The organism is Mycobacterium sp. 141, assembly GCF_000382405.1.
In the GTDB taxonomy this organism is placed as follows: domain Bacteria; phylum Actinomycetota; class Actinomycetes; order Mycobacteriales; family Mycobacteriaceae; genus Mycobacterium.
The window spans coordinates 230,686-287,838 of sequence record NZ_KB908256.1; the positions used below are offsets into that span (position 1 = coordinate 230,686).

Annotated in this window: 53 protein-coding genes, 1 other RNA gene and 1 pseudogene (2 of these 55 cut by a window edge); 27 read left to right on the forward strand and 28 right to left on the reverse strand. The window is 66.7% G+C overall.

Annotation, left to right across the window (positions count from 1 at the left end):
* Positions 1–690 carry the 3' portion of a cobalamin biosynthesis protein gene (locus H276_RS22525; protein WP_019969987.1) on the forward strand. Its footprint begins 342 nt before the window's first position, so 690 of the gene's 1,032 nt are visible here — the last part of the coding sequence; its start codon lies off the left edge, out of view; the stop codon is at positions 688–690.
* Here H276_RS22525 and H276_RS0103850 read toward each other — a convergent pair.
* From H276_RS0103850 to H276_RS0103860, 3 genes are read right to left on the reverse strand one after another with little or no spacing between them, the layout of a single operon-like run.
* Positions 590–1,408: an SURF1 family protein gene (locus H276_RS0103850; RefSeq protein WP_019969988.1), complete on the reverse strand. Its 819-nt coding sequence runs from the start codon at positions 1,406–1,408 to the stop codon at positions 590–592. The two genes, H276_RS22525 and H276_RS0103850, sit on opposite strands and share 101 nt — an antisense overlap.
* Positions 1,408–1,938, reverse strand: a complete 531-nt coding sequence (locus tag H276_RS0103855; protein WP_019969989.1) for a low molecular weight protein-tyrosine-phosphatase — start codon at positions 1,936–1,938, stop codon at positions 1,408–1,410. The genes H276_RS0103850 and H276_RS0103855 overlap by 1 nt, the downstream gene beginning before the upstream one ends.
* On the reverse strand, positions 1,931–2,563 hold the full coding sequence (locus tag H276_RS0103860; RefSeq protein WP_019969990.1) for an HAD-IA family hydrolase: 633 nt from the start codon (positions 2,561–2,563) through the stop codon (positions 1,931–1,933). The genes H276_RS0103855 and H276_RS0103860 overlap by 8 nt, the downstream gene beginning before the upstream one ends.
* A 101-nt stretch (positions 2,564–2,664) precedes the next feature.
* On the opposite strand from H276_RS0103860, the gene cobC reads away from it, so the two are divergent.
* From cobC to H276_RS0103890, 6 genes are all read left to right on the forward strand, one after another.
* On the forward strand, positions 2,665–3,687 hold the full coding sequence (cobC, locus tag H276_RS0103865; protein WP_019969991.1) for an Rv2231c family pyridoxal phosphate-dependent protein CobC: 1,023 nt from the start codon (positions 2,665–2,667) through the stop codon (positions 3,685–3,687).
* Complete coding sequence (locus H276_RS0103870; protein ID WP_019969992.1) at positions 3,684–4,823, forward strand: Nif3-like dinuclear metal center hexameric protein; 1,140 nt, start codon at positions 3,684–3,686, stop codon at positions 4,821–4,823. Before cobC ends, H276_RS0103870 begins: the two co-directional genes overlap by 4 nt.
* Positions 4,824–4,835: 12 nt before the next feature.
* Entirely contained in the window at positions 4,836–5,564 is a 729-nt protein-coding gene (locus tag H276_RS0103875) for a zinc ribbon domain-containing protein (RefSeq protein WP_019969993.1), read from the forward strand.
* Positions 5,561–6,658, forward strand: a complete 1,098-nt coding sequence (locus tag H276_RS0103880) for a bifunctional RNase H/acid phosphatase (RefSeq protein WP_019969994.1) — start codon at positions 5,561–5,563, stop codon at positions 6,656–6,658. The genes H276_RS0103875 and H276_RS0103880 overlap by 4 nt, the downstream gene beginning before the upstream one ends.
* A gap of 180 nt (positions 6,659–6,838) precedes the next feature.
* Positions 6,839–7,231 (forward strand): hypothetical protein, encoded by a 393-nt coding sequence (locus H276_RS0103885; protein ID WP_155942941.1) that lies wholly within the window; start codon positions 6,839–6,841, stop codon positions 7,229–7,231.
* Positions 7,232–7,393: 162 nt separating this feature from the next.
* The gene (locus H276_RS0103890; protein ID WP_081625399.1) at positions 7,394–7,765 is read left to right on the forward strand and encodes an LppP/LprE family lipoprotein; all 372 of its coding nucleotides are present in this window, start codon (positions 7,394–7,396) and stop codon (positions 7,763–7,765) included.
* 42 nt (positions 7,766–7,807) lie between these two features.
* Here the strand turns inward: H276_RS0103890 and H276_RS22530 are convergent, their stop codons facing one another.
* Positions 7,808–8,776 (reverse strand): glycosyltransferase family 2 protein, encoded by a 969-nt coding sequence (locus H276_RS22530; RefSeq protein WP_196807830.1) that lies wholly within the window; start codon positions 8,774–8,776, stop codon positions 7,808–7,810.
* A gap of 516 nt (positions 8,777–9,292) precedes the next feature.
* Positions 9,293–9,871, reverse strand: a complete 579-nt coding sequence (locus H276_RS0103900; RefSeq protein WP_019969998.1) for a helix-turn-helix domain-containing protein — start codon at positions 9,869–9,871, stop codon at positions 9,293–9,295.
* 46 nt (positions 9,872–9,917) lie between these two features.
* Here H276_RS0103900 and H276_RS0103905 point away from each other — a divergent pair, with 46 nt between their 5' ends.
* The 4 genes from H276_RS0103905 to rnpB all read left to right on the forward strand — a co-directional run bounded on the left by H276_RS0103905 (position 9,918) and on the right by rnpB (position 13,302).
* The gene (locus tag H276_RS0103905) at positions 9,918–10,871 is read left to right on the forward strand and encodes an NAD(P)/FAD-dependent oxidoreductase (protein ID WP_019969999.1); all 954 of its coding nucleotides are present in this window, start codon (positions 9,918–9,920) and stop codon (positions 10,869–10,871) included.
* Positions 10,858–11,484 (forward strand): bifunctional 2-polyprenyl-6-hydroxyphenol methylase/3-demethylubiquinol 3-O-methyltransferase UbiG, encoded by a 627-nt coding sequence (locus tag H276_RS0103910; protein ID WP_019970000.1) that lies wholly within the window; start codon positions 10,858–10,860, stop codon positions 11,482–11,484. Before H276_RS0103905 ends, H276_RS0103910 begins: the two co-directional genes overlap by 14 nt.
* A 35-nt stretch (positions 11,485–11,519) precedes the next feature.
* Complete coding sequence (locus tag H276_RS0103915) at positions 11,520–12,809, forward strand: DUF222 domain-containing protein (protein ID WP_019970001.1); 1,290 nt, start codon at positions 11,520–11,522, stop codon at positions 12,807–12,809.
* 108 nt (positions 12,810–12,917) lie between these two features.
* Positions 12,918–13,302: RNase P RNA component class A (gene rnpB / locus H276_RS23580), an RNA gene on the forward strand.
* Between the two features lie 4 nt (positions 13,303–13,306).
* On the opposite strand, the gene H276_RS0103920 is transcribed toward rnpB, so the two are convergent.
* Both H276_RS0103920 and panB read right to left on the reverse strand, forming a co-directional pair.
* Positions 13,307–14,791, reverse strand: a complete 1,485-nt coding sequence (locus H276_RS0103920) for a CYTH and CHAD domain-containing protein (protein ID WP_026356561.1) — start codon at positions 14,789–14,791, stop codon at positions 13,307–13,309.
* Positions 14,792–14,853: 62 nt separating this feature from the next.
* Positions 14,854–15,723: a 3-methyl-2-oxobutanoate hydroxymethyltransferase gene (panB, locus tag H276_RS0103925; protein WP_026356562.1), complete on the reverse strand. Its 870-nt coding sequence runs from the start codon at positions 15,721–15,723 to the stop codon at positions 14,854–14,856.
* 260 nt (positions 15,724–15,983) lie between these two features.
* On the opposite strand from panB, the gene H276_RS0103930 reads away from it, so the two are divergent.
* The gene (locus H276_RS0103930) at positions 15,984–17,498 is read left to right on the forward strand and encodes an alpha/beta hydrolase (RefSeq protein ID WP_019970004.1); all 1,515 of its coding nucleotides are present in this window, start codon (positions 15,984–15,986) and stop codon (positions 17,496–17,498) included.
* 86 nt (positions 17,499–17,584) lie between these two features.
* On the forward strand, positions 17,585–19,102 hold the full coding sequence (locus H276_RS0103935; RefSeq protein WP_019970005.1) for an alpha/beta hydrolase: 1,518 nt from the start codon (positions 17,585–17,587) through the stop codon (positions 19,100–19,102).
* Between the two features lie 19 nt (positions 19,103–19,121).
* Here H276_RS0103935 and H276_RS0103940 read toward each other — a convergent pair whose 3' ends face one another.
* A complete protein-coding gene (locus H276_RS0103940; protein WP_019970006.1) occupies positions 19,122–20,297 on the reverse strand; it encodes a hypothetical protein in 1,176 nt (391 codons plus the stop codon).
* Positions 20,298–20,380: 83 nt separating this feature from the next.
* On the opposite strand from H276_RS0103940, the gene H276_RS0103945 reads away from it, so the two are divergent.
* Both H276_RS0103945 and H276_RS0103950 read left to right on the forward strand, forming a co-directional pair.
* Entirely contained in the window at positions 20,381–21,721 is a 1,341-nt protein-coding gene (locus tag H276_RS0103945; protein ID WP_019970007.1) for a glutamine synthetase family protein, read from the forward strand.
* A gap of 67 nt (positions 21,722–21,788) precedes the next feature.
* Positions 21,789–24,725 (forward strand): bifunctional [glutamine synthetase] adenylyltransferase/[glutamine synthetase]-adenylyl-L-tyrosine phosphorylase, encoded by a 2,937-nt coding sequence (locus tag H276_RS0103950; RefSeq protein WP_231376603.1) that lies wholly within the window; start codon positions 21,789–21,791, stop codon positions 24,723–24,725.
* A 15-nt stretch (positions 24,726–24,740) separates the two neighbouring features.
* Here H276_RS0103950 and H276_RS0103955 read toward each other — a convergent pair whose 3' ends face one another.
* The 3 genes from H276_RS0103955 to glnA all read right to left on the reverse strand — a co-directional run bounded on the left by H276_RS0103955 (position 24,741) and on the right by glnA (position 27,164).
* On the reverse strand, positions 24,741–25,172 hold the full coding sequence (locus H276_RS0103955) for a DoxX family protein (protein WP_019970009.1): 432 nt from the start codon (positions 25,170–25,172) through the stop codon (positions 24,741–24,743).
* 32 nt (positions 25,173–25,204) lie between these two features.
* Positions 25,205–25,636: a D-aminoacyl-tRNA deacylase gene (dtd, locus tag H276_RS0103960; protein WP_019970010.1), complete on the reverse strand. Its 432-nt coding sequence runs from the start codon at positions 25,634–25,636 to the stop codon at positions 25,205–25,207.
* A gap of 91 nt (positions 25,637–25,727) precedes the next feature.
* Positions 25,728–27,164 (reverse strand): type I glutamate--ammonia ligase, encoded by a 1,437-nt coding sequence (gene glnA, locus H276_RS0103965; RefSeq protein ID WP_019970011.1) that lies wholly within the window; start codon positions 27,162–27,164, stop codon positions 25,728–25,730.
* A 145-nt stretch (positions 27,165–27,309) separates the two neighbouring features.
* Here glnA and H276_RS0103970 point away from each other — a divergent pair, with 145 nt between their 5' ends.
* On the forward strand, positions 27,310–27,798 hold the full coding sequence (locus tag H276_RS0103970; protein ID WP_026356564.1) for an RDD family protein: 489 nt from the start codon (positions 27,310–27,312) through the stop codon (positions 27,796–27,798).
* Between the two features lie 2 nt (positions 27,799–27,800).
* Here the strand turns inward: H276_RS0103970 and H276_RS0103975 are convergent, their stop codons facing one another.
* Genes H276_RS0103975 through sucB form a run of 5 tightly spaced genes read right to left on the reverse strand, consistent with a single transcriptional unit; the run spans position 27,801 to position 32,928 of the window.
* On the reverse strand, positions 27,801–28,553 hold the full coding sequence (locus H276_RS0103975) for a DUF4191 domain-containing protein (RefSeq protein ID WP_019970013.1): 753 nt from the start codon (positions 28,551–28,553) through the stop codon (positions 27,801–27,803).
* A 4-nt stretch (positions 28,554–28,557) separates the two neighbouring features.
* A complete protein-coding gene (gene lipA, locus H276_RS0103980; RefSeq protein ID WP_019970014.1) occupies positions 28,558–29,502 on the reverse strand; it encodes a lipoyl synthase in 945 nt (314 codons plus the stop codon).
* A 4-nt stretch (positions 29,503–29,506) separates the two neighbouring features.
* Entirely contained in the window at positions 29,507–30,193 is a 687-nt protein-coding gene (gene lipB, locus H276_RS0103985; RefSeq protein WP_026356565.1) for a lipoyl(octanoyl) transferase LipB, read from the reverse strand.
* Between the two features lie 23 nt (positions 30,194–30,216).
* On the reverse strand, positions 30,217–31,137 hold the full coding sequence (locus H276_RS0103990; RefSeq protein ID WP_019970016.1) for a TIGR01777 family oxidoreductase: 921 nt from the start codon (positions 31,135–31,137) through the stop codon (positions 30,217–30,219).
* 6 nt (positions 31,138–31,143) lie between these two features.
* Positions 31,144–32,928, reverse strand: coding sequence for a 2-oxoglutarate dehydrogenase, E2 component, dihydrolipoamide succinyltransferase (gene sucB, locus H276_RS0103995; protein ID WP_019970017.1), 1,785 nt, complete (start codon positions 32,926–32,928; stop codon positions 31,144–31,146).
* Positions 32,929–33,235: 307 nt separating this feature from the next.
* Between sucB and H276_RS0104000 the strand changes: the two genes are divergently transcribed.
* Positions 33,236–34,759, forward strand: coding sequence for an SDR family oxidoreductase (locus tag H276_RS0104000; protein WP_019970018.1), 1,524 nt, complete (start codon positions 33,236–33,238; stop codon positions 34,757–34,759).
* Here H276_RS0104000 and H276_RS0104005 read toward each other — a convergent pair.
* A complete protein-coding gene (locus H276_RS0104005) occupies positions 34,756–36,297 on the reverse strand; it encodes a leucyl aminopeptidase (protein ID WP_026356566.1) in 1,542 nt (513 codons plus the stop codon). The genes H276_RS0104000 and H276_RS0104005 overlap by 4 nt on opposite strands.
* Positions 36,298–36,347: 50 nt before the next feature.
* Between H276_RS0104005 and gcvT the strand changes: the two genes are divergently transcribed.
* A complete protein-coding gene (gene gcvT / locus H276_RS0104010; RefSeq protein ID WP_019970020.1) occupies positions 36,348–37,487 on the forward strand; it encodes a glycine cleavage system aminomethyltransferase GcvT in 1,140 nt (379 codons plus the stop codon).
* Positions 37,488–37,509: 22 nt separating this feature from the next.
* Positions 37,510–38,616 carry a branched-chain amino acid aminotransferase gene (locus tag H276_RS0104015; protein ID WP_019970021.1) on the forward strand — a complete coding sequence of 369 codons (1,107 nt, stop codon included), beginning with the start codon at positions 37,510–37,512 and terminating at the stop codon, positions 38,614–38,616.
* Here H276_RS0104015 and H276_RS0104020 read toward each other — a convergent pair.
* From H276_RS0104020 to H276_RS0104035, 4 genes are read right to left on the reverse strand one after another with little or no spacing between them, the layout of a single operon-like run.
* A complete protein-coding gene (locus tag H276_RS0104020) occupies positions 38,613–39,335 on the reverse strand; it encodes an adenosylcobinamide-GDP ribazoletransferase (RefSeq protein WP_019970022.1) in 723 nt (240 codons plus the stop codon). The genes H276_RS0104015 and H276_RS0104020 overlap by 4 nt on opposite strands.
* A gap of 5 nt (positions 39,336–39,340) precedes the next feature.
* On the reverse strand, positions 39,341–40,375 hold the full coding sequence (cobT, locus tag H276_RS0104025) for a nicotinate-nucleotide--dimethylbenzimidazole phosphoribosyltransferase (protein WP_155942953.1): 1,035 nt from the start codon (positions 40,373–40,375) through the stop codon (positions 39,341–39,343).
* Between the two features lie 14 nt (positions 40,376–40,389).
* Positions 40,390–40,929 carry a bifunctional adenosylcobinamide kinase/adenosylcobinamide-phosphate guanylyltransferase gene (locus tag H276_RS0104030; RefSeq protein ID WP_026356567.1) on the reverse strand — a complete coding sequence of 180 codons (540 nt, stop codon included), beginning with the start codon at positions 40,927–40,929 and terminating at the stop codon, positions 40,390–40,392.
* Positions 40,930–40,954: 25 nt separating this feature from the next.
* Positions 40,955–41,638 carry a DUF3043 domain-containing protein gene (locus tag H276_RS0104035; protein ID WP_019970025.1) on the reverse strand — a complete coding sequence of 228 codons (684 nt, stop codon included), beginning with the start codon at positions 41,636–41,638 and terminating at the stop codon, positions 40,955–40,957.
* A 141-nt stretch (positions 41,639–41,779) separates the two neighbouring features.
* Here H276_RS0104035 and H276_RS0104040 point away from each other — a divergent pair, with 141 nt between their 5' ends.
* Positions 41,780–42,136: an iron-sulfur cluster assembly accessory protein gene (locus tag H276_RS0104040; protein ID WP_019970026.1), complete on the forward strand. Its 357-nt coding sequence runs from the start codon at positions 41,780–41,782 to the stop codon at positions 42,134–42,136.
* Positions 42,137–42,170: 34 nt separating this feature from the next.
* Here H276_RS0104040 and H276_RS0104045 read toward each other — a convergent pair whose 3' ends face one another.
* On the reverse strand, positions 42,171–42,782 hold the full coding sequence (locus H276_RS0104045; protein WP_019970027.1) for a hypothetical protein: 612 nt from the start codon (positions 42,780–42,782) through the stop codon (positions 42,171–42,173).
* Between the two features lie 172 nt (positions 42,783–42,954).
* On the opposite strand from H276_RS0104045, the gene H276_RS0104050 reads away from it, so the two are divergent.
* Positions 42,955–43,932: a carbohydrate kinase family protein gene (locus H276_RS0104050; RefSeq protein ID WP_019970028.1), complete on the forward strand. Its 978-nt coding sequence runs from the start codon at positions 42,955–42,957 to the stop codon at positions 43,930–43,932.
* Positions 43,933–43,938: 6 nt separating this feature from the next.
* Here H276_RS0104050 and asnB read toward each other — a convergent pair whose 3' ends face one another.
* Positions 43,939–45,927, reverse strand: coding sequence for an asparagine synthase (glutamine-hydrolyzing) (gene asnB, locus H276_RS0104055; protein ID WP_019970029.1), 1,989 nt, complete (start codon positions 45,925–45,927; stop codon positions 43,939–43,941).
* A gap of 183 nt (positions 45,928–46,110) precedes the next feature.
* Here asnB and H276_RS0104060 point away from each other — a divergent pair, with 183 nt between their 5' ends.
* From H276_RS0104060 to H276_RS0104075, 4 genes are all read left to right on the forward strand, one after another.
* Positions 46,111–47,136 (forward strand): cytochrome c oxidase subunit II, encoded by a 1,026-nt coding sequence (locus tag H276_RS0104060; protein ID WP_026356568.1) that lies wholly within the window; start codon positions 46,111–46,113, stop codon positions 47,134–47,136.
* Positions 47,137–47,147: 11 nt separating this feature from the next.
* Positions 47,148–47,567, forward strand: a complete 420-nt coding sequence (locus H276_RS0104065; RefSeq protein WP_019970031.1) for a cytochrome c oxidase subunit 4 — start codon at positions 47,148–47,150, stop codon at positions 47,565–47,567.
* A 180-nt stretch (positions 47,568–47,747) separates the two neighbouring features.
* Positions 47,748–48,644 carry an MmpS family transport accessory protein gene (locus tag H276_RS0104070; RefSeq protein WP_019970032.1) on the forward strand — a complete coding sequence of 299 codons (897 nt, stop codon included), beginning with the start codon at positions 47,748–47,750 and terminating at the stop codon, positions 48,642–48,644.
* Positions 48,644–49,246: a DUF2561 family protein gene (locus H276_RS0104075; protein WP_019970033.1), complete on the forward strand. Its 603-nt coding sequence runs from the start codon at positions 48,644–48,646 to the stop codon at positions 49,244–49,246. Before H276_RS0104070 ends, H276_RS0104075 begins: the two co-directional genes overlap by 1 nt.
* Positions 49,247–49,539: 293 nt before the next feature.
* Here the strand turns inward: H276_RS0104075 and H276_RS0104080 are convergent, their stop codons facing one another.
* Genes H276_RS0104080 through H276_RS0104095 form a run of 4 tightly spaced genes read right to left on the reverse strand, consistent with a single transcriptional unit; the run spans position 49,540 to position 53,824 of the window.
* Entirely contained in the window at positions 49,540–51,180 is a 1,641-nt protein-coding gene (locus tag H276_RS0104080; protein ID WP_019970034.1) for a cytochrome bc complex cytochrome b subunit, read from the reverse strand.
* Positions 51,177–52,346, reverse strand: a complete 1,170-nt coding sequence (locus tag H276_RS0104085; protein WP_019970035.1) for a ubiquinol-cytochrome c reductase iron-sulfur subunit — start codon at positions 52,344–52,346, stop codon at positions 51,177–51,179. Before H276_RS0104085 ends, H276_RS0104080 begins: the two co-directional genes overlap by 4 nt.
* Positions 52,343–53,164, reverse strand: coding sequence for a c-type cytochrome (locus tag H276_RS0104090; RefSeq protein WP_196807839.1), 822 nt, complete (start codon positions 53,162–53,164; stop codon positions 52,343–52,345). The genes H276_RS0104085 and H276_RS0104090 overlap by 4 nt, the downstream gene beginning before the upstream one ends.
* Positions 53,165–53,212: 48 nt before the next feature.
* Complete coding sequence (locus tag H276_RS0104095) at positions 53,213–53,824, reverse strand: heme-copper oxidase subunit III (protein ID WP_081618176.1); 612 nt, start codon at positions 53,822–53,824, stop codon at positions 53,213–53,215.
* A gap of 133 nt (positions 53,825–53,957) precedes the next feature.
* On the opposite strand from H276_RS0104095, the gene trpD reads away from it, so the two are divergent.
* A complete protein-coding gene (trpD, locus tag H276_RS23845) occupies positions 53,958–55,052 on the forward strand; it encodes an anthranilate phosphoribosyltransferase (protein WP_231376595.1) in 1,095 nt (364 codons plus the stop codon).
* On the opposite strand, the pseudogene H276_RS0104110 reads toward trpD, so the two are convergent.
* Positions 54,990–56,906 (reverse strand): annotated as a pseudogene (locus H276_RS0104110) (DEDD exonuclease domain-containing protein); the annotation flags it as partial. The gene trpD and the pseudogene H276_RS0104110 overlap by 63 nt on opposite strands.
* A gap of 203 nt (positions 56,907–57,109) precedes the next feature.
* Here H276_RS0104110 and H276_RS0104115 point away from each other — a divergent pair.
* On the forward strand, positions 57,110–57,153 hold the 5' portion of the coding sequence (locus H276_RS0104115) for a hypothetical protein (RefSeq protein WP_019970041.1). 199 nt of this gene lie beyond the right edge of the window; only the first 44 of its 243 coding nucleotides appear in the window; its start codon is at positions 57,110–57,112; its stop codon lies beyond the right edge, outside the window.

A 57,153-nucleotide genomic window follows, 5' to 3' on the forward strand; every position in this document is an offset into this window, starting at 1 on the left:
GAACTGCTGCCGTCGTTATGTGGGCGCGACCCGGCGGCACTGGACGCGTCGGGCATCGCTCGCGCGACCGTGGAATCGCTCGCGGAGAACACTTCCGACGCGCAGGTGGCGCCGTTGCTGTGGGCCGCCGTGGGCGGGGTGCCCGCCGTGTTGGTGTACCGCGGCGCCAATACGCTCGACGCTATGATCGGACACCGGTCCCCGCGCTACGAACGGTTCGGTTGGGCCGCAGCACGATTCGACGATCTGCTCAATTACCTTCCGGCCCGGGTGACGGGGATTCTGGCCGCGTTGTGCGCGCCCGTGGTGGGCGGGTCTCCGGTAGCTGCGCTGCGTGCATGGCGCAACGACGCCGCGCGTCATCCCAGCCCGAACGCCGGGGTGGCGGAGGCCTCGTTCGCGGGGGCGCTGGGGGTGCGCCTGGGTGGTCCGACGCAGTACGCCCACCGGTTGGAGATCCGGCCCACGCTGGGTGACGGGCGGATTCCCGAGGTCGCCGATCTGGACCGGGCGGTGCGGCTCTCGCGCGCCGTCCAAGCTGCTTCCGCGTTGGTCGCAGTGGTGGTGGCGATTGCGCGATCGAAGGCGCTCAGCGCCGCTTGCCGTACCGGTCGGCGAGCTTCTCCTCGGTGGTCAGGGGAGTCTCAGGGGTCGGCGGGCGCGAGGCGCGTTCGGCGCGCCGCTGCTTGATTTCGGCAAATATGAAGTAGCCCAAGCCGATCGGGGCGACGATGCCGAACGCGATCCACTGGATGCCGTACGACAGGAACGGCCCGGCGTCGAGGTGGGGCAGCGGAATAACGCCGAGGCCGCCGGGCTGGTCCTCGACCAGTTGCAGATATGAGCCGGCCAGTGGCACGCCGGTGACGGCGGCGACCTGTGAAGTGCTGATCGAATAGACCTGCTCGGCGCCATCGGCACGGAATGGCTCCTTGCCGCTGATCACCGGTTCAGAGTCCCGCAGCCGGGCGGTGATGGTCACCGGGTTGCGGGGTGCATCCGGGATCGGTGGCACCGAGGTGCCCTGCTGAGGACGGACATAGCCGCGGTCGACGAGTACGGTGGGCCCGCCGTCGACGGCGAACGGCGTCAGCACCTCGTAAGCGGGATCCCCGTCGACGACCCGCAGCCGGGCCAGGACCTGTGCCTCGGGCAGATAGTGGCCGGTGGCGGTGACCCGCTTCCACTGCGCGTCGGGGGCGCTCGAATCCTGTTGCGGCAGAATGCCTGTCACCGGTACCGGATCGGCTTTCAGAGAGGCCGAGATCTGGTTGTTCTCCCGCGAGGTTCTGGTGTTCTTGCCCAGCTGCCACGGCGCCAGCACGGTGAAGCACAGGTAGGCGAACGCCATCACCACGACGAACAGCGCCAGCCACTGCGGCCGGAGCAGGAACCCCAGTCTTCGCATCAGCGTGGGCTTTCCCGCTCGGCCAGAGTGGCGTCGACCCAGTCGTGCAGGCCGGGCAGCGCTGCCTCGATCACGGCCAGGACATCCTCGAAGTCGGCCTGGCTGCCGTAGTAGGGGTCATCGACATCCGGGGTGCGGGTTGCCGAGCGCGGATCGAACGACCGCAGCATTCGCAACCGGCCGCCGTCGACCCCCAGCTCCGTCAGGATCCGGGCGTGGTCGCGGCCCAAGGCGATCACCAGGTCGGCACCCAGGTGGTCGGCGTCGACCTGCGCGGCACGGTGGTCGCTCGGGTATCCGTGGTCCCGTAGCACCAGGCAGGCGCGGCGGTCGGCGCCGTCGCCCACATGCCAGCCGCCGGTGCCGCCGCTGGTCACCCGGACCCGGTCGGCCAGGCCGCGTTGGCCGATCTGGTGGGCGAACATCTTCTCGGCCATCGGCGACCGGCAGATGTTGCCCGTGCACACGAACGTGACATGCAGGACGTGCTGATCCCCGGGTCGCTGCGCTCCTGCCCGCCGCTCAGACACCGAGCACCTCGCGCAGCGCCTCGATGGTCTCGACATGGGCGTGCGCGGCCAGCGCGGCGGGGCCGGCGAAGTCGTCGCGCCCGTAACCCCACGCGACCACCACGGTGTCGATGCCGTGTTCAGCCGCGCCTTCGACATCGTGAACGCGGTCGCCGACCATGAGCACGCGCTGCGGCAGCGGCTGCAATTGAGCCAGCGCGTGGGCCACCACGTCGGCCTTCGCAGCGCGGGTGCCGTCCGGGCTGGCCCCGGCGATCACCTCGAAGTACCCGTCGAGACCGAAGTGCTCGAGGATCTGCCGCGCGGTCGGCTCGGCCTTCGAGGTGGCCACCGCCAGCCGGATCCCGGCTTTCTGCAGATCGACGAGCAGCGGCTCGATACCGTCGAACAGCCGGTTCATAGCCCAGCCGCGGCTCGTGTAGTCGGCGCGGTAGGCGGCGATCGCGGCGTCGGCATCGTCACCCAGACCCATTCCGCCCAGCGTGTAATGCATGGGCGCGCCGACGACGAGGCTGGCGAGGTCACCCTCGGGGACGGGAGCGCCGATCTGGGCCAGCGCGTGGCGGAAGCTGGACACGACTCCGTCGGCAGAATCGGTCAGGGTGCCGTCGAGGTCGAACAGCACCAGCTGGGGGCGCGTAGCGGCCGACGTGTTAGTTGCAGGACCAGTCACACACCCATTCTCCCCGATGCCCGAGACAGTGGCCCGACCACTACTGTCGTGCTGTGGCAAGTCCAACCCGCGCGGCCGCTCGCTACCACGGTGACCAGGCCGCCTTGCCCGGGCAGCTGGACTTCGCGGTCAACGTGCGTGCCGGGGCGCCACCGGACTGGCTGACCGCGCGGTTGGCGGCCCGGCTGGCTGATCTGGGCTGCTATCCCAGCGTGGCCGACGAACGGCGCGCGGTGTCCGCGGTCGCGGCCCGGCACGGCCGTCGTGAATCCGACGTTGCGCTGCTCGCAGGCGGTGCTGAGGGCATTGCGCTGCTGGCGGAGCTGCGGCCGCGGCTGGCCGCCCTGGTCGCGCCGTCGTTCACCGAACCGGAGGCCGTCCTGACCGCCGCCGGGGTGCCTGTTCACCACGTGGTGCTGTCGGCACCGTTCACGTTGGATGGCGCCGTCGTTCCGGACGAGGCCGACCTCGTGGTGGTGGGCAACCCGACCAATCCGACCGGGGTGTTGCACTCCCGTGAGGACATCCTCGCGCTGCGGCGGCCCGGGCGCCTGGTGGTGGTCGATGAGGCGTTCGCCGATGCCGTCCCCGGCGAGCCGGAGTCGCTGGCCGGCGACGCGCTGCCCGACGTGCTGGTGCTGCGGAGCCTGACCAAGACGTGGGCGCTCGCCGGACTTCGGGTCGGGTACGCACTCGGCGCGCCCGGGGTGCTGGCCCGCCTCACCGCCCGGCGTGCCCACTGGCCGCTGGGCACCCTGCAACTGGAGGCGATCGCTGCGACCAGCGCACCGGCGGCGATCGCCGAAGCCGAAGCGGGAGCCCGCAAGCTGGCTGCGTTGCGCACCGAGATGACCGCCGCGCTGCGTGCCCTGGGCCTCGACGTGGTCGCCGGGGCGGCCCCGTTCGTGCTCTTCGCCGTGCCGGATGCGGAGCTGATGCGAAAGCATCTGGAAAGCAAAGGTATTGCCGTGCGGCGCTGCGATACGTTCGTTGGCCTACCGGGTCACTACCTGCGGGCTGCGGTTCGGGCGGAGTGGCCGGTATTGGTGGACGCGGTGACGGAGGTGTTGAGATGAGCACGCGGTTGCCCGGCGTCAGACTGGCTGATGTCATCACGGTGCTGGACGCCGCGTATCCACCGGGGTTGGCGCAGGACTGGGATTCCGTTGGCTTGGTGTGCGGTGACCCCGACGAGACAGTCGAATCGGTGACCATCGCGGTCGACGCCACGGCCGCCGTTGTGTCTGAGGTGCCTGAGCGTGGCCTGCTGCTGGCCCACCATCCACTGCTGCTGCGTGGGGTGGACACGGTCGCCGCAAACACCGCCAAAGGTGCGCTGCTGCACCACCTGATCCGTACCGGCCGCGCCTTGTTCACCGCGCACACCAACGCCGATTCGGCCTCACCCGGGGTGTCCGACGCGCTGGCCGAAGCGCTCGGGCTGCGGGTGGAAGGCGTACTTGAACCTGTGGCGGCCGGCCCGAACCTGGACAAGTGGGTCGTGTTCGTCCCGGCATCTGACGCCGCTGCGGTGCGTGCAGCGCTGTTCACCGCGGGCGCTGGGCGTATCGGTGACTATTCGCAGTGCAGCTGGAGTGTTGCCGGGACCGGACAATTCCTGCCACACGACGGCGCTGATCCGGCGATCGGTCAGGTCGGAACCGTCGAGCAGGTCGTCGAAGACCGGGTCGAGGTGATCGCGCCGTCACGGCTACGGGCCGGCATCCTGGCCGCAATGCGCGCTGCACACCCGTACGAGGAACCCGCCTTCGACATCATTGCGCTGGCACCCGTTCCGAGTGATGTCGGGCTGGGTCGGATTGGCACACTGCCGAACCCGGAGTCGTTGTCGGCGTTCGTATCCCGGGTGCATGCGGCCCTGCCCGCAACCTCGTGGGGCGTGCGGGCGTCAGGCGATTCGGCGGTCATGGTGTCGCGGGTCGCGGTCTGTGGGGGAGCGGGGGATTCCCTGCTCGGTGTGGTCGACGCGGCGGGGGTCCAGGCCTATGTCACCGCAGACCTGCGCCATCACCCCGCCGATGAGCACCGCAGGGCCTCAGAGGTGGCCCTGGTCGATGTCGCACACTGGGCCAGCGAGTTTCCGTGGTGCTCCCAGGCGGCAGAGGTGCTGCGGGGGCACTTCGGTGATGCGCTGCCGGTGCGGGTCTGCAGTGTGCGTACCGATCCGTGGAATATCGAGAGTCGAGCGTAGGGAGTCAAGAACATGAAAGCTGCAGTATCCCAACAGCGTTCGCTTCTGGAGCTGACCGAGGTGGATGCCGAGCTGGGTCGCATCGCCCATCGCGCCAAGAATCTGGCCGAGCAGAACCGGCTCCAAGAGGCGCAGGCCGAGCACAGTGCTGCCAATGACCGGCTGGCCGCACTGGGGATTGCGCTGGAGGATCTGGGCACCCAGGTGGCCAAGTTCGAAACCGAGATCGACTCGGTACGTCAGCGCGAAGACCGCGACCGTGCGCTGCTCGACAGTGGAGCGGTTGCGGCCAAGCAGGTCACCGAGGTTCAGCACGAGTTGGAGACCTTGCAGCGCCGGCAGACCAGCCTGGAGGATTCCCTGCTGGAAATCATGGAGCGCCGCGAAGAGTTGCTCTCCCAGCAGTCCGATCAGCTGGCCCGGATCGACGAACTGCAGATCAAGCTGTCCGAGGCCCAAAATACGCGCGACGGCGTCATGGTGGAACTCGATCAGACGCGCGAGGTGTGTCAGGCCCGGCGGGCGGCGCTGGTGGAGGTGATCGACGCCGAACTCGTCGGGCTCTATGAGCGACAGCGGGCCGGTGGTGGTGCCGGCGCCGGGGCGCTGCAGGGCCGAAGGTGTGGGGCGTGCCGAATCGAGATCGACCGAGGCGAGATCGCCCGTATCACTGCGGCAGCCGATGACGATGTGCTGCGCTGCCCCGAGTGTGGCGCGATCCTGTTGCGGGTCAAACCGTGAAAGTCTTTGTGGAGGCCGACGGGGGAGCGCGGGGCAATCCCGGGCCGGCCGGCTACGGGGCGGTGGTGTTCACCGCCGATCATGCCTCGATACTGGCCGAGCGCAACGAGTTCATCGGCGTTGCCACCAACAATGTCGCGGAGTACCGCGGTCTGATCGCGGGCCTGGAGGCCGCCGCTGCCGCAGGGGCCGACGAGGTCGCAGTGTCCATGGACTCCAAGCTGGTGGTCGAGCAGATGTCGGGCCGCTGGCGTGTCAAACATCCGGATCTGGCTGTGCTGCAACGGGAAGCAGCAGCGCTGGCGGCGCATTTCGACCAGGTGAGTTACACCTGGATTCCGCGGGCGAGTAACGCTTACGCCGACCGGCTGGCGAACGAGGCGATGGATGCCGGTACCGGGAGGCCGACTGCCGCCGAGAAGCCCGTTGCGGCAGGGGGATCCGCGGACAAGCCCGCCCCTCCGGGTTGGACCGGCGCCACAGGAGCGCCGACGCGGCTGCTGTTGCTGCGGCACGGAGAGACCGGATTGTCCGTCGGGCGGCGGTATTCCGGACGGGGTAACCCGGCACTGACCGAGCTCGGTCACCGCCAGGCCGACGCGGCGGCCCGCTACCTCGGTTCGCAGGGCGGGATTTCCGCAGTAGTGACCTCGCCGCTGCAACGGGCCTACGACACCGCTGCGACCACCGCCAAGGCGCTCGGCCTCGACGTCACCGTCGACGACGATCTCATCGAGACCGATTTCGGCGCCTGGGAGGGACTGACGTTCGCCGAAGCGGCGCAACGAGACCCGGAAATACACCGGCGGTGGCTGCGTGACACCAGCGTGGAGCCGCCCGGTGGGGAGAGTTTTGACGCGGTCGCCGACCGGGTGCGTCGGGCACGCGATCGGATCATCGCCGAGCATGGCGCGACCACGGTGTTGGTGGTGTCGCATGTGACACCGATCAAGACCGTGCTGCGGCTCGCGCTCGACGCCGGCGAGGGCATCCTCTACCGGTTACACCTCGATCTGGCGTCGTTGTCGATCGCCGAGTTCTACGATGACGGTGCGTCGTCGGTACGGCTGGTGAACCAAACCGCCTACCTGTAGCGATCTCTAGCGTGCAGGTGCCGGTTGGTGAGCAGGGCGCTCCCTGTCCGTCGAAGGTACGAAGTTTGCTGTCAACGATGGCTAACTGCTCAGTTGGCCGACCGCAATCCCGTGTCGTGGTGATAGAAACAACGGCTAGAGCTAGATGGCGGACTATCGCAAGGCGGGAAGGTGCGAAAGATGAGACATGGGACCGCGAATGTAGCGGGCGCGGGAATGGCCCTGGCGATTGCGATTGTCGGGTGTTTGGCGTGGGCACCGACGGCGAATGCTGACGAGGTCAGCTGCGGTGAGCTGGCCTACCCCAACTCGCGGAAGACGGGCACTTTGATGATCGACGCGGGTGGTCCAAGTTGTGACCAGGCCCGGGCCGTCCTGAACGACCACTTCGCTCAGGTGCTGGGCGGCGACAGCATTCCGCGGCTGCCAGCGTCATCACCGCTCAGGCGCTACCACTGCGACACTGATTTCACGATGGCCGGTGGTATGCGCGGCACCACGATGTGCAAGTACATCGTCGGTGAAGGAAACGACGCCGATCAGGCCATGGAGATAGTGGTACTTCCGTTGTAATGCGTTGTCAATCAACAATTTTCGTGAATAAGGAGAAGTATGAAGCTCATCGCTTGTGGGCCTGGACTTGTCTCAGTGATGGTCTCTGCGACCATGATCGCGATGCCGGGGTCGGCTGCCGCCGCTCCAGAGCCTTGCGAGGTGAACCTAGGTGCGCCGTCGGTGATTGCTGCAATCAAGCAATTGCCACCGTACCCGGGGACCGACTGGATGTGGGATGCCGACCCTCGCTACATCGCGGGAAATTACAACGAGTGTGCACCGCTGTCGACGGCTCTCGTATCCGTCGAAAGAGCCACCGGCAGCTCGCCGGTAACTGCACTGATATTTCATAACGGATCGTATGTGGGTACTGCTACCGCGGTGGCACGTGGCTACACGTCGTTCAATGCGTCGCAAACCACCGACGACACCGTCGTTCTCGATTACCGACACGGACAGAGCTGTGGGGCCTGCCAGGACGGCGTGGTCACAAGCGTGCGATACCGGTGGGACGGGGACCACGTCACGATGCTCGATCCACTGCCGCAATAGCAGCAACGGCATTCGTTTTGATGGCACGTTATTCAGGAGCGGCTAGCTACTTCGACCTCGGTGTGACGTCATCCGTTTGAACTGGACCAGAATGTAGCCCGAAGCAGCGCTAGTCAGACCGAGCAGAATGACGAGACCCTGCAGCGTTTCGCCCCACTGAAGCGAACAGAGTCGCCGCATGGCCGTACGAAGCACCGTCCACGCATAATCACGTTCCGTGTCGATGATGGACTCAGACTCCAGCCTGTTCCTCATCGCCGCTTTGCCGCTCCCCTCGGTGAAGCAGCGAGAGACAAAAAACCTGAACGTGGCGCGCGACGGCGGGACGACGTGATTGATAGTAGCTGCGGGGACGTACATCCAATGACCTTGGGTAGCGGCTGCCATACGTATACAGAGATCAGTGTCTTCCGGTTGAGGTAGTGTCCCGCGTTTCCCGAAGTCGACACTGAACCCGCCCACCTTGCGGAAGCTTTCGGTTCGCACTGCCATATTGCCCGACCAAACATTTCGAACCGGCGCCGTCACGGTCGGCAAGCCTTCATACGACCCCCCGACCGCCCACTCGAACTCGGGTGGAAACCATATGGGCATCTGGGTGGGCCACATCGGTCGGTATTTTCCGCCAGTGCCGACCACGTCGGGTTCGTCGAACGGCCTGGTGAGTTCCTCCAGCCAAGTCGGATCGGCCGTCTCATCGTCATCCAGGAATGCGGTGTATTCCGTTTCCACCACTTCGACTCCGCGGTTGCGCGTGGCCGATGCGCCTCTGTGGTTTCGGTTGGTAACGACAGTCACCCAGTCGAATTGCTCTTGCAAGAGAGAGGCCAGCGCATCGTTGTTGTCGACGGCCACGATCACCGCTTGAGGTTTGAGATGTTGATGACGAAGCGATTCCAGTGCGGCCCTGATATTTTCGAGGCGCTCCTCGGTGTGGACCGCCATCACGACAGAAATGCTCATATCGTCGATGCTCGATTTTTCCGCATTATTTGCGTTCGGCTCAGTCATCGTCATATCACATTTTCCAACATTGTCATGGATTTAGCATTCGATAGACACAAACATAATCAATAAGTATCTGGGTCGGTAACGTTGCTCAGAGAACGACTCAACAACTCCATAATGTCGATTTCAACCGACTGCGGGAAAGTCGATCTGAGCAATAGTTGAAGCTTTGAGCTGGGAGAATGTCGATGGCCAAGTTACCAGTGCCGCCAAGGATTATATTATCGCCAGCGCTGCAAATACTCCAGTTCCTTGTTGCCCCAGCCATATCCTCCAACATCGAGCTGTCATACGCTTGCATTCGGCCGGGACCTGCCGCGCCACTGAACTCGTCGTCGACGAACGTAATGCAGGGTCGCTGGTGTGTCAATGGCTACGTGGGGCTACGTGGACGTCCCCGTTCTCGGTCGGGTCTGTCCGATTTTCGGTGGTAGCGGCGTTTTCCTATCGCCGGCAAAGTCGCGACTACATGGTCGAACCCCGCTGACAAACAAACCCAGATATTTCACCGAAATACCGCTAGGCGTGCAGGTGGAGTTGCTCGCCGTGCGGGCCGAAGATCGTGATGGCCTCGACCGGGCCGTCGACCACCCCGAACCAATGCGGCGTCCAGGTGGAAAACTCCACTGCTTCACCGGGTTTGACGGTGAAATCCTGCTGGCCGAGGATGAGCCGAAGCTGCCCGGACAGCACGTACATCCAGTCGCGGCCCTCGTGAACGGGAAACTCGGCGGGTGGCTTTTTACGCCGGGGGCTGATCCGGATCTTGAAGGCGTGCAGTCCGCCGGCTGGGCCGTGCCGGGTCAGTGGCCAGTAGGTGATGTCGTGGTGGGTGTGTGAGCTGCCTTTGACGCGTGGGTCTTCCGTCTCGGGAGCACGCAGCAGATCGTCGGTGGTGACCGACAGTGCTGTCGCCAACCGGGGCAGATGGTCCAGGGCCAACCGACGCTTGCCGGATTCCAGCCGGCTCAGCGTCGACACGTCGATCTGAGCCCGCGTGGCAACATCCTCCAGCGTCATCCTCTGCTCACGGCGCAGTTCGCGGAGCCGGCGCCGGACCAGCGCATCGACGTCACCCTCGGCGGGGTTTGCCTGCATGGCAAATTAGCTTGGCAGGTCTACCGGTGTTAGGCAAGCTCTGGGTATGGAGGATTCCTGGGATTGTGTCATTGTCGGCGGCGGTGCCGCCGGGTTGAGTGCCGCGCTGGTGCTGGGCCGGGCTCGCAGGCGCACACTGCTGGTCGACGCCGGAGCGCAAAGTAATTCAGCGGCGCACGGGGTCGGGGGATTGCTCGGCCACGACGGGCGGCCACCCGCCGAGCTGTACGCCGCGGGCCGCTCCGAGCTCGCGTCGTATCCGACGGTCCGGGTGCTGGACGGGGAGGTCGCGACGGTACGCCGCATCGACGGGGTGTTCGACGTGCGGCTCAACGCGGGTCAGACCGAGTCGGCACGGCGCGTGCTGCTGGCCACCGGAATGGACTACCAGGTTCGGGAGTTGCCCGGCATGGCTGAACTCTGGGGCCGTTCGGTGTTCCACTGCCCGTTCTGTCACGGCTGGGAGGTCGCCGATCAGCCGCTGGGGGTGCTGGCCCGTGGGGAACGCGCAATTCACCTCGCGCTGCTGTTGCGGAACTGGAGCCAGGACATCGTGGTGTTGACCGATGGCCCAGCCGAATTCGACGAGGACGAGCTGCGCCGGTTCGCCGTTGCCGGCGTGCGGATCGACGAGCGCGCCGTGGTCGAACTGGAAAGCGGTGACGGTGAACTCGCCGCGATCCGGTTCGCCGACGGGCACGCGTTGCCGCGTCGCGGCCTGTTGGTGGCTGCGACGCTTCGGCAGCGCTCGGCGCTGGCCGCACAACTCGGGGTGGAAACTGCGACCGGCCGGGTCGCCGTCGACGCCGTCGTGGTCGACGCGCTCGGACGGACGTCGGTCCCCGGGGTTTTCGCCGCAGGCGATCTCACCGGCCAGATGCCCCAGGTAGCCGCGGCGATCGCGGCAGGTTCGGCGACCGCCGCAGCGGTGGTGCAGAGTTTGGCTGCCGACGAATTCGGGCTGCCTTTTCCTGATTGGAGTCAACATGTCAACGCCTGAGACGCAACAGTTCTGGGAAGACCACTACGGAGCCAAGGAGCGGATCTGGAGTGGCCGGGTCAACCAGCAGTTGGCAGCCATCGTCGCCGACCTATCGCCAGGGCGCGCGCTCGATCTGGGTTGTGGCGAAGGGGGTGACGCCATGTGGCTGGCCGGACACGGCTGGCAGGTGGTGGGTGTCGACATCTCGCCGACCGCACTGGAACGGGCGTCCGTCGACGCCGCGGAACGTGGGGTGGCAGAACGGATTTCGTTCGAACGCCACGACTTGTCCGAATCGCTTCCGGCCGGCCCGTTCGACCTTGTGTCGGCGAGCTTTCTGCAGTCCCCGCTGCCATGGGACCGCGCCCGGCTGCTGCGCCGTGCGGCCGAAGTGGTCGGCCACGGTGGCCGGCTGGTCATCGTCGATCACGGTGCCGCACCCCCGTGGGCACCCGCGCATGTGCATGAATTTCCGTTCCCCACCGCAGCCGAGGTTGTCGACGAGTTGGATCTTCCCGCCGGCCAATGGCAGCGGCTCCGGGTGGACGCGGTCGAACGGGAGGCCACCGGGCCTGACGGGCGGCACGGCACGCTCGTGGACAATGTGATCGTGCTGCAGCGCATGAGCTGAGCCTGTTGTCGGGGGTTGCGAGTAGTATCGCTCGTATGTTCGATATCGCTGAGTTGGCGCAGGTCAGCCTGGATGCTGACGAGGCGGCGCTGCATCGGCGGATCGAGGAACTAGAGCGGGCGAAGTCAGCGGCGGCTGCCGGACAGGCTCGGTGTGCGGCGCTGTTGGACGAGAAGCGTCGCGCCGACGAGGCGGCCGCAGGAGTGCCCAGGGCCAAACGGGGTCGCGGGGTGGCTTCGGAGATCGCGCTGGCTCGCCACGATTCGCCGACGTGCGGCAGTCGACATCTCGGGTTCGCCAAGGCACTGGTCTACGAGATGCCGCACACCCTGGCAGCGTTGGAGTGCGGTGTGCTCTCGGAGTGGCGGGCCACGTTGATCGTGCGGGAGTCGGCATGCCTGACCGTGGAGGACCGGCGCGCATTGGACGCCGAGATGTGTGGCGATGTCACCAAGCTCGAAGGTATGGGGGACAAGCGGATTGAGGCGCAGGCCAAGACGATTGCCTATCGTCTGGATCCGCAGGCCATCGTCGACCGGGCAGCGAAGGCGGCGGAAGATCGAACAGTCACGATCCGGCCGGCGCCCGACGCCATGACGGTCGTGCGGGTGCTGCTACCGGTGGCACAGGGCGTCGGTGTGTATGCAGCGTTGAAGCGTGCCGCGGACTCCACTTTCGACGACCGAACCCGCGGCCAGGTAATGGCGGATACGGTGGTGGACCGCGTGACCGGTCACCCCGCTCAAACGGCCGAACCAGTCGCAGTCAATCTGATCATTTCCGATCAAACGCTGCTCGGTGACGACGACAGTCCGGCCGTGGTCGAAGGATACGGTCCCGTGCCTGCGGCAGTGGCCCGTTCCCTTGTGAGCGATGCGGTAGCCGACGAGCGGTCGCGGGCGACGCTGCGGCGGCTCTACCGGCATCCGAAGTCCGGTGCGTTGGTGGCGATGGAGTCACGGTCGCGGTTGTTCCCCAAGAGCCTGGCGAAATTCATCGGGTTGCGGGACCAGACCTGCCGAACCCCGTACTGCGATGCGCCGATCCGGCACCGCGACCACGCACAACCCCACGCCGACGGCGGCCCGACCAGTGCCCTCAACGGTCTCGGTGAGTGTGAACGGTGCAATTACGTCAAGGAATCACCGGGATGGAACGTGACCACCGATGACGAAAATGGTGTTCACGCAGCTGAATTCGTGACTCCCACCGGGGCGCGCTACCGCTCGACCGCGCCGCCGCCACCGGGGCCTGTCGAAGTGTACGAAAGCGTGACCGAACTGCAGGTCGCGATTGAGTTCGCGCGGTGCGCACCGGCGGCCTAGTCTCGCTGACGGTCCAGGTGCGCACGCCGGCGAGACCTTTCAACCACTGCGGATGACGGGCCGGTGGTACCCGCGGCATGGGCTTGAGGGTACGGTGATCGGCGCGAACGAGTTGGCCAGGCGGCCGCGGCACCTTCGGGTGTCGAGGAAAGTCCGGACTTCACAGAGCAGGGTGATTGCTAACGGCAATCCGAGGTGACTCGCGGGAAAGTGCCACAGAAAACAGACCGCCAGAAATGGTAAGGGTGAAACGGTGCGGTAAGAGCGCACCAGCACCCCGGGTGACCGGGGTGGCTAGGCAAACCCCACCCGAAGCAAGGCCAAGAAGGCCGCAACCTGGTTGCGGCCGCGCAGGCGTTTGAGGGTTGCTCGCCCGAGCCTGCGGGTAGGCCGCTTGAGGCACCCGGCGACGGTGTGTCCAGATGGATGGCCGCCGCCTCACCGGGCTAGCCCCGGTGAGGAACAGAATCCGGCTTACCGGCCAACTCGTTCGCCCACTAGTGACGCTTGTGGACCGCCTTATCGAGGCGCTTGAGTGCGTCGTCGAGCTGTGCGCGCGACTGCTGCGCGAGATCGTCCTCCAGCTGGTACAGCAGACCGTAGGTGAACGTGTCCTCACCGGCGGTGTGCGCCGCCTCGGCCTGGGCGCTCAGGTGGGTGCGGCTGACGACGCTGTCTTGGTGGTCGCCGAGCAGGGTCTGGATGACCTTGGCGCACTCGGAGACCTTGGTGTCCCCAGTGGCCGCCGCGGTGTAGCGAAGCCGCTTGGCGCCCTTGCGGATCCGGTGCAGTGCCTCGTTGTGGTCGTCGTGTTCAGGGTCGCCGGCCACGGCAGCTGCCTTGGCTGCCTTGCGGACTCGCTTGTAAGCCGAGTCGATGGTCAACGGCGCCCGGTCTTCGCCCGCTTCGGTCGGGGGCTCGGCGCCCACGAGCTCCTCCAGCGCGTCGAGCAGACGGAAGTAACGCTGGGAACGCATTGCAAGCAGTGCGCGTTTCCACCCTGCGGCGTAACGCCGGTTGGCGCCGTCCACCAGCCGCTGCCGCACCGGACCGCGCACGAGTTCCGCGGGCAGCGCGTCGAGCGAGCGCTGATAGCGCTCGGCGAGCACCTCGGCGTCACGGGCCACGCCCAGTACGGCGGCGAGCGTGCGCAGCTCGTCGAGGACCCAGCCGTCGTCGGCCAGCGGAAACGAATCCTTGGACTCCTGCAGCAGGCTGCGGATCTTGCGCGTCGTCACCCGCATCTGGTGCACCGAGTCATAGGCGTCGGCACGCACCGCGCGGTCCCACACCAGCAGCTGGTCGATCTGCTCGGCGATCGCACGGTGGATCGGATCGGCCGGCACGGCAGGCACCTCGGCGGCCTCGCCCGCCGAGTCCAGCACCCGGGCCAGCTTGGAGCCGTGCCCGGCGGGCTTGGCGCCGGCGTCGAACAAGCGATGTGCCAACCGATCCAGCAGATCGGGTTCCGGCTGCTGCGTGAGCAGTTCCAGCTCCCATTCCCGCCACTGCTGTTCGTCGCCGTCTCCGGCGGAGGCGGTCACCTGGTCGTCGCAGAACTCCGCCAACGCGGTGTCGTCCGGCCCGTAGAGGACGTCGATATTGCGCCGGTTGGTGATCCGAGCGACCGGGCTGAGCGGCCTCTCCCGGAGGATCGCCAGCACGATGTCGCGCAGCTCCTCGGGCACCGTGTCGTCGGAAGGACCGAGCGGGGAATGCACCTCGGTGCGGGCATCAGGGCCGGCGGGCAGTTTGAGATGCCAGCCCGCGTCGGTGCCGCCGGTCCTGCGGCGCAGCGTGATCCGGTGCGCGGCGAGGTCCCGGTTCGGAGTGTCGAAATATATGGCGTCGAGCAGCTGCTCGGGCACCCGCTCGACCCGCGCCACCACCGACAATCCGGCGAAGGAGGGTGCGACAGTGTGCTCGGTGACTTCGAATTTCCGCTCAACCTCGGTGTGCCGGGTCGGCTTTTTGGGGGCCATGTTCACCTTCCGCTGTGCACCGGAATCGGATGCCATAAGCCTGCCATACCGCCCCTGAGAAGTTAGAAGCTGTGTTCTTCGGCCGGGAATACTCCCGCCGCCACCTCATCCGCGTATTGAGTTGCGGCACGGTGTAGTTCGCCACCGACATCGCCAAATCTCTTGACGAACTTGGCGGTTTTTCCGCTGGTGAGCCCGGCCATGTCCTGCCACACCAACACCTGGGCGTCACAGTTGGGCCCCGCGCCGATGCCGACCGTGGGAATAGTCAGCTTGCCGGTGATCTGAGTCGCCAAGTCCGCGGGCACCATTTCCAGCACCACGGCGATCGCGCCGGCTTCTGCCACCGCAATCGCGTCGTGGACGGTCTGATAGCCCGCGTCGCCGCGGCCCTGCACCCGGAATCCGCCCAGCCCGTTGATACTTTGCGGAGTGAACCCGATGTGCGCGACCACCGGAATGCCGGCCCGCGACAGCGTCGAGATCTGCTCGGCCATCCGCTCGCCGCCCTCCAACTTCACGGCCTGGGCGCCGGTCTCCTTCATGAACCGGATCGCGGTCGCCAGCGCCTGCGCCGGGCTGCTCTCGTAGCTGCCGAACGGCAGGTCGGCTACCACCATCGCGTGCGGCGCACCTTTGACGACAGCGCGCGCCAACGGGATCAACTCGTCGATGGAAATCGGGACGGTGGTGTCATAGCCGTACACCACATTTGCCGCAGAGTCGCCGACGAGCAGCACGGGGATGCCCGCCTCGTCGAAGACACGTGCGCTGGAGTAGTCGTAACAGGTGAGCATCGCCCACTTGTGGCCTTCGGACTTCCATTTCTGAAGCGTCAGAGTGCGGACTTTGGTGCGGGTCGCGCTGGTAGATGTGGCGTGGGGCTTTTCTCCGGTGGAGCCGGCAGCACCGTATACAGCTTGTTCAGACATCATTGTCCCTCGTAGCGGTCGGTTCGAATCCTCGAGGCCGCTGTTGGGTCCCCGGGTTCGTCTGACGTTTATCAGTCTGCCATCAGCGCCGACGAAGGTAAAAGGCGCGCTGAGTGGATTTGCTCACAAGTGGACAGTCGGGCTGAATCTCGACCACCCGGTGTGGGCGCGCCACGCATCCGCCTGTCCCGAGTTGTTGTGTGCCATTGAGCAGTGGGCCCGGCCTGCGATGATAGACCTCCATGGCAGCATGTGGTGCCATGAAGGTCAGGTTCTCCGTCGGCGCACTGCTGGCGGTCGCGCTACTGGCGGTCGCGGGCTGTACCCAGGTGATCGACGGTCGGGCCAGGGTCGCGATGCCCAGGCCGGGCACGCCCGTGCAGTGGCTGCCGTGCTCGGCGGGGTCCGGCGACAACGTCAGCATCCCGGCGGGAGCCGAGTGCGGGCGGCTGTCGGTCCCGGTCGATTACAGCAAGCCCGATGGTGACGTCGCACAGATCGCGATGATCCGGTTCCCGGCCACCGGCAAGAAAATCGGCTCGCTGGTGATCAACCCGGGCGGCCCCGGTGAATCCGGCGTGGAGTCCGCGGTATCGCTCGTGCCGAGCCTGCCTCAGTCGGTGCGGGACCGGTTCGACCTCGTCGGGTTCGACCCGCGCGGGGTGAACTTGTCGAATCCGGCGCTGTGGTGCAACTCCGACGCCGACAACGACCGGATGAGAGCCGATCCGACGGTGGATTACACGCCCGAGGGAGTGGCGCATCTGGATAGCGAGACCAAGGCGTTCGTCCAGCGCTGCGTCGACAAGATGGGCCTCGACTTCCTGGCCAACGTCGGAACCAACAACGTCGCCAAGGATCTCGACGCCATCCGCGCCACGCTGGGGGACGACAAACTGACCTACCTCGGCTACTCGTACGGCACCCGGATCGGTTCGGAATACGCCGAGCAGTTCCCGCAGCGAGTCCGCGCCATGATCCTCGACGGTGCGGTCGACCCCGATGCCGATCCGGTGGAGGCCGACATTCGCCAGGCGGCGGCGTTCCAGAAGGCCTTCGACAATTACGCCGCCGATTGCGCCAAGAGCCCGGACTGCCCGCTGGGCACCGACCCGGCCAAGGCCACCGACGTCTACAAGAGCCTGGTCTATCCGCTGGTCCAGCACCCGGCGAAGACCCGGGATCCGCGCGGCCTCGGCTACAGCGACGCCATAGTCGGCACCATCCTGCCGCTGTACTCACCGAATCTGTGGCGACACCTCACCGACGCGCTCACGGGCATCAAGAACGGCAATGGCGATCTCATGCTGGCCCTGGCCGACCTGTACATGGGTCGGGATGCCAAGGGGCACTACAACAATTCGACCGATGCCCGGGTGGCGGTCAACTGCGTGGACGAACCACCGATCACCGACCGGGCCACGGTCGTCGAGCAGGACCGACGGCTGCGTGAGGTCGCCCCGTTCATGAGTTACGGCCAGTTCACCGGGTACGCGCCGCTGGGTACCTGTGCGTTCTGGCCGGTACCGCCGACGAGCACACCGCACAAGATCTCGGTCGCGGGATTGCCTCCGGTGCTGGTGGTTTCGACGACCAACGATCCGGCCACGCCGTATCAGGCGGGGGTGGATCTCGCGCAGCAACTCGGCGGCGGCCTGCTGACCTTCGACGGCACCCAGCACACCGTGGTGTTCCAGGGAGACAAGTGCGTCGACGACATCGCGGCGACCTATTTGATCGACGTGAAACTGCCGCCGCCGGACTCTCGCTGCTGATCTTCGGGGGGCGCAGGTCACCTTCGGGTTGCCGATTGGTCTCCGCTCGGTGTCCACCGCCGGTCGACCATCTGCGGTGTGGGAGCATGTCAGCCGTGCGGTGGGTGGGAGCGATGCTGACAGTGATGCTCGCGGTCACCTGCCCCGTCGCCCACGCGACGCCCGATGGCGCGGCCGAGACACCTTACGGGCAGCCGCCCGTCTGGGGAAGTTGCACACCGTGGGTAGACGCGTCGACCATCCCGACTGCGGAGTGCGGCACCGTCACGGTACCTGTGGACTGGAATGATGCGGCGAATCCGCAAGGCGCACAAGCACAATTGGCTGTGATCCGGATCCCCGCCAGCGGAGAGAAGATCGGCACGCTGATGGTGAACCCCGGCGGTCCGGGCGCATCGGCTGTCGACACGGTCGCCGGAATGGGTGCGGCGTTGGCCGGCACGGACATCGGTCGCCGATTCGATCTGGTCGGATTCGACCCGCGCGGCGTCGGGCACTCCACCCCGCAGCTGCGCTGCCGCACCGACGCCGAGTTCGATGCCTACCGGCGCGAACCGATGGTCGACTACAGCCCGGCCGGAGTGGCTCACATCGAAGGGCTGTACCGACAGCTTGCCCAGCAGTGCCTCGATCGCATGGGGGCGCCGTTCCTGGCCAACGTCGGCACGGCATCGACGGTGCTCGACATGGATGCCGTCCGCGCGGCGCTCGGTGAGCAGCAGATCAACTACCTCGGGTTCTCCTACGGGACCCAATTGGGCGCGGCCTATGCCACAAAGTTCGGCGACCGGGTGCGGACGATGGTGCTCGACGGCGCCGTCGACTCGAGCCTGGACCCGATCACCAAGAACATCCGCCAGATGGCCGCTTTCCAAAAGGCTTTCGACGCCTATGCGGCCGACTGTGCGCAATCGTCCGGATGTCCGCTGGGCACCGACCCGACCCAGTTCGTCGCCCGCTATCACCAACTCGTCGATCCGCTGGTGGAGCATCCCGCGGCGACGTCGGACCCGCGTGGCCTGAGCTACCAGGACGCCACCATCGGGACCGGGAACGCGCTCTACTCGGCGCGATACTGGCTCTACCTGACCAGCGGCCTGCTCGGGCTGCAGCGCGGCACCGACCCCGGCGACCTCCTGTTGCTCGCCGACGACTACCAGCACCGCGACAGCACCGGCCATTACGCCAACCTGCAGGACGCGTTCACCGCGATCCGCTGTGTCGACGCGCAATACCCGACCGATCCGGCGGTGTGGGCCGACGCCGACCGGCGCATCCGGACGGTGGCACCGTTCCTGTCCTACGGCCAGTTCACCGGTTACGCGCCGCGCGACATCTGCGCGCTGTGGCCCGTGCCGCCAACATCGACACCGCATGCCTTGCACGGTCTCGGACCGGGACGGATCGTCGTGGTGTCGACCACGGGGGACCCGGCCACGCCCTATCAGGCCGGGGTCGACCTGGCCCGGCAACTCGACGCAGCGCTGGTGACGTTCAACGGTTCCCAGCACACCGTGGTGTTCAACGGCAACGCCTGCGTGGACACCTCGGTGCTGCGCTTCTTCGTCGACCAGGTATCTCCGCCCAACGGGTTGCAGTGCTGAGCCCGCGTCGCGGCGCTGATCAGCTCGCGCGGTAGGCCACCATCTCGCGGGACAGCAGCCCGCGCAGCCGGGGTTCGCTGCTGCACGCCGCGGCGAATACCGTCAACAATGCCCAGCTCGTCACCGCACTGAGCAGCACCAGCGCAAACGCAGCCCAGTCGCCACCCGCGAGCTCGTCAGCCGCGGTCTGCCTGGACCACAGCCGCCAGTAGATCATCAGGTTCACTGTCAGGCCGACACCGTAAGACAGTGCGAAGGAGAACAGGTAGGACCGCCAGGTGCCGTCATGCAGCCGTGCCGAGACCGGTTCCTGGCGCAGCGGGAACACCACCGACAACACATTGCCGACACCCAGCCAGATGAACACCATGGTCAGCAGCTGATCGATCATCGAGATCGGATTGCCCTCCCGGGTGGCCGTCAGCACCGCGATCACCGGCAGTCCGGCACCGATCACCATCGCCGCAATCGCAACGTTCTTGGTGACCAGGATCCGCCAGATGCTGCCACCGTCGGACAGGGCGCCGCGGACCCGCTCGGCTTCGAAACACAGGGCATTCGTGCAGACGACGCTGCCGACGACGGCCGAGAACAGGTACAGCGTGAGCCGGCCGGCGTCGTAGCGGGTCCAGCCCGTCAGATGGTAGAAGCCGACCAGCCCCAGCGCTGTGCCCAGCGTGATGACGGTCCGCAGCAGGATCGTGCGTGGCCGGTCGAACACGATGTGGCGCACTTCGGCGCCCACGTCGCGGCGCAGACCCTGCAGCACCGGCCCGATGCCCCGGATCATCCTGATCAGGCTGGCCTCCGGGATCACCCGATGCGCCAGTGCCACCTGTGTCACCGCTTCGGCAATCGCTGCGCGGGCCAGCCGTACCGCCACGACCACGTTTGCCGCGGCCTCCTCCGGAGTCGGTGTCAGCCCCCGGGTTGCCGACACGCCACGCGCGTAATCCTCGACGCGGGCGAGCCACTGCGGGCTGGCGCCGGCGGCGGCCACATCGCTTCGCGCAATCTGTGGCAGCAACGCCACTTCGGTCGCAGCGCGCCTGGCCACCACCGCCAACGCGGCGTCGTCACCCCACTCGGCCGCGGTGGCCGCCGCGTCGACCTCGCGCAACGCCGCGGCCAGCGTCCGCAGCTCCTGCAAGGCTCCCAGCGATGGTTTCGGATGGGACGGGGAGGCGGTGCTCATGACATCACTGAATCACGTCCGGTTCTGCGCAACCGTTTTAACTGCGTAACACAGATTTAACAGCCAGTGCCTACGCTGCGGTCATGGACCGCCAGAAGGAATTCGTGCTGCGCACGCTGGAGGAGCGCGACATCCGGTTCGTCCGGCTGTGGTTCACCGACGTGCTCGGATACCTCAAGTCCGTGGCGATCGCGCCCGCGGAGCTGGAGGGAGCCTTCGAAGAAGGTATCGGGTTCGACGGCGCGTCGATCGAGGGGTTCGCCCGGGTCTACGAATCGGATACCGTGGCCCGGCCCGACCCGTCGACCTTTCAGGTGCTGCCGTGGACCACCAGCAACGGTCGGCACTATTCGGCGCGGATGTTCTGCGACATCACCATGCCCGACGGTTCGCCGTCGTGGGCGGACTCCCGCCATGTGCTGCGCCGCCAACTGGCCAAGGCCAGCGATCTCGGCTTCTCCTGCTACGTGCACCCGGAGATCGAATTCTTCCTGCTGATGCCGGGACCGGACGACGGCTCCGTGCCGATACCCGCGGACAACGGCGGCTACTTCGATCAAGCCGTGCACGACGCGGCGCCGAACTTCCGCAGGCACGCCATCGAAGCGCTGGAGCAGATGGGCATCTCGGTGGAATTCAGTCACCATGAGGGCGCACCTGGCCAGCAGGAGATCGACCTGCGCTATGCCGACGCGCTGTCGATGGCCGACAACGTGATGACGTTCCGTTACGTCGTCAAGGAGGTGGCGCTCGCCGCCGGCGTGCGAGCGTCGTTCATGCCCAAGCCGTTTGCCGAGCATCCGGGCTCGGCGATGCACACCCACATGAGCCTGTTCGAGGGCGAGACCAACGCCTTCCATAGCGCCGACGACCCGCTGCAGCTCTCCGAGGTGGCCAAGTCGTTCATCGCGGGCATCCTCGAGCACGCCAGCGAGATCAGCGCCGTGACCAACCAGTGGGTGAACTCGTACAAGCGCCTGGTGCACGGGTATGAGGCGCCCACCGCGGCGTCCTGGGGTGCGGCCAACCGCTCGGCGCTTATACGGGTGCCGATGTACACCCCGCGCAAGGCTTCGTCGCGGCGCATCGAGGTGCGCAGCCCCGACTCGGCGTGCAACCCCTACCTGACCTTCGCGGTGCTGGTGGCGGCCGGGCTGCGGGGGGTGGAGAAGGGGTACGTGCTGGGGCCGCAGGCCGAGGACAACGTGTGGAACCTGACCCCCGAGGAACGCCGCGCCATGGGCTACCGTGAGCTGCCGTCCAGCCTCGGCAACGCGCTGCAGGTGATGGAGAGCTCCGAGCTGGTCGCGGAAGCGTTGGGGGAGCACGTATTCGACTATTTCCTGCGCAACAAGCACGCGGAGTGGGAAACCTACCGCAGCAACGTCACGCCTTACGAACTCAAGACGTATCTGTCGCTGTAACGTCGGGGGCGTGGCCAAACCCGCTACCGAACGCCCGAAGCTGCCCAGTGTCGGCCGGCTCGGGTTGATGCAGCCGCAGGCGCTGGCGGAGCTGGATCGGCTTGGCTGGAACACCGACGAACACGTCGAACTGCTGTGGTCGCTGTCGCGCGCGCCGGACGCCGACATCGCTTTGCTGGCCATGGTGCGGCTAGCCGACGCGCTCGGCAGCGACTGGCACGAGCTGAACTCCGAACTGCTCACAGACTGCGCGCTGCGGGGGAGGTTGTTCGGTGTCCTGGGCTCATCGGTAGCCCTCGGCGATCATCTGGTGGCACATCCGCAGTCGTGGCGTCTGCTGGCCGGCGACGTGGAACTCCCGACTGCACACGACTTGTGCGAGGATTTCACCGCGGCCGCTGAGAAAGTCGAAATTGCCAGGGACACAACGACAGCCGTGCCGCCACTACGGAGTCTCTACCGGGACAGGATCCTGGTGCTGGCCGCGCTCGACGTCGCGTCCACGGTGGAGAACGAACCGGTGCTGCCATTCGTCACCGTCGGGGCGCACCTGTCCGATCTGGCCGACGCCGCACTCGGTGCCGCCCTGACCGTGGCCAACCGGGTGGTGTGCGGAGACGGCCCGACCCCGCGGATCGCCATCATCGCGATGGGCAAATGCGGTGCGCGCGAACTGAATTACGTCAGCGATGTGGACATCATCTTCGTCGGGGAGGGCTCGAAGGGGGGAGTCGACGACAATCTCTCCACCGCGGCCAGGGTCGCCGGCGAAATGATGCGGTTCGCTGCGGAAGCGTTCTTCGAGGTCGACGCGGCACTGCGCCCGGAGGGCAAACGCGGCCAGCTGGTACGGACATTGGAATCGCATGTCGTCTACTACCAGCGGTGGGCCAAGACCTGGGAGTTCCAGGCCCTGCTCAAAGCCCGTCCGGCTGCGGGCGATGCCGAACTGGGCAGGGCGTACACCGAGGCGTTGATGCCGATGGTGTGGACGGCGTGTGAGCGTGCGGATTTCGTGCCCGAGGTGCAGGCCATGCGGCGCCGGGTCGAGGAATTGGTGCCTGCCGGGGTGCGTGCCCGCGAACTCAAACTCGGTACCGGCGGCCTGCGAGACGTCGAATTCGCGGTGCAGCTCTTGCAATTGGTGCACGGCCGTAACGATGAGTCGCTGCACGTGGCATCCACGATCGATGCGCTGACCGTGCTGGGAGCCGGCGGCTACATCGGGCGTGACGACGCCGCCAACATGACCGCGTCGTACGAGTTCCTGCGCTTGCTTGAGCACCGGCTGCAGCTGCAGCGGCTCAGGCGGACCCACATGCTGCCCGACGACGGCGACGACGAGGCCTACCGCTGGCTGGCCCGGGCTGCGCACGTGCGCCCCGACGGCAGGCACGACGCCCAGGGGGTGCTGCGCGAGGAGCTCAAACGCCAGAGCATGCGGGTCTCCCGTCTGCACGCCAAGCTGTTCTACCAACCGCTGCTGGAATCGGTCGGTCAACCTGCACTGGGCATCGGCGCAGGCATGGGCGCCAAGGCGGCTGAACGTCAGCTCGCCGCACTGGGTTACGAGGGTCCGCAGAGTGCGTTGACTCATCTGGCCGCCCTCACCGGGCAGAGCGGGCGCCGGGGCCGGGTGCAGCAGGTGCTGCTGCCGACCCTGCTGGACTGGCTGTCCGACACGCCGGATCCCGACGCTGGGCTGCTCGCCTACCGCAGGATCAGCGAGGAACTCGCCGAGCAACGCTGGTACCTGCCCACACTTCGGGACGAAGGAGCGGTGGCCAAACGGCTGATGCAGGTGCTCGGCACCTCCGCCTACATCCCGGAGCTGTTGATGCGTGCCCCCGAGGTGATCCAGCTCTACGCCGACGGGCCATCCGGGCCGAAACTGCTTGAGGGCGACCCGGACAGCGTGGCGCGCGCCCTGGTGGCCTCGGCCGGGCGGCACGCCGACCCGGTGCGCGGCATCGCCGCCGCCCGCGCATTGCGCCGGCGTGAGCTCGCCCGTATCGCGTCGGCCGACGTGCTCGGCCTGCTTGAGCTGACCGACGTCTGCACCGCGCTGACCTCGGTGTGGGTCGCCGTGCTGCAGGCCGCGCTGGACGCGGTGATTCGGGCCAACACACCAGAATCCGGCGCGCCTGCCCGGATCGCGGTGATCGGCATGGGCCGGCTCGGTGGCAGTGAGCTCGGCTACGGCTCGGACGCCGATGTCATGTTCGTGTGCGAGCCGGTGGGCGACGCTGCGGAATCGGTGGCCGTCAAATGGTCGGTGAGCATCGCCGAGCAGGTGCGCGCGCTGCTGGGCACACCCAGTGCCGACCCGCCGCTGGAGGTCGACACCGGGCTGCGGCCCGAGGGGCGCAACGGTCCGCTGGTGCGCACGTTGGCCTCCTACGAGGCGTACTACGCGCAGTGGGCCCAGGCCTGGGAGATCCAGGCGTTACTGCGGGCGCACTGGGTGGCCGGCGACCCCGATCTCGGTGAACGGTTTTTGCTGATGGTCGACAAGACGCGGTATCCCGCCGGTGGCGTGTCCGCGGAGGCGGTCCATGAGATCCGGCGGATCAAGGCCAGGGTGGATGCCGAACGGCTGCCCCGCGGCGCGGACCCCAATACTCACACCAAACTCGGGCGCGGCGGGCTGGCCGACATCGAGTGGACGGTGCAGTTGCTGCAGCTCCGCTACGCACACAAAGTGCCTGCGCTGCACAACACTTCGACCTTGCAGACGCTCGACGCCATCGGCGCGGCCGAGTTGGTCTCCGAAGGTGACGTCGACTTGCTGCGGCAGGCCTGGCTGACCGCGACGCGGGCGCGCAACGCTCTGGTACTGGTACGCGGCAAGCCCACGGATCAGCTACCCGGGCCCGGACGTCAGCTCAACGCGGTGGCGCTGGCGGCCGGCTGGGGCAGCGACGACGGCGGCGAGTTCCTGGACAACTATCTGCGGGTGACGCGGCGGGCGAAGATGGTCGTCCGGAAGATTTTCGGCGGGTAGCCGACCGGCGCTCGTCTACCGTTTGGCCCGGACCGAATCCAGCGCGTAAGCGCCGCCGCCGATCGTGACCAGCAGCAAGAAGCCGAAGCAGTACAGCACAGTGACCTCGCCGCCATTCTCGATGGGCAACAGACCCTTGGGTTGATGCTGGGTGAAGTAAGCGAATGCCATCTCCCCGGAAGCGATGAACGCGGCGAGGCGGGTGAGTAGACCCGTCAGGATCAAAAGGCCCAACACGAATTCGATGATCCCGGCGTACCAATACGGCCAGGTCCCCACCGGCACCGCCGACCCGATGAGTTCACCTGCCTTGTTCGGCATTCCGACCGGCCATGCGAACAACTTCTGCGCTCCGTGGATGGTGAAGAGGAGGCCGAACACGATGCGGAACAGGCTGATCACCGCGGGAGATACGGTATCCAGTCGAGTGTCCAGGTTGGTCGTCATGGGGTGACAATACGCGTTGACGGCCACGGATCTCACAGCTCCAACAGCACCGTCACCGGTCCGTCATTGACCAGATGCACGTGCATATCCGCACCGAAAACCCCAGTTTGAACCGTCGCGCCCAGCATCCCTAACGCATCGGCGAATTCGGTCACCAGCGGTTCGGCAACCGGGCCGGGTGCCGCTGCGTTCCAGGACGGCCGGCGACCCTTGTCGGTGTTGGCGTACAAAGTGAATTGGCTCACCACAAGAATCGGGGCGGCCAGATCTGACGCCGACCGTTCGCCGTCGAGAATCCGCAGTTGCCAGAGCTTCTCGGCCATCCTGCGGGCCTTGGCGGCGTCGTCGTCATGAGTGACACCGACGAGGGCGAGCAGGCCCTGGGTGTCCGGCTTGATCTCCCCGACGACGACACCGTCGACCGTGACGCTCGCTGACGTCACCCGCTGCACCAGAACTCGCATGGGTCGATTGTGCAGACTTTGACGCCGAGCAGACGCGAGCGTCCCCAAAACCGGGAGTTTTGGGGACGCTCGCGTCTGGTCGCGCTACGACTTACACGTCGTAATAGAGCGCGAATTCGTAGGGGTGGGGTCGGATTTGGATGGGGAGGATTTCGTTTTCGCGTTTGTAGGTGATCCAGGTTTCGATGAGGTCTTCGGTGAAGACGCCGCCTTCGGTGAGGTAGTCGTGGTCTTGTTCGAGGCGGTCGATGACGGTGGCTAGTGACGTGGGGGCTTGGGGGATGTTGGCGGCTTCGTCGGGGGGGAGTTCGTAGAGGTCTTTGTCGACGGGGGTGAGGGGTTCGATTTTCTTTTTGATGCCGTCGATGCCGGCCATGAGCATGGCGGCGAAGGCGAGGTAGGGGTTACCGGAGGAGTCGGGGCAGCGGAATTCGAGGCGTTTGGCTTTGGGGTTGTTGCCGGTGATGGGGATGCGTACGCAGGCGGAGCGGTTGCGTTGGCTGTAGACGAGGTTGATGGGGGCTTCGTAGCCGGGGACGAGGCGTTTGTAGGAGTTGACCGTGGGGTTGGTGAAGGCCAGCAGTGATGGGGCGTGGTGCAGGATGCCGCCGATGTAGTGCCGGGCGAGGTCGGAGAGGCCCGCGTAGCCGGATTCGTCGTGGAAGAGGGGTTGGCCGTTTTTCCACAGTGATTGGTGCGCGTGCATGCCTGAGCCGTTGTCGCCGAAGAGGGGTTTGGGCATGAAGGTGACGGTTTTGCCGTTGGCCCAGGCGGTGTTTTTGATGATGTATTTGAACAGTTGCACGTCGTCGGCGGCGTGCAGCAGGGTGTTGAACTTGTAGTTGATCTCGGCCTGTCCACCCGTGCCCACCTCGTGGTGACCACGTTCGAGGATGAATCCGGCGTTGATCAGGTTGGTCGACATTTCGTCGCGGAGGTCGACGTAGCGGTCGTAGGGAGCGACAGGGAAGTAGCCGCCTTTGGGGCGGACTTTGTAGCCGCGGTTGGCGGTGCCGTCGGCTTCGAAGGGTTCGCCGCTGTTCCACCAGCCGGATTCGGAGTCGACTTCATAGAAGGTGCCGTTCATGGTGGAGTCGAAGGCTACGGAGTCGAAGATGTAGAACTCGGCTTCGGCGCCGAAGAAGGCGGTGTCGGCGATGCCGGTGCTGGCCAGGTAGTTTTCGGCTTTGCGGGCGACGTTGCGGGGGTCGCGGGAGTAGGCCTCGCGGGTGAAGGGATCGTGGACGAAGAAGCTCAGGTTCAGGGTTTTGGCGGCCCGGAACGGGTCGATGCCGGCGGTGTCGGGGTCGGGCAGCAGCATCATGTCCGATTCGTGGATCGACTGGAAACCGCGCACCGAGGACCCATCAAAAGCGAGCCCGTCTTCAAACACGCTCTCATCGAACGCCGACGCCGGAATCGAAAAATGCTGGACGACCCCGGGCAGATCGCAGAAACGAATGTCGATGTACTCGACGTTTTCGTCCTTGATCAGCTTGAAGATGTCGTCGGACGTCTTTTCGGCCACTGAGTGTTCTCCTTTACTGGTAATCCGCGGGTTGACGCTAAGGACACGATGTTGCGCAGCCGTCAACCGTATGTTGCGCTGACGTTACGCAATGCGCCGACGGTGGCCTGAGGTAACCCATGCGGGCGCGCCTATCCTGAACACCATGGCCCGCACTATGGGGAGCTGGTTGTCAGGTCCCGGACCTTTCGATTCCAGTGACGGTTCCGACGGCAAGGACGACGGATCCACGAAGTACCCCGGAGAACGCCTCGGCCTGCCCGAATCCGGCTCCGGCTCGCTCGCCAGGACCGGCAGGCGCGTCGGCGCGCTGTTCGTCGACTGGCTCGTGGCCTACGGGCTGGCGGGCCTGGCACTGGCCTCGGGCCTCATCTCCCTGGCGTCACTGTCGACGGCAGTCATGGTGGTGTGGATCGTGCTGGGCACGGTGGCGGTTCGACTGTTCTCGTTCACCCCGGGCCAGCTGGCGCTGGGCCTGGTGGTGGTGGGCACGGACGGTCGTGACAAGGTCGGGATCGGACGCGCTCTGGTCCGGGTGTTGTTGATCGCGCTGGTCATACCACCGTTGGTGACCGACAGTGATCTGCGGGGTCTGCATGACCGGGTCACGTTCACCGCCGTGCTGCGGCGGTAGGGTTAGCGCCTCCGCGCGCTGCGCTGCGCCCCGCGCATCTTCGCCGCCGCCGGCAACGGTCCCTTGGGCACCGCACCCGGACCGGCCTTGGAACCCAACGCGATAAGCCGCGACTCCAGCGAGTCCATCTGCTTGACGGTGATGTTGCTCGGCAGCTTGGACAGGTGCCGCTCGAGCTTGGCCAGGGGCACCTCACCCTCGCCATTTCCGACCACGATGTCGTAGATCGGGACCTCGCCGACTAATCGCGCCGTGCGCTTCTTCTCCTGCGCCAGCAGGGGTTTGACCCGCGAGGGCGAGCCTTCACCGACGAAGATCACCCCCGGCCGGCCGATGACGCGGTGCACGGCATCGAAGTGTCCCGTCGCGGCGACGGCTGGGGTCACGCGCCACTTGCCCCGCAGGTTCTCCAGTGCCCAAGCGGCCGCGCCGGTCTGGCCTTCGGCCTTGCGGTACACCGACTTCTGCGCGCGGCGGCCGAAGATGATGAACGCCACCAGCAAGCCCAGCACGATGCCGAGCACCGGCAGCGTGTAGGTGCTGATACCGCCGAGGAGGATGCCCGCCGCCACGGACACCGCCACGATCAGCACCAATGCGCCGATCATGTACGGCAGCAGCCGCTTGTCCTCTTTACGCTGGACCTGGAAGGCCTGCCACAGCTGGCTGCGACGCTGCTTGGAGGCCGCCTTGCGGGCGGCCTTCGCCTCGGCCTTTGCCGCTTTGGTTTCCGCGGCATTGCGGGATTTCGCCATTGGATCAGGATACGGGGGGTTGCCCGGCGAAACGTAGCCGCGCGGCTTGTGCGTAGAGCTTGCCCGCCCGGTAGGACGAACGCACCAGGGGTCCGGCGAGGACGCCGGCGAAACCGAGCTCCTCGGCGAAGGTTGACAGTGCGACGAACTCGTCGGGGTGTACCCAGCGCTCGACCGGGTGATGCCGCGGTGAGGGCCGCAGGTATTGCGTGATGGTGACGATGTCGCAGCCGGCGTTGTGCAGGTCGCGTAGCGCGGTGTGGATTTCCTCGATGGTCTCGCCCATGCCCAGGATGAGGTTGGACTTGGTGACCAGGCCCGCGTTGCGGGCAGCGGTGAGCACGTCCAGGCTGCGCTGGTAGCGGAAGGCAGGACGGATTCGCTTGAAGATGCGGGGTACGGTTTCGACGTTGTGTGCCAACACTTCCGGACGCGAATCGAAGACTTCCGCCAACTGTTGGTCGATGCCGTTGAAGTCGGGAATGAGCAGTTCCACACCTGTGCCCGGATTGAGTGCCTTGATCTGGCGGACCGTCTCGGCGTAGAGCCAGGCGCCGCCGTCAGGTAGATCGTCACGGGCCACCCCGGTGATCGTGGAATACCGCAGACCCATCGCCTGCACGCTCTCGGCGACCCGGCGTGGTTCGTCGCGGTCGAGTTCTGTCGGCTTGCCGGTGTCGATTTGGCAGAAGTCGCAGCGTCGGGTGCACTGCTCACCGCCGATGAGGAAGGTGGCCTCGCGGTCCTCCCAGCATTCGAAGATGTTGGGGCAGCCGGCTTCTTCGCACACGGTGTGCAGGCCTTCGCGGCGTACCAAGCCCTTGAGTTCGGTGTATTCCGGGCCCATCTTGGCGCGGGTCTTGATCCACGGAGGTTTGCGCTCGATCGGCGTCTGCGCGTTACGGACTTCCAGGCGAAGCAGCTTCCGACCCTCTGGCACGACACTCACTGGTTCATCCTACGTTCAGGGCGACTTCCAGCCGGCCGTCAAGCGCGTCGCACACCGATTCGGTCACCCGGCCCATGACGTCGTCGACCCCGACGTGATGTCCCAGTTCGGCGGTCAGCGATGTCACGCCGGCATCGGCGATGCCGCACGGGATGATCGACGAGAACGCCGACAGGTCGCAGTCACAGTTCAGCGCGAACCCGTGCAACGTCGTCCCGTGGGCCACCCGGATGCCGATGGCACCCACCTTGCGCGCAGGAATGCGGCGCCCCTCAATTTCCGAGCCGGGCACCCAGACTCCTGAGCGGCCGGCCACCCGGCCGGTGGTGAGGCCGAACTGATCGCACACCGCGATCAGCGCTTCCTCAAGGCGCCGAACGAAATTCACCACATCGAGAGGCTCGGTCAGCCCGATGATCGGATAACCCACCAGCTGGCCGGGACCGTGCCAGGTGATCTTGCCGCCACGATCGGTGTCGACGACGGGCGTACCGTCCAGCGGGCGCTCGTGCGGTTCGGTGCGTTTGCCTGCGGTGTAGACGGCCGGGTGCTGCAGCAACAGCAGGGTATCGGGGCCGCCGGCGATCCTGGCGTCGGCGACGTCGCGCTGTAGCTGCCATGCCACCTGATAGTCGACGGTGCCGAGGCGCCGCACCTCGACGGCCGAGCGGGCCGCGCGGATCGATGTCACAGCTTTGACGGTACCTGGATCTGTCACAGGTCTTTGGGGGCGGTGACGTAGGCAAGAGCCTCGCCGACAGTGTGGTGGTGAAACTCGAAACCAGCCCGTTCCAATGCTGCAGGAATGACGCGCTGACCGGCCAGCAGACCCTCGTCGGCGAATTCGCCGAGCACGGTCCGCAGCGCGAAACCCGGCACCATCAGCGGGGTGGGGCGGTTGACGGCTCGGCCGAGGGCTGCGGTGAACTCGGCGTTGGTCACCGGTGCCGGGCCGGTGAGGTTCACCGGCCCGGACATCGAGTCGGTCCACATGGTGAACAGCACGGCCCGGACTTCGTCCTCCAAGCTGATCCAGGGCAGGTACTGGCGTCCGTTGCCCAGCCTGGCTCCCAGGCCCAACAAGAACAGCGGTTTCAACCGGGAGAGCAGGCCGCCGGACGGCGCCAGCACCAAGCCCGTCCGTAGCAGCGCCACCCGGGCCCCGGCATCAGCGGCCGCAGCGGTCGCGGCTTCCCAGTCGTGACACAACTGGGCAAGAAAACCGTGGCCCGCCGGAGCCGTCTCGTCGGTGGCCTGGTCGCGGGTGTCGCCGTAGTAACCGACCGCACTGGCATTGACCAGCACCGGCACTGCCGCCTCGGCCACCGCGGCGGCCAGCACCTCGGTAGGTCCGATCCGGCTGTCCCGCAGGCTCTGTTTGAAAGCGCCCGACCAGCGCTTCTCGCCGACGTTGACCCCGCACAGGTTCACCACCACGTCGACGCCGCGCAGCGCACCCGAGTCGAACTCACCGGTGTCGGGATTCCAGAACAGCTCGTCGGCATTCGACGGTGCCCGGCGCACGATCCGCAGCACTCGATGGTCGGCGGCGCGCAGCGCGGACGCCAGCGCCGAGCCGATCAGACCAGAGGACCCGGCGATCGCAACGACGGTTGAGCTTTCTCCGATGGCCACCGGATTCTAGAGCCCCAGATCGGCCTCGAATGCACCTTCTTCGAGCCGACGTTTGATGGTGGTGACGAAGCGTCCGGCGTCGGCACCGTCGATGAGTCGGTGGTCGTAGGTCAGGGGCAGGTAGCAGACCGATCGCACGCCGATGGATTCGTTGCCGTAGGCGTCGGAGATGACCCGGGGTCGTTTGACGATCGCCCCGGTGCCGAGCATGGCGGCCTGCGGCGGCACCAGGATCGGGGTGTCGAACAGGGCGCCTTGGCTGCCGATGTTGGTGATGGTGAAGGTGCCGCCAGACAGTTCGTCGGGTTTGAGGTTGCCTGAGCGGGCGCGGGCGGCGATGTCGGCGATGGCGCGGGCCAACCCGCCCAGCGAGAGGTCACCGGCGTTGTGGATGACCGGCGAGAGCAGGCCTTGGTCGGTGTCTACGGCGAAGCCGAGGTGTTCGGCGTCGTAGTAGGTGATCTCTTTGGTGTCTTCGTTGTAGCTGGCGTTGACGTTGGGATGGATTTTGAGAGCGTCGATGACGGCTCGTGCGATGAACGGGAGGTAGGTCAGGTTGACCCCTTCGCGTTCGGCGAACTCGGCCTTGGCGCGGGCCCGCAGCGCCACGATCTTGGTCATGTCGACCTCGTGGGTTTGGGTCAATTGTGCGGTGGCTTGGAGAGATTCGCGGGTTTTCTTGGCGGTGATCTGGCGGATCCGGTTGACCTTTTGGGTGGTACCGCGCAGATGGGCCAACGCCGATGCCGGAGTTGCGGCCGGGGCCGCCGTGGCGGGGGCTGCCGCCGGGGCGGCCGAAGGTGTGGGGGGAGCTTTCTTGGCTTCAGCGGCGGCGAGGACGTCTTGTTTGCGGATGCGACCGCCGACACCGGTGCCCTTGACCGTGGACAGGTCGATGTTGTTTTCGGCTGCCAACTTTCGCACCAGCGGCGTGACGTAAGGAGAACCGTCGGACGCCGGAGCCTTCGGCGCCGGAGCCGGGGCCGCCGGAGCCGGGGCCGCCGGAGCGGGGGCTGGCGGGGCGGCCGGAGCGGCTGCAGTCGGCTCGGGTGCGGGTTGCGGCTTCGGTTCGGGCTTGGGCTCCGGTTGGGGTTCGGGCGCCGGCGCGGCCTTGGGTTCTGGTTTGGGCTCCGGGGCCGGGGCAGCGGGCGCGGGTGCTGCTTGGGTGTCGCCGATCTTGGCCAGTTCGCCGCCGACGGCGACGATGTCGTCTTCTTCGGCGGTGATGGCCAGCAAGGTGCCGGCGACCGGGGAAGGAATTTCGGTGTCGACCTTGTCGGTGGACACTTCCACCAGTGGTTCGTCTACGCCGACGCTGTCGCCGACCTTCTTGAGCCATCGGGTGACGGTGCCCTCGGTGACCGATTCGCCCAGCTCGGGCATCACGACGGAAGTGGCTGTACCCGACGATGCCGCCGCCGGAGCCGGGGCAGCAGCCGGTGCGGGGGCCGCCTCGGCGGCCGGCTCGGCTGCCTGGGCGGCCGGGGCCGGCTCGGGTTCGGGTTGAGCGGCGGGGGCGGCCTCGGGGGCCGGGGCAGCGGCGGCCGCTTCGCCGGCCTCGCCGATGACGGCCAGTTCGCCGCCGATCTCGACGGTGTCGTCCTCCCGGGCGACGATCTTGGTCAACACGCCGGCGGCCGGGGACGGGATCTCGGTGTCGACCTTGTCGGTGGACACCTCCAGCAGTGGCTCGTCGAGTTCGACCGTGTCGCCCTCCTGTTTAAGCCAACGAGTGACGGTCCCCTCAGTGACACTCTCACCTAGTGCGGGCATCTGGACGGAGATGGCCATATGTGTTGACTCCCTCGGACGGTCACTCGTGACGACTCGAACTCTGGCTTACCACAGCTAGGTGCACTGGGTGCGGCACCTAGGTGGATTGTTCGGACCATCCTGTCACTGCGCAGCAATTCGAGCGCACTCAGGGTTGGCTGCGGCTCCGGCACTATCGAACTGGGTAGTACACGTAGAGGAGATCGTTCCGTTGGGGCTGTTCATCGAACGGCAACGCACTGTGCGTCGACAACTGGACGAGCGTTAAGGTCGGGACTATTCGATACCTCCGGTATTGGATACCGACCGTCTCGGAGGGTGGACTATGCAGCGCTTCGTCGATAGTGCTGACGGGACTCGCATCGCGGTCTACGAGCAGGGCGGCCGGGACCGGCCCACGCTGGTGATGGCCCACGGCTGGCCCGATTCTCACGTGCTGTGGGACGGTGTGGTCGCCGAATTGGGGGACCGGTACCGGATCGTGCGGTACGACAACCGCGGCGCCGGGGCCTCCGACGTGCCTGAGCCAGTCTCCGCCTTCACCATGGAGCGGTTCGCCGACGACCTTTCGGCAGTGCTCGACGAGCTCAGCCCGGGCGCACCAGCGCATGTGCTGGCCCACGACTGGGGTTCGGTCGGCGTGTGGGAATACCTGAGCCGTCCCGGGTCGGCCGAGCGCGTCGCCTCCTTCACGTCGGTGTCGGGGCCCAGCACAGATCACTACGGAGCGTTCGTGCGTGGCCGGCTGGCCCGCCCCTACCGGCCCATCCAATTCGCCAAGGCGGTGAACCTGGCATCTCGGTTCAGCTACTGGATCCTGTTCTCGGTGCCGGTGATCGCCCCGGCGCTGATGCGTGCAGGAGCTGCTCGGCGACTGCAGGCGATCGACACCCCGGGACCCAAGTACCAGTCCGAGAACCTCGACATCGACGCCGCCAACTCACTGAAGATCTACCGCGCGAACGCTATTCGATCGTTCACCCGGCTGCGGTACGATCACTACGTCGCGATTCCGGTGCAGCTGATCTGCAACGACGACGACCCCGTGGTGCGTGGCCACGGCTACGACGACGAGTCCAAGTGGGTGCCACGGCTGTGGCGCCGTGACCTCAAGGCCGGCCACTGGGCCCCGTTCTCACATCCGAAGGCCATCGCGACTGCCGTCGCCGAACTTGTCGATCATCTGGAGGGCGCACCCGCGTCCCGGGCGTTGCTCCGGGCGCAGGTCGGACGTCCCCGCAAAACCTTCGGTGACACACTCGTTTCCATTACGGGGGCGGGCAGCGGTATCGGCCGGGCCACCGCATTGGCGTTCGCGGCCGCAGGGGCCGAGGTAGTCGTCAGCGACCTCGACGAGGCCGCCGCCAAGGCGACCGCGGCCCAGATCACCGAACGCGGCGGCGTCGCACATGCCTACGCGCTCGACATCGCCGACGCCGAGGCGGTCGAACGCTTCGTCGAACAGGTGTGCGCCGAGCACGGCGTACCCGACGTCGTGGTCAACAACGCCGGGATAGGAGTCGTCAACTGTTGCCGGTCGTTTGCGCGCCGGCTCGTCGAGCGGGGCACCGGCGGCCACATCGTCAACGTCGCATCGATGGCGGTCCACTCGCCGTCCCAGTCGATGAACACCTACGCCACCAGTAAGGCCGCCGTGCTCATGTTCTCCGACTGCCTGCGCGCCGAATTGAGCCCGGCGGGCATCGGTTTGACGACGATCTGCCCCCGTGTCGTCGACACGAACGGCATCGACACCGCGCGCTTCGACGTGAAAGCCTTCGCGGCGCGACGTTACGGACCGGACAAAGTGGCCAAAACCATCGTCTCGGCAGTGCGCCGGGCGGGTTAGCCGTTCTGCGCTATGTCCTCCAAGACCGCGAACATGGTCCGCGTCGGAACGCCGGTGCCGCCCTTCGGGGTGTAACCCCACGGCCCGCCGGTGTTGTAGGCCGGCGCGGCGACATCGATGTGGGCCCACTGGACGCCGTCGGCGACGAACTCGCGCAAATACGTTCCGGCGACCAGCATCCCGGCGAAGCGCGAGCCGCTGACGTTGGCGAGGTCAGCGACCGTGGACTTGAGGTCCTCCTTGAGTTCTTCGGGAAGCGGCATGGCCCAACCGTTTTCGCCGACGGACTGAGACAGCGTCGCCACCCGGTCGCGGAACTCGTCGCTGCCCATCACGCCCGGGGTGCGGGCGCCCAGCGCGACTGTCTGCGCACCGGTCAGCGTGGACGTCTCGATCAGGTAGTCCGGATTGTCCTCGCAGGCCCGCACGATGGCGTCGGCGAGGATCAGTCGCCCCTCGGCGTCGGTGTTGAGCACCTCGACAGTCGTGCCGCCGTACTGCGTGAGTACGTCACCGGGCCGCTGCGCGGTGGCCGACGGCATGTTCTCGGCCATGGGGACCGTGGCGATCACGTCGATGGGCAGCTGCTGCCGGGCGGCCAGCACCACGGTCGCGATGACGGCGGCGGCACCACCCATGTCGGAGGTCATGTGGTGCATGTTGGCGGCCGGCTTGATCGAGATGCCGCCGGTGTCGAACGTGATGCCCTTGCCCACCAGCGCGACGGTCTTCGTCCCGGCTGATCGTGCTCCTCGCGTGCGCGACCGACCGCCGCCGCGGTGAGTCAGGCGCACCAGCCGCGGCAGGCGTGAGGACCCCTTCCCGACCCCGATGACGCCGCCGTAGCCGGCTTTGGTGAGTGCCTTGTCGTCGAGCACTTCCACTTCGAGGCCGTATGCCTCACCCAAATCCTTTGCCCGTTTGGCGAATTCGGCCGGGAACAAGTGGCTCGGCGGAGTGTTCACGAAATCGCGGGCGGTGGCCACGGCCGAGGCGATATCAACAGCACGGTCCGCGGCCTTCTTGGTGGCGGCCTTCGTATCGGGCGCCAACGCGACGATCTTCTTCAGTCCCGGGTCCTTGGGAGCGGTCTTGGCACTGCGGAACTCACTGAACCGGTACGCGCCGAGGATCAGGCCTTCGACAGTGGCCTCCAGATCGATGGCGCTCAGCGTCGTCACCACCGAACCGACCTTGTCCAGCGATCGGGCGGCGCTGCCGGCGGCGCGGCGGATCACGTCGGCCGGCCAGATCTCGCGCGGCTCGCCCAAGCCGACCGCCAGCACGCTCGCCACCGGCAACGCGGCGACTACGAGGCGGTGCGACTGACCCTCGGCGCCCGAGGCGCCCAGCGCCTGCAGGCCCGATTCGATGGCGCCGACAGCCTCGTCATCCAGATAGGACTCGGCGGCCAGAACCTTCGGGCCGGATTCGTCGGTGACGACGGGGACGATCAGGACAGCGTCGGCGACGCCCCTGCGGGGCAGAGCCGAGCTGACGGTGACGGTGGGGGCCTGGTAGCCGGGTGCGCTGCTCACCCGATTCACCCTAGAGGCGCACGAGCGGGTACGCCGATTAGGGTGAGCTCGTGAGCGACGATCTGTTGCACGGCCCGCTGGAAGACCGCCACCGCGCCCTCGGCGCCAGTTTCGCGGAGTTCGGTGGCTGGCTGATGCCGGTGTCCTATGCCGGGACTGTCGCCGAACACACCGCCACCCGCACCGCCGTCGGCCTCTTCGACGTCAGCCACCTGGGCAAGGCGCTCGTCCGCGGGCCCGGAGCAGCGGCCTACGTCAACTCGGCACTCACCAACGACCTCAACCGGATCGGGCCCGGTAAAGCGCAATACACGTTGTGCTGCAAGGAAGTTGGGGGAATTGCCGGTGTTGTGGACGATCTCATCGCCTACTATGTCTCCGAAGACGAGATCTTCCTGGTGCCCAACGCGGCCAACACCGCCGCGGTGGTCGCCGAGTTGCAGCGCCACGCGCCGGCCGGCCTGACCATCACCGACGAACACCGGTCCTATGCGGTGCTGGCGGTGCAGGGCCCGAAATCCGCCGAGGTGCTCGGCGGGCTGGGCCTGCCGACAGACATGGACTACATGGCTTTCGTCGACGCCGATATCGACGGCATCAGAACCCGAGTCTGCCGCACCGGCTACACCGGCGAACACGGGTACGAGCTGCTGCCCCCGTGGGATGGTGCCGGGGTGGTGTTCGACGCCCTGGCCGCCGCGGTCCAGGCCGCCGGTGGTGAACTCGCCGGTCTCGGCGCCCGCGACACGTTGCGCACCGAGATGGGTTACCCACTGCACGGCCACGAGCTGTCGTTGGAGATATCGCCGCTGCAGGCCCGCTGCGGTTGGGCGGTCGGCTGGGGCAAGGACGCGTTCTGGGGGCGTGAAGCGTTGCTGGCCGAGAAGCAGGCCGGGCCGCGCCGCGTATTGCGCGGGCTGAAGGCACTGGGTCGCGGGGTGCTGCGGGCCGACCTGACCGTGCTGGGTCCGGGGGCGAGCGAAGCGACGGGGGCTAAGTCCGGCGACACCCCGGTCGGCGTCACCACGTCGGGAACGTTCTCGCCCACATTGAAAGTCGGCATCGCGCTGGCCCTGCTCGACACCGCCCACGAGATCGCCGACGGCCAGCGGGTCGCGGTGGACGTGCGCGGCCGCACAATCGAATGCGAGGTGGTGAAGCCACCGTTCGTGGCCACCAATACTCGCTAGCCGCCGGCGATACAATCGCAGCATGACAAGCGGTCTTGCAGAGTTCACGGTTTCGGTCAATGCGGACCGGGCGACCGACGCGGTACGCGAATCCATTCTGGCGAACCCGGGATTCGGCAAGTTCCACACCGATCACATGGTGTCCATCGACTACACCGTGGCCGACGGTTGGCACAACCCGCGGGTGATCCCGTACGGCCCTATCGAGTTGGACCCGTCGGCAATCGTGCTGCACTACGCGCAAGAGATCTTCGAGGGCTTGAAGGCCTATCGCTGGGCCGACGGGTCGATCGTGTCGTTCCGCCCCGAGGCCAACGCGGCCCGGCTGCAGTCCTCGGCGCGGCGGCTCGCCATCCCGGAACTGCCGTCGGAGCTGTTCATCGAGTCGTTGCGCCAGCTCATCGCGGTCGACGAGGCCTGGGTGCCCGCCGCGGGCGGCGAGGAGTCGCTGTACCTGCGGCCGTTCATCATCGCCACCGAGCCGGGGCTGGGCGTGCGGCCCGCCAACGAGTACCGATACCTGGCCGTCGGATCACCGGCCGGCGCGTACTTCAAGGGCGGTATCAAGCCGGTCAGCGTGTGGCTGTCGCACGAATATGTGCGGGCTTCTCCCGGCGGTACCGGCGCGGCCAAGTTCGGCGGCAACTACGCGGCCTCGCTGCTGGCACAGGCCCAGGCGGCCGACAACGGCTGCGATCAGGTGGTGTGGCTCGACGCCATCGAACGGCGCTACGTCGAGGAGATGGGCGGGATGAACCTGTTCTTCGTCTTCGGCAGCGGCGGCTCGGCGCGGCTGGTCACCCCGGAGCTGTCGGGTTCACTGCTGCCCGGTATCACCCGGGATTCGTTGCTGCAGTTGGCAACTGACGCAGGATTTGCCGTCGAGGAACGCAAGATCGATGTCGACGAGTGGCAGAAGAAGGCGGCCGCGGGCGAGATCACCGAGGTGTTCGCCTGCGGCACCGCCGCGGTGATCACTCCGGTTTCGCACGTCAAGCACCGCGAAGGCGAATTCACCATCGCCGGCGGGCGGCCCGGTGAGATCACCATGGCCCTGCGGGACACCCTGACCGGGATCCAGCGCGGTACGTTTGCCGACACCCACGGCTGGATGGCGCGGCTGAATTAGCGCACCGCAAGGCCGAGAGCGACGAGCGTCGTCGTCACCTCGACCGCCGCGCCCAGCACGTCACCGGTGACGCCACCGAACCGGCGTACACAGTGGGCGACCAGCAGCGCGCACACCCCGAGAGCCAGCAGTACGACGACGGGTCCCTGCCAGGGCCGGTGGGTGGCCCACGCTGCCAGCGCGGCCAGCACCACTGACCAGGCGACGACGACGGCGACTGGTTGGCTTTCCGCGACCGCCGCCCCCAACGAGCTACCCGGCGCGGCGGGCACCGACCGCCGGCACGCCATCACCGTGGCCACTCGGCCGGCGGCCACCGCGGTGAGCACGGCGACCGGGCCCAGTTGCGCGAAGCTGAGCGCCTGTATGGCGATCGTCAGCACAATCGCGGCGACACCGAACGGGCCCGCCGCACCGTCGCGCATCACGGCCAGCGCACGCTCCGGCGGACCGTAACACCCCAGGCCGTCGGTGGTGTCGGCCAGCCCGTCGATATGCAGCCCCCGGGTGGCGACGATCAGGGCCGCGACCGCCAGCACCCCCGAGAGTGGTCCGGGGCCGAAAGCCTGCGTACCAGCCCACACCACCGCTGCGGCCAGCCCGCCCAGCGTCAGACCCACCAGCGGCAGGGCCGTGAGGGCACCGCGCCCCAGCCCGGTCGTCGAGCGCACTGGCAGTACGGTGCCGAAAGCGAAAGCCGAAGCGACAGAGGCGATCATGGCGATTATTCGGAGACGCCCGCCTCGTCGAACGTGGCCATCGACGCCAGCGCGGCCACCGCGGCCCGCACCACCGGCAACGCCACGGCCGCTCCGGTGCCTTCGCCGAGCCGCATGCCCAGATCGATGATCGGCTCGAGCTCGAGGTGCGTCAGCGCGAGGGTGTGCGCCGGTTCGGTGGACCGGTGGCCCGCCTGCCACCAGGCGCGTGCACCCGGTGCCAGTCGATCGGCGAGCAGCGCCGCGGACGTCACCACCAGGCCGTCGAGCAGCACCGGCGTGCGCCGCACCGCTGCCTGCGCGCAGAAACCCGCAATCGCCGCCAGATCGGCACCGCCGCACACCTGCAGCAGGCCGAGCGGATTGCCGGTCACCTTGCGGGCGCGGTACAGCGCGTCGCGGACCGCGGCGGTCTTGCGCATCCAGCCTTCGTCGTCGATACCGGTGCCCCGGCCGACCACCGCGACCGGCTCGGTGCCTGTCACGGCAGCGACCAAAGTCGTTGCCGGAGTGGTATTTCCGATACCCATATCGCCGGCGATGAGCAGATCGGCGCCGGCGTCGACCTCCTCGTCGGCGATGCGGGCACCGGCCCGGACCGCGGCGGCCGTCTGGGCGGCCGTGAGGGCGTCCTCGACCGCGATGTTGCCCGAGCTGCGCCGCACCTTGTGGGCGCCGATCGCGGGCGAGAGCGGCTCCTCGCAGTCGACCGCGATGTCGGCTATCCGCACCGTCGCGCCGGCCACCTCGCTCAATACGTTGATGGCGGCGCCGCCGACGTCGAAGTTGGCGATCATCTGACCGGTCACCGCTGCCGGAAACGCCGATACGCCGGCCGCGGTCACCCCGTGATCGCCGGCGAACACCACGACCCGCGGACGCACGAACTGCCGCGGCGGGCACACCCCTTGACACGACGCCACCCAGACCGAGAGATCTTCCAGCCGGCCCAGTGATCCCGGCGGTTTGGTCAGACAGTTCTGGCGGGCCCGCGCAGCCGCTGCGGCGGCTGCATCCGGCGGGGTGATGGCCGCGAACATCGGGTCGGCTTCGGTCACGACGGCTCCTTCACTGTGACCGGTTGACCGGCCACGACGAGTACGACCCGGTCGCATACCGCCGCCAGGCGTTGGTTGACCGTCCCGAGCGCGTCGGCGAACCGGCGACCGGCCTCGGTGGCGGGCACCACGGTCAGCCCGACCTCGGGACTGACGAGCACCAGGGGAGCGGTGAACGCGGCAACCGCACCGACCAGCGCATCGACATCGGTGTCGACGGGTGCGCCGCTCCACGCGCCACGCCGGTCCATCGTCGCAGTCAGCCACCCTCCGACGTCATCGAGCAGCGTCGCGACAACAGGCTCGGCGCCCAGCTGCCGGACCACGTCATCAGCACCGGCGCCGCACTCTACGGTCCGCCAGTGCGCCGGGCGCCGCCCGCGGTGCGCCGCGACGCGCGCCGACCAGGCCGGATCGGTGTCAGCTGCAGAGCCGGTGGCCAGGTAGTGCACGGGCCCCTCGGCGGCGGCCTCGATCGCCGCCTCGGCCCACTGCGATTTGCCTGACCGGATCCCTCCGAGCACCAGCATGCGCACCGACGTCAGGCCGGTCCAGCGGACATCAAGAAACCTCGGCACCACGATCGACCGCGGGTCGCGGCGCTCGCATCCGACGAATCTGGGACGCTCGGCTGGCTGCGTAGAAGCCGAGCTTCCGACCGCTTTCGGTGTTGCCGGGGAACTTCTCGTCCACCATGTGGTTCACCTTGCGGGCCAGCAGGAAACCGTCGACGGCCATCACCACCACGAGCCCCAGCATCGTGTAGGACATGATCTGCTGGAACTGCAGGCTCGGAAACGCCATCATGAACACGATCATCGCCAGCGCCGCGGGCATGAACAGGCCGAGCAGATTGCGCCGGGAGTCCACGATGTTGCGGACGTAACGCCGCACCGGGCCCTTGTCACGGGGCGGCAGGTAGGCGTCGTCGCCGGCCATCATCTTTTCCCGGCGTTCGGCCGTCTCGGCGCGCCGGGTCAGCCGTTCGGCCTTGCGTTCCTCACCGGTGAGTTTCGGGCCGCGCAGCTCCTTGCGCCGGCGACGTGCCTCAGCTGAGGTCTGCGGGGCCGGCGCGACCGGTCCACGCTTCTTGGCGGCCTCACTGCGCTTGGGTGTAGGCCGGCCCTTGGGTGCCGTGCCGCCACCCATCGTGGTGTCGGACGCCGCCGCGCCACCATCAGCGGCGTTGCCCTTGGCCTCGTCGTTTTCGCCGTCGTCGCGCTTCTTACGGCCCAGCAGATTCACGCCAGTCAGGTTACTGCCCGCCGACGCGCGCTCGGCTAGATGCCCCTGCCCGGCGACGGGTCGGGAATAGTGACACAAAGAGGTACCGTTGACGCAGAGACTTCGGTATCAACGATGCCCAAGGAATGTTTAGGGAGAGCAATGACTGTTCAGGACGAATCGGACGTTCAGACTCACGGTGTGACCCTGTCCGACGCGGCCGCCGCGAAGGCGAAGGCGCTACTGGATCAAGAGGGGCGCGACGACCTCGCGCTGCGGATCGCCGTTCAGCCCGGTGGCTGCGCGGGCCTGCGTTACAACCTGTTCTTCGATGACCGCACCCTCGACGGTGACCTGACATCCGAGTTCAGCGGCGTGAAGCTGACCGTCGACCGGATGAGCGCTCCGTACGTCCAGGGGGCGACCATCGACTTCGTCGACACCATCGAGAAGCAGGGCTTCACGATCGACAACCCGAACGCCACCGGCTCCTGCGCCTGCGGCGATTCCTTCAACTGATCTCTACCACCCGGTCCTCGGCCAGTACTGCTCGTCAGTACTGGCCGCCGGTGCGTAGCACGTAAGAACACACCAGCACCTCTTCATCCCCGCCGTTCTTGGCATTCTTGGCGACCAACAGCTGCGCCACACCCTGTGCGTCCTCCTGGGATGCCTGCTGGCCACGCGCCGGTGTGACTTTCATGGTGAAGAGCACCTGGGCCTGCGTGCCCGACCACGGCACGATCTTGTCGATGCTGGTGACGTCGGCGCGGCCGAACTGTTTGCGGAACGCGTCGCTGGCCAGCGCGGCGACCGCGAGATCGGCCCTGCGGTCCTTGACCGCGTCATAGAGACCGCACAGCGTATGCCGCGCAATGGTTTCGTCATCACCGTCGGTCAGTGCGTTCAGATACTGCTGGATCGCGGCTTTGGCCTGTTCGTCGGACACCACGCCCGGCTGCTGCGCAGGCTTGCGGGTCACGATCACCACGGTCAGTACGGCCGCCAACACCGCCAGCGTAAGCACCACGGCGAGAACCCGCGGCCAGCGCCGCTTTTTCTGATACTGCACCGGCGGCGGCAATATCCCCGGATAGACCGCCGACACGTTCTCTGGATACGGCTCGGGCGGAACGGATTCGGGGTACTGGTAGGGACCAGTCATCAAATGGCGCTCCCCGCGGGTATGTAAGGTGGGTCACCGCTCGACGGTGACCTGGCGTACAGCTACACGCAGGTTAGCGCACCCCGCTGGGCCCGACCGCGTACGACGACGGCGCAGGGCCAGCCCGGGTAGCCTTATCTAGACGACTTAACGAAATTAAGGATGACGCTTCGTGACCATCGCAGTTACCGGCTCCATTGCGACCGACCATCTGATGCGGTTCCCAGGCAAATTCTCCGAACAACTGCTGGCCGACCATCTGCAGAAGGTGTCGCTGAGCTTTCTGGTCGACGACTTGGTGGTGCATCGCGGGGGAGTGGCGGGCAACATGGCCTTCGCCATCGGAACCCTCGGCGGTGACGTGGCCCTGGTCGGCGCGGCCGGCCAAGACTTCGGTGACTACCGGGCGTGGTTGGAAGCGGCCAACGTCGACTGCGGCAGCGTGCTGATCTCCGAGAACGCCTACACCGCACGCTTCGTCTGCACCACCGACGAGGACATGGCGCAAATCGCGTCGTTCTATCCCGGTGCGATGTCGGAGGCCCGCAACATCTCGCTGGCCGACCTGGTGTCCCGCGTCGGTACCCCGGAACTGGTGATCGTCGGCGCCAACGATCCGACGGCGATGTTCCTGCACACCGAGGAGTGCCGCAAGCTCGGGCTGGCCTTCGCCGCCGACCCGTCACAGCAGCTGGCCCGGCTGACCGGCGAGGAGATCCGCAAGCTCATCAACGGCGCCGCCTACCTGTTCACCAACGACTACGAGTGGGATCTGCTGCTGCAGAAGACCGGCTGGAGCGAAGCCCAGGTGATGAGCCAGATCGGCCTCCGCGTCACCACGCTGGGCGCCAAGGGGGTCGACCTGGTCAGCTCCGACGGCACCTTCGTGCACGTCGACGTTGTGCCCGAGAAGCACCAAGCCGACCCGACCGGCATCGGCGACGCGTTCCGGGCCGGCTTCCTGACCGGCCGCAGCGCGGGATTGAGCCTCGAACGCTCTGCTCAGCTGGCCTCGCTGGTGGCAGTGCTGGTCCTTGAGGCCACCGGACCCCAGGAGTGGACCTGGGACCGCGACGACGCCGTGCAACGCCTGTCCGACGCCTATGGTGCCGACGCAGGGGCCGAGATCGGTAACGCCCTCAGCGCGTAGCGGTCGCTACAGCTGCACTGGGTAGTGCGGCTCTTTGATCTGCGGTGTCACGCTGTGCTCGACGAAAATCGCATGCCACAGCATGAATATGAGTACGGTCCACAACCGTCGACTGTGATCGCTGACCCCGTTGCGGTGTTCGTCGAGCATGGTGCGCACCGCGGCCAGATCGATCAGCTCACCCGCCTGTGACGCGGCGACCGTGGCGTAGGCCCAGTCCAGCAGCTCGCCCGCGCGCAGCCAGTGCCGGATCGGCACCGGGAAACCCAACTTGGGCCGATGGAGCACATGGGCGGGAATGATCGGTTCCAATGCCCGGCGCAGCGCGTACTTGGTGGTCGAGCGGGTGATCTTCTGGTCGACCGGCAGCCGGGAGGCCACCGCGAACACCTCAGGATCCAGGAACGGCACCCGCAGCTCGAGCGAGTTGGCCATGGTCATCTTGTCGGCCTTGACCAGGATGTCGCCGCGCAGCCAGGTGAACAGGTCGATGTGCTGCATGCGGGCCACCGGATCCCAGCCCTCGGACCGGGCGTAGATCGCGTCCGTCACGTCGGTGTGGGTCCAGTCCGGACGGAAACCGGGCAGCACGGCCCGCAGCTGGTCATCGGAGAAGCTGCGGGCGTTGCCGTAGTAGCGCTCTTCCAGGGTCAGTGAGCCGCGGTGCAGCAGGCTCTTGCCGCGCATCCCTGTCGGCAGCGGCTTGGACGCCTTGCCCAGCGATTTGCGCACCGGCCGGGGGAGATAGTCGAACGGCTTGAGTGACAGCGGCTCGCGGTAGATCGTGTAGCCGCCGAACAGTTCGTCGGCGCCTTCACCGGAGAGCACCACCTTGACGTGCTTGCGAGCCTCTCGGGCGATGAAGAACAGCGGCACCAGCGCCGGGTCGGCGACCGGCTCGTCGAGATACCAGACGATCTCCGGCAGCGCCTCGACGAACTCGGCCTGGCTGACCACCTTGGTCACATGCCTGGCACCGATGGCTTCCGCGGACGCGACTGCCACGTCGACCTCGGAGAATCCCTCGCGCTCGAAGCCGGTGGTGAACGTGATCAGCCGCGGATTGTGCCGCATCGCCAACGCGGCGATGGCCGTCGAGTCGATCCCGCCGGACAGGAACGCGCCGACCGTCACATCGGCCCGCATGTGCTTGGCGACGGAATCCTCCAGGGCGGCGGTGATCTCGTCGTAGCGGGCCTGCTCGGTGCCGGCAGTGACGGGCACCACGGAAAACTTCGGTACGAAATACCGTGTCACCTCGGGTGCTGAACCAGGCCGGATTCGTGCGTAACTGCCTGATTCGAGCCGGCGGATACCGCGGTTGAGGGTCTCCGGTTCCGGCACGTACTGCAGCACGGTGTAGTGCTGGACGGCACGCTCGTCGATGCCGAGGTCCAGATCTAGTACCGGGGCCAGATCCAGCAGGCACTTCTTCTCACTGCCCACGGCCGTGCCGCCCGGACCGGTCGCCATGAACAGCGGCTTGATGCCGAACGGGTCACGCGCGCAGAACATCTCTCGCTCCTGGGTGTCCCACAGCGCGAAGGCGAACATGCCGCGCAGCCGGCGCAACGCCTCGGTGCCCCAATAGTGGTAGGCCGCGACGATGGCCTCACCATCGCCGTCGGTGCGGAATACCGCACCGAATTCGGACCTCAGTGCTTCCCGTAGTTCGAGGTAGTTGTAGATCTCGCCGTTGAACACCAGCACGTACCGGTCCGGCGATTCCGGCGGGCCCCAGCGCAGCGGCTGGTGGCTGTGGGCGATGTCGATGATCGACAATCGATTGAAGCCGAGCACCACTGCCGGGCCGGCCCCGTCAGGACCGGCGTCCGACCAGGTTCCGGGCTCATCCGGACCGCGATGACGCATCAGGTGGGAAGCCTCGGCCACGGCATCGACCAGCCGGGATCCGGCCTCGGATCCCGGGCTCGGGGCGGCCTCGCCCGGATTGGCCAGCGACGAGTCAGTTACCAGGGCCAGCAGTCCGCACACGGGGCCAGTATGCCTAATCGCGGAGCTTCTGCAGACCGGCACCCGAGTCCGAACCGTCCTACCCACCGGACACATTCCCCAGTCGCTTCGCTCCTGCAGACATGTGTGGTCTACGCTGCGTAGTATTCGCTGAGTTGATGACCGCTCGCGGTCGAGTTTTACCGACTTCTAGGAGGCGCCAACGTGACACCTCGCGGGCTCCGGGTGGTGGCGTTGTCAATGGTCCTGGGCGGCACAGCTGTGCTGCTGAGCGGCTGCAGTTGGCAGGATGTGCTGGGCCTGGGTTGGCCGAACGGCATCACGCCAGAGGGCAAACTCAACCGGGATCTATGGCTCGGATCGGTCATCGCATCGTTCGTCGTTGGTGCCATCGTGTGGGCACTGATCTTCTGGGCCAGTGCCTTCCACCGGAAGAAGAAGGGCGACAAGGAACTTCCGCGCCAGTTCGGCTACAACATGCCGCTGGAGCTGGTCCTGACGGTCATCCCGTTCCTGATCATCTCGGTGCTGTTCTACTTCACCGTGGTCGTGCAGGAACGCATGCTGCACCTGGACCCCAACCCTGAGGTGGTCGTTGACGTGACCGCCTTCCAGTGGAACTGGAAGTTCGGTTACCAGAAGATCGCCTACTCCGACGGCACGTTCAACTATGACGGCGCCGACGCAGCGCGCAAGGCCGCCATGACGTCGAAGCCCGAAGGCAAGGACGAGCACGGCGAGGAGCGGGTCGGCGCCGTGCGCGGCCTCAACCCTGAGGATCGCACCTACCTGAACTTCGACAAGGTCGAGACACTGGGCTCGTCCTCGGAGATCCCCGTACTGGTGCTGCCGGTCGGTAAGCGCATCGAGTTCGTGCTCAACTCCGCCGACGTCGTCCACGGCTTCTGGGTTCCGGAGTTCTTGTTCAAGCGCGACGTCCTGCCCGACCCCGCGGCCAACCACTCCGAGAACATCTTCCAGGTCAGCAAGATCGATCAGACGGGCGCGTTCGTCGGGCGCTGCACCGAGATGTGCGGCACCTACCACTCGATGATGAACTTCGAGGTGCGAGTCGTGCAGCCCGATGACTTCAAGGCCTACATGGATGCGCGCATCGCCGGCAAGACGAATGCCGAAGCGCTGCAGGCGATCCATCAAGCCCCGCTGGCAACGACAACCCACCCGTTCGAGAGCCGGCGCGGCGAGCAGGTAGCGCAGGCGAGCAATTAGGGATACGACTCATGCATATTGAAGCTCGGTTGTTTGAGATCCTCACCGCTTTCTTCGCGTTGTCGGCCGTGGTCTACGGTGTCCTCACCGCGATGTTCGCCACCGGCGGCGTCGAATGGGCGGGCACCACAGCTTTGGTGCTGACCACCGGCCTGACCCTGCTTACCGGAACCTTCTTCCGGTTCGTAGCCCGTCGTCTCGACACCCGCCCAGAGGATTACGAGGACGCGGAAATCAGCGACGGTGCAGGCGAGCTGGGCTTCTACGCACCACACAGCTGGTGGCCTATCATGATCGCGCTGTCCTTCTCGACCGCGGCTGTCGGCGCCGCGCTGTGGCTGCCGTGGCTCATCTTCGCGGGTGTCTGCTTTGTCCTGACTTCTGCGGCCGGACTGGTCTTCGAGTACTACTGGGGGCCGGAGAAGCACTGACCGCGCCGCGGCAGGAACGCCCGGTCAAGGTCACAAAAGGGCGATAACTTCAGCGGTCATCGGCATTGCCACTCTGACTGCCGCCACCCGGTTGGGTAATGTTGCCGGGGCCACCGTCAGCCGAAACCGTAACGGCCATCCGGCGGCGTGGTGAAGCAGTCGAGAAGGATATGCGTAGAGATGAGCGGGCCGAATCCCACTGAGCCGGTTGCCGCCGGCTCTGATGTGCCGGATGAGCAACCCGGAAAGCATGCCGCACCCGACGAACCGGCAGAAGTTTCCGGGGACGCGGGACCGCGGACCGGTGAGTCGGAGACCGAGGCGTACTCACAGGCGTATTCCGCCCCCGAATCCGAGCAGTTCACCAGCGGGCCGTACGTGCCCGCTGATCTGGCGCTCTACGACTACGACAACTACGACCCAGCCTCCGAACTGGCCGATGATCATCCACCGCCGCGGTGGCCATGGGTGGTCGGGATCACGGCGATCATCGCCGCCGTCGCGTTGGTGGCCTCCGTCGCGGTCCTTGTGACCCGTGAGGATCACACATCGAATCTGGCCACACCGTCGAAGAGCACCACCACCTCCAAACCGCCGGTGCAGGACGAGATCACCACGACGACGCCACCACCTCCGCCGCCGCCTCCACCGACATCGGAAGCGCCGCCGCCTCCGCCCCCGCCGGAAACCGTGACCGTCACGGAGCCCCCGCCACCGCCGCCGGCTCCGGTCCCCGAGCCAAGCCCAGAGGCGCCGCCTCCACCCGCAACGAGTGCTGCGCCGCCACCGGCCACCACGCGTGCCGGGCCCCGGCAGGTTACCTACTCGGTGACTGGTACGAAGGCACCAGGAGACATCATCACCATCACCTACGTAGACGGGAACGGCAATCGCCGCACCCTGCGGAACGTGTACATCCCATGGACCTTCACGATGACCCCGATCTCCAACTCCGACGTCGGGTCGGTCGAGGCGTCGAGCCTCTTCCTGGTGAGTCGGCTGAACTGCTCGATCACCACCAGCGACGGGACTGTGCTGAGTTCCAACACCAACAATTCCGCACAGACGGCCTGCTGATGACCGGACCTCTCGAAGACCTCGACGCCACCGACCGGATTCTGCTCGGCGCCGCAGTAGCCGCCTGGCTGGCGGCGTTGGGCGCAGGCGTGGCGGCCATCGTCGCACTGGTAGATCTGAGCCGCAGCCATTCGCATAGCTCGGACTCGGCCGGCACCCCATGGTTGCTCTACACCGTGATCGGGATATCGGCCGTCGTCATCGTGGCCTCGGTGCCGTTGCTGCTCCGCGCTCGGGCCCAGGCTGACAACTGGCATCAGTCACAGTCCGCGCGAGGTCCGGTCCGGTCCGAACAATCCATTCCCGGACGTCGAGTGGTCACCACGAGCCGCACGTCGGAATCCCCGCTTCTGGTGAGTCACTATGGGGGCGACGACGCGGCCGCGGCCGCCGTAGAGCAGGTGTGGTTGCGCTACACGTTGGCGATCACCGCAGCGATCGGCGCCGCCACGGCAGCGATCGGTATTGCGACGTATCTGATGGCCACTGAAAGCGATCTCGGGGCTTGGATCTGTTACGGCATAGCCGCTTTGGTGACCGCCGGCATGGTCGCCCTGCCCATAGTCGCGCTGCGTCAGCTCGACGAACTCAACGCCGCCTAGCTTATACCTCTCCTACGGCGCACTGTGACGAGTGTGCAGGCTTTGGTGGCGACTGCCGAAATAGGCGATAGCCAAGCTGCACACTCGTCACAGCGGGGTTGGCTCACATATTCACCGGACAGACCCGGCCAGGACGTCACACCTGGGCGCTGCCCTGTGTGGGTGGCCCGCATCGTCTCCCGGACCGGTGGGCGTGGGGGAGGGGAGGGGCCCCGAGACCCGGCAGTGAAAAGGCAATCGCCGCAACCTCCCTGGGGAGATTGCGGCGATTGCGTGAAGCCGGGTGGAGACGGTCAGTGGTGACCGTTGTCCTCCCCGTCTTCGTGGATGCGGTCCTGATGTTCTTTGAGTGCGGTCAGAGCTTTGTGCTCGGAGGTGTGAGCAGCTTCGGTGAGGGCTTCGTGTTCGACGATGGGGTCGGCGTGCAGGAAGCTGCCGGTGCCGGGGGCACCGCCGGAGCCCAGCTTGTTCATCCGCTTGGGTAGGGCTGCACCTTGGTATTCCAGCGGGATGGGGTGGCCGTGATCGTCGACCGGTCCCAGTGGCTGGTGCAGTTCGACGTAGGCACCGTGAGGCAGGCGTTTGAGGATGCCGGTTTCGATGCCGTGTTCGAGGACTGCGCGATCGCTGCGTTGCAGGGAGACGGCCCAGCGGTAGGCGATGTAGTAGACGATGCCCGGTAGGACGACCATGCCGATACGGCCGATCCAGGTGGTGGCGTTGAGCGAGATGTGGAATTTGAGTGCGATGATGTCGTTCATCGCGGCCAGGGTGAGCACCATGTAGAACGCGATGGCCATGGAGCCGATGGCGGTGCGCACCGGGACATCCCGCGGACGCTGCAACAGGTTGTGATGCGCGTCATCGCCGGTGACCTTCTTCTCGATGAAGGGGTAGGCGATCAGTAGCCCGAAGATAACGCCCATGATCACCGCGACCCAGACCACCGCCGGGATGGTGTGGCCGAACGGGTAGAACTCCCAGGCCGGCCAGATGCGGGCCAGACCTTCGGTCCACATCATGTAGAAGTCGGGCTGGGATCCGGCGGAAACCTGGGAGGGTTTGTAGGGGCCGAGGTTCCAGATCGGGTTGATGGTCAGCAGGCCGCCCATGAGGCCGAGCACGCCGGTGATCAATGCGAAGAAAGCACCGGATTTGACGGCGAACACCGGCATGACGCGCACACCGACGACGTTGGTCTCGGTACGTCCGGGCCCGGGGAACTGGGTGTGCTTCTGGAACCACACGAGCGCCAGGTGGGCGCCGATCAGGGCCAGGATGATGCCTGGGATCAGCAGGATGTGCAGGGCGTAGAGGCGGGGGATGAGGATCGTGCCGGGGAAGTCGCCGCCGAACAGTGCCCAGTGCAGCCAGGTTCCGATCACCGGCATGCCCAGGGTGATCGAGGACAGGGCCGCGCGCAGACCGATACCGGAGAGCAGGTCGTCGGGCAGCGAGTAGCCGAAGTAGCCCTCGAACATCGCCAGGATCAGCAGCAGCGAGCCGATGACCCAGTTGGCCTCGCGCGGGCGCCGGAACGCGCCGGTGAAGAAGATGCGGGCCATGTGCACCATGATCGATGCGGCGAACATCAGTGCGGCCCAGTGGTGGATCTGGCGGACGAACAGGCCGCCGCGGACCTCGAAGCTGATGTTCAGTGCCGTCTCGTAGGCGCGGGACATCTGCACGCCCCGAAGTGGTTGGTACACACCGTTGTAGGTGACCTCGGCCATCGACGGATCGAAGAACAGGGTCAGCCACACACCGGTGATCAGCAGCACGATGAAGCTGTACAGCGCGATCTCACCCAGCAGGAACGACCAGTGGGTGGGAAACACCTTGTTCAGCTGACGGCGTACCGCCGCCGACGGGTGATACCGCGAGTCGATCGCATCGCCTTGCGCGGCAGCCTTCTTGGCAAGGTCAGGGCTCATGATTTGCGCTCCCAGAATGCCGGTCCGACGGGTTCGATGAAGTTGCCGTTGGCAACCAGGTAACCGTCTTTGTCAATGGTGATGGGCAGCTGCGCCAATGCGCGCGCAGCCGGACCGAAGATGGGCTTGGCGAAGTGCAACGCGTCGAACTGCGACTGGTGGCACGGGCAGAGGATGCGGTAGGTCTGCTGCTCGTACAGCGACGACGGGCAGCCCAGGTGCGAGCAGACCTTGGTGAAGGCGAACAGCTCACCGAAGTTGAAGCTCTCCTGGCCCTTGCGCTTGACCACGCGGTGCATGTCGGCCGGCTTGATGCGGATGAGCATGACCGGGTTGCGCACGCCCATGGCGATCTCGGTGAGCTTGTGCTCGGATTCGGTCGTGGTGCCGTCACCGTCCGATTCCCGCCAAGGGAACACAGTTTCCATGCCTCCGGCGTCGAGATCCTCGGGCCGCATCTTGACGAACGGTGACGAACCGGGCACGCCGGTGGCGCGGGCGAGGTAGATCGTCTCGCCGTGGAACCGCGGCGTCCAGCCCGAGGTCCACAGCACGGCTTCCTTACCGTTGGCGGTGGGAACCACCGGCTTCCACGGGTTCTTGATCAGGCCGCCGATGAACGCCACCAGGGTGCCGGCGCCGAATGCGCCGAGGCCGATGCCCAACGAGAGGCCGATGAGTTTGCGCCGCTTGATCGTCGAGCCCTCGAGCGCGTCGGTGAGGTTGGCCACGACGGTCTTGCGGGCGACCTCGGTGGAACGCCCGTCGTGGCGGTCCTGGATCGAGATCTCCTCCGGGATGAACCTCTTCTGGAAGAGCACCGCGCCCACGCCGATGGCCAGGACAGACAGTCCGAACGTCAGGCCGTACAGCGGGGTGGCCAGTGAATAGAGGAACTGTCCCTCAGAGCCGAAGGGCTTGTACTCCCACGGCCAGAAGATGAACACCAGCAGCAGGGCCAGGCCCGAAATTCCGGCCAGCAGAAGCCAGTACGCGACGAGACGTTCGGAGCGCTTCTCGGCCTTGGTGCCGGGGACCGGCCAACGAGGTTCCTTGAAGATGGTCTCGACGCCGTCGATCTTGCCGCCGAGCTCGACGAGTTCCTCACGCGTCATCGAGGCCAGTTCGGCGTCGGTCGGCGTGCCCTCAGGCGTATTGGCGCTCATGCGCGTGCTCCGATCCACATCGCGATGCCGATGGCCGCGACGATTCCGATGATCCACATCGCCATGCCCTCCGGCGCGGGACCGAAGCCACCCAGGCCGTAGCCGCCGTAGCTCGGGGTTTCGGCCGACTCGCGAACGTAAGCCACGATGTCGCGCTTCTCTTCCGGAGAGAGCTGGCGATCAGAGAACTTGGGCATGTTCTGCGGGCCGGTCAGCATCGCGGTGTAGATCTGGGCCGGTTTGGCGTCGCCGAGATCGGGCGCGTACTTGCCGGAGGACAGCGCGCCGCCCTTACCGGTGAAGTTGTGGCACGAAGCGCAATTCAGGCGGAACAGGTCGCCACCGCGGGCCACGTTCGGCCCCAGCAGCGATTCCTGAGCGACCTGGCCGTTGGCGTCGCGGACGACCGTCGGGCCGCCACCGCTGGCCTGCACGTAGGCACCCAGCGCATCGATCTGTGACTCATCGAAGTGCTCGGGTTTGCTCGGGATCTGGGCCTCGCCGCGCACGGCGGGCATGCGGCCGGTGGACACCTGGAAGTACACGGCGGCCTCGCCGGTACCGACCAGGCTGGGTCCACGGTCGGGAACACCCTGCAGGTTGGCACCGTGGCACGACACGCAGGACGTGTCGAACAGCTGCTTGCCGGTGCGCAGCAGGGCCGACTGTGACTCGTCGGCGACCGCGACCTGCGGTGTCGGCGTCAGCGTGGCCGCCACACCCCCCGCGACCGCGAGGCCGATCAGCAGCAGTAGGCCTGCTGACAATCGCCGGCGCAGCCGACGGCGCGACTTGCTGGTCATCGAACTCCTTCTCATCGGACTGATCGGCGAGCCGCCGATCATCGGACTCATCGGCGTACCGACTTATCGGACGAAGTAGATGGTGGCGAACAGCGCAATCCACACGATGTCGACGAAATGCCAGTAGTACGAGACAACGATCGCCGCGGTGGCCTGTGCAGGAGTGAACTTACTCATCTTGGTGCGCGCCAGCAGGAAGATGAATGCAATCAGACCACCGATCACGTGCATACCGTGGAAACCGGTCGCCAAGTAGAACACCGAGCCGTAGGCGCTGCCGGGGATCGTGGTGCCCTCGTGCACGAGCATGAAGTACTCGTAGGCCTGCCCGCCGACGAAGAAAGCGCCCATGAAGAACGTCAGGACGTACCACCGGCGCAGGCCGAACACGTCACCGCGCTCGGCGGCGAACACGCCCATCTGACACGTGAACGACGACGCGATCAGCACCAGCGTGACCGGTACTGCCTCGGCGAGATTCAGGTGCGTGGGTGGTGGTGGCCAGACACCCTCTGCCTGGGCGCGGGCCGTGAAGTACATCGCGAATAGCCCAGCAAAGAACATCAACTCACTGGAAAGCCATACTATGGTGCCAACACTCACCATATTTGGGCGGTTCAGCGAATGAACACGCGAGGTGATGGCGGTTCCCGAGGTGCCTATAGCGCTCGTCACATCCGCAAGTATGACGCTTTGTAGTTGTCGAACTCCACCCGGGTCGAGCAATTGGTTGGATTCGTGTCGCGGAGTTCGGGACGGATCAGGGCGGATCTACGGGTCCGACCGGGCCGAGCGATAGCATTCGGCGGTGGTAACCGGATCCTCACAACCGTTCTCGTCCCCTTCTCAGTCCGGCGGAGCGCCCACGTGGTCGCGTGTTCTGGGCTGGCTGACCACCGGGCAGAGCCTGCCCAACGGGTATGCGGACTGGGCGATGGATCAGATCATGAAGGGCTCGGCGACCCCGGCCCAGATCGCCGGTTTCGCGGTGGCCATGAAGATGAAACGGCCGACCTCGTCGGAAGTAGCCGAGTTGGCCGACAACATGCTGTCGCACGCCCGCCTGGTCCCGACCGACCGCATCGGCACCGAGACCGTGGACATCGTCGGCACCGGCGGCGACGGGGCCAACACGGTGAACCTCTCCACCATGGCGGCCATCGTGGTGGCAGCCTGCGGTGTGCCGGTCGTCAAGCACGGCAACCGCGCTGCGTCGTCGCTGTCCGGCGGGGCCGACACACTCGAGGCACTCGGGGTGAAGATCGATTTGGGTGCGGACGATCTCGCTCGCAGCGTCGCGGAGGTCGGAATCGGCTTCGCGTTCGCGCCCCAATTCCACCCGTCCTATCGGCACGCGTCGGCCGTGCGCCGTGAGATCGGGGTGCCGACGGTCTTCAACCTGCTTGGGCCGCTGACCAACCCCGCCCGGCCACGGGCAGGCCTGATCGGTTGCGCGTGGGCAGACCTGGCCGAGGTGATGGCAGGTGTCTTCGCCGCCCGCGGCTCCAGCGTGCTGGTGGTCCACGGCGACGACGGCCTGGACGAGCTCACCACCACGACCACGAGCACCATCTGGCGCGTGCAGGCCGGCACCGTGGAGCGGCTGACGTTCGACCCCGCCGCGTTCGGTTTCGCACGGGCCGAGATCGGTGAACTGGTCGGTGGTGATGCCGCCACCAATGCCGCCGAGGCGCGCGCGGTTCTCGGCGGGGCCAAGGGGCCCGTCCGGGATGCCGTGGTGCTCAACGCGGCTGGTGCGATGGTTGCCCACGCCGGGCTAGCCAGCGACGCCAAGTGGGTGCCCGCGTGGGAGTCCGGCCTGGCGCGTGCTGCCGAGGCCATCGACTCCGGTGCGGCCGAACAACTGCTCGCGCGTTGGGTGCGGTTCGGTCAGCAACTCTGAGGCCAGCTCTTGCTCGGCGGCCAGCCGGGCCGACCGGGCCGTCGCGGCCCACGCGGCGTAACGGCCCGCCGATTCCCGTGGCGTCGCATAACCCGGGTCGCAAGCGTCTGAATGCTCCTCGCGTCCGCTGAACCTGGACTGCTCCTCGCGTCCGCTGAACCTGGACTGCTCCTCGCGTCCGCACCGCACGATCCGCACCCCAGGCTGTGCCAGCCAGCGGGCGATAAGCGCCGTTTCCTCGACGAGCGCACCGCCGAGCGGCCCGCTGCCCGGCAGCACCACCTGAGCCGCGGCACACAGCGCGTCGACGACCGGCATGGGCGGCACGCCGCGCGCAGCACTACCCGCCGCGGCGAGCTGCCCGGACCGGATGACCACCAGCTGCCAGCCGCCCCTGCCGTCGCTGCGCGCCGCAACCAATTCGGGCACAGTGGCCAGGGCCCGCAGCCGCTGCCCCTGCCACAGCGTCTCGATGGCGACCGCGGCGTGATCACGCATCCGGGCCGCGGTCTCGTAGCGGTTGGCTGTGGCGAGCTCGTCGATATGGGCCAGTACGGCCGTCAGCGGCGCGCTGTCGACACCGTCGATCAGGGCGGTGGCCCGCTCGAGTGCAGTGGCGTACGTCGCCGCGTCGGCGCCATCGCGTGCGGGGCAGGGTGACAGCTCGCGTTCCGGGCAGCGGTGTAGTGCCGTGGCACCGAAGCGGGGGGTGCAGGTCCGGATCCCGGTGAACCGGGCCAGCAGCTCGCCCGTCAGGACTGCGTCGGAACGGGCCGAGAACGGCCCGACGGCGGTGCGGAACCTGGATGATCGCACCGCCGTGTCTGATTGTGGTGCCCGCACCACGGTGAAGCGCGGGAAGGCCTCGTCGGTGAGCGCCACCCACCACCATCGCTGCGGAAACTTGGACCGGCGATTGTAGGGCGGCGCGTGGGCGGCCAGCAGCCGCAGCTCACGGACGCCGGCCTCGAGCTCGTGCGCGCACTCGACGTGGTCGACCCTGCGGGCCAGCGACGTCATCTCCCTCATCCGGGCCCGGGGATCGGCGCCGGTGAAGTATTGCCGGACGCGACGACGCAGGTCGACGGCGGTGCCGACATAGAGCACCTCGTCGGACGGCCCGCGGAACAGATACACCCCGGGCCGGTTCGGCAGCCGGTCGGCCAGTGCCCGGTTGCGACGCTGGGCCGGTGTGGTGTTCGGCAGATACGACCGCAGATCGGCGTAGGTGTGTATGCCCTGATTGCCGACCCGCTCGATCAGGCCGTGCAGCACGTCCACGGTGGCCCTGGCATCGTCGAGGGCGCGGTGGGTCGGCGTGGTCGACGCTCTGAACAGCTGGGCCAGCGCCGCCAGCCGGACGCTGGGTGCCTCGTCGCGGGTGAGGACCCGCCGGGCCAGGCGCACCGTGCACAGCACCGGTGGACGCGGCCACGGCAACTGGGCCCGCTGCGCCGCCGCGCGCAGGAAGCCGATGTCGAAACCGGCGTTGTGGGCCACCAACACTGCGCCCCTGGAGAATTCGAGGAAGGCCGGCAGAACGCTGTCGATTCTGGGCGCATCACAGACCATCGCCGATGTGATGCCGGTCAGTTCGACGATCTGGGGCGGGATGGCCCGGCCGGGGTCGACGAGTGTGGCCAGCTCGCCGAGCACTTCGCCCCCGCGCACCTTGACCGCGCCGATCTCGGTGATGGCGTCGTAGCCGCCACCCGGCTGCGTCGCCGTGGCGCGCCCGCCGGTGGTCTCCAAGTCGACCACCACGAAGGTGGTGTCGGCGAGACTGACTGCCTCCAGCTCGTTCTCGAAGTCCAACGGCAGCTGTCCGGTGTCGGCGACGCGACGTTGACCCATGGCACAGACGGTAGGCACGACCACCGACAGCGTGGTGCCCGCGCGCTACTTGCGGGCTTGTCGCTCCAATCCGCTGCGCTACTTGTCGGGCTTGTCGCTCCAATCCGCTGCGCTACTTGCGGGCTTGTCGCTCCAATCTGCTGCGCTACTTGTCGGTACCCGCCGATACGGTGCGGCCAACACCGATCGAGAGGACGGTCAACATGACACATGCGCACCAGCCCGGCAGGTCAGCACCTGACGTCGA

Excerpts from the sequence above, each read along its gene's own strand:
- dtd (WP_019970010.1), bottom strand. The coding sequence starts at position 25,636 with ATGCGAGTTCTGGTGCAGCGGGTGACGTCAGCGAGCGTCACGGTCGAC.
- H276_RS0104045 (WP_019970027.1), bottom strand. The coding sequence starts at position 42,782 with ATGACTGGTCCCTACCAGTACCCCGAATCCGTTCCGCCCGAGCCGTAT.
- H276_RS0103955 (WP_019970009.1), bottom strand. The coding sequence starts at position 25,172 with ATGACGACCAACCTGGACACTCGACTGGATACCGTATCTCCCGCGGTG.
- sucB (WP_019970017.1), bottom strand. The coding sequence starts at position 32,928 with ATGGCCATCTCCGTCCAGATGCCCGCACTAGGTGAGAGTGTCACTGAG.
- cobT (WP_155942953.1), bottom strand. The coding sequence starts at position 40,375 with ATGTTCGCGGCCATCACCCCGCCGGATGCAGCCGCCGCAGCGGCTGCG.
- H276_RS0103920 (WP_026356561.1), bottom strand. The coding sequence starts at position 14,791 with ATGGCCCCCAAAAAGCCGACCCGGCACACCGAGGTTGAGCGGAAATTC.
- H276_RS0103885 (WP_155942941.1), top strand. The coding sequence starts at position 6,839 with ATGAGACATGGGACCGCGAATGTAGCGGGCGCGGGAATGGCCCTGGCG.
- H276_RS0104000 (WP_019970018.1), top strand. The coding sequence starts at position 33,236 with ATGCAGCGCTTCGTCGATAGTGCTGACGGGACTCGCATCGCGGTCTAC.
- H276_RS0103940 (WP_019970006.1), bottom strand. The coding sequence starts at position 20,297 with ATGAGCACCGCCTCCCCGTCCCATCCGAAACCATCGCTGGGAGCCTTG.
- H276_RS0103875 (WP_019969993.1), top strand. The coding sequence starts at position 4,836 with ATGAAAGCTGCAGTATCCCAACAGCGTTCGCTTCTGGAGCTGACCGAG.
- H276_RS0104080 (WP_019970034.1), bottom strand. The coding sequence starts at position 51,180 with ATGAGCCCTGACCTTGCCAAGAAGGCTGCCGCGCAAGGCGATGCGATC.
- panB (WP_026356562.1), bottom strand. The coding sequence starts at position 15,723 with ATGTCTGAACAAGCTGTATACGGTGCTGCCGGCTCCACCGGAGAAAAG.
- H276_RS0103970 (WP_026356564.1), top strand. The coding sequence starts at position 27,310 with ATGGCCCGCACTATGGGGAGCTGGTTGTCAGGTCCCGGACCTTTCGAT.
- H276_RS0104020 (WP_019970022.1), bottom strand. The coding sequence starts at position 39,335 with ATGATCGCCTCTGTCGCTTCGGCTTTCGCTTTCGGCACCGTACTGCCA.
- H276_RS0104085 (WP_019970035.1), bottom strand. The coding sequence starts at position 52,346 with ATGAGCGCCAATACGCCTGAGGGCACGCCGACCGACGCCGAACTGGCC.
- H276_RS0104075 (WP_019970033.1), top strand. The coding sequence starts at position 48,644 with ATGACCGGACCTCTCGAAGACCTCGACGCCACCGACCGGATTCTGCTC.
- H276_RS0104070 (WP_019970032.1), top strand. The coding sequence starts at position 47,748 with ATGAGCGGGCCGAATCCCACTGAGCCGGTTGCCGCCGGCTCTGATGTG.
- H276_RS0103905 (WP_019969999.1), top strand. The coding sequence starts at position 9,918 with ATGGAGGATTCCTGGGATTGTGTCATTGTCGGCGGCGGTGCCGCCGGG.
- H276_RS0103915 (WP_019970001.1), top strand. The coding sequence starts at position 11,520 with ATGTTCGATATCGCTGAGTTGGCGCAGGTCAGCCTGGATGCTGACGAG.
- H276_RS0103935 (WP_019970005.1), top strand. The coding sequence starts at position 17,585 with ATGTCAGCCGTGCGGTGGGTGGGAGCGATGCTGACAGTGATGCTCGCG.
- H276_RS0103930 (WP_019970004.1), top strand. The coding sequence starts at position 15,984 with ATGAAGGTCAGGTTCTCCGTCGGCGCACTGCTGGCGGTCGCGCTACTG.
- H276_RS0104015 (WP_019970021.1), top strand. The coding sequence starts at position 37,510 with ATGACAAGCGGTCTTGCAGAGTTCACGGTTTCGGTCAATGCGGACCGG.
- H276_RS0103850 (WP_019969988.1), bottom strand. The coding sequence starts at position 1,408 with ATGCGAAGACTGGGGTTCCTGCTCCGGCCGCAGTGGCTGGCGCTGTTC.
- H276_RS0103945 (WP_019970007.1), top strand. The coding sequence starts at position 20,381 with ATGGACCGCCAGAAGGAATTCGTGCTGCGCACGCTGGAGGAGCGCGAC.
- H276_RS0103870 (WP_019969992.1), top strand. The coding sequence starts at position 3,684 with ATGAGCACGCGGTTGCCCGGCGTCAGACTGGCTGATGTCATCACGGTG.
- H276_RS0104065 (WP_019970031.1), top strand. The coding sequence starts at position 47,148 with ATGCATATTGAAGCTCGGTTGTTTGAGATCCTCACCGCTTTCTTCGCG.
- H276_RS0103950 (WP_231376603.1), top strand. The coding sequence starts at position 21,789 with ATGCAGCCGCAGGCGCTGGCGGAGCTGGATCGGCTTGGCTGGAACACC.
- H276_RS0103900 (WP_019969998.1), bottom strand. The coding sequence starts at position 9,871 with ATGCAGGCAAACCCCGCCGAGGGTGACGTCGATGCGCTGGTCCGGCGC.
- H276_RS0103975 (WP_019970013.1), bottom strand. The coding sequence starts at position 28,553 with ATGGCGAAATCCCGCAATGCCGCGGAAACCAAAGCGGCAAAGGCCGAG.
- H276_RS0104040 (WP_019970026.1), top strand. The coding sequence starts at position 41,780 with ATGACTGTTCAGGACGAATCGGACGTTCAGACTCACGGTGTGACCCTG.
- H276_RS0104090 (WP_196807839.1), bottom strand. The coding sequence starts at position 53,164 with ATGAGAAGGAGTTCGATGACCAGCAAGTCGCGCCGTCGGCTGCGCCGG.
- H276_RS22530 (WP_196807830.1), bottom strand. The coding sequence starts at position 8,776 with ATGACTGAGCCGAACGCAAATAATGCGGAAAAATCGAGCATCGACGAT.
- H276_RS0103910 (WP_019970000.1), top strand. The coding sequence starts at position 10,858 with ATGTCAACGCCTGAGACGCAACAGTTCTGGGAAGACCACTACGGAGCC.